Origin of the sequence: Aeromonas sp. sif0611 (genome assembly GCF_019218845.1) — a bacterium.
Lineage (GTDB): Bacteria > Pseudomonadota > Gammaproteobacteria > Enterobacterales > Aeromonadaceae > Aeromonas > Aeromonas media.
This window is the reverse complement of the sequence record NZ_JAHUWU010000011.1, coordinates 53,856-110,112: the sequence shown is the minus strand read 5'-3', so window position 1 is coordinate 110,112 and position 56,257 is coordinate 53,856. Positions and strand designations below refer to the sequence as shown.

The following is a 56,257-nucleotide window of genomic DNA, read 5'->3' as shown; positions in this document are numbered from 1 at the left end:
CTGGCAGGCCGCCTGGGCTGGCGAATGGGTGGCTGACTTGGGTCACGCTCTGACTCCTTGTAGGCAGTGACAAATGCATCGGTGGAGAGCTCTATACGCACAAGGTATCACTATTGGCTCAACAGACCGGGGCGGCAACCAAAAACTTGCTCCTCCGGCGGCGACTGGCCCTGCCGGCGGGCTGTTTCCCCCGTTCGGGCATGGTGAGTTTGACCAACATATGGTCTGAATGGCTCTCAAAGATGAAGGGTATGGTGAACATGAAATCTGATTTTCAGTTGAAATTCATAGCCTTGGATCTGTGGCATGTGGTTTGCAATTGCCCCTTCACCAGGCTGCGCGGACCAAGGGGTCGTGTTTGCCAACACACAACGAGGAGAGTGGCGATGAAATGGATGATGGGAGCCGTGCTGGCCCTGGGGCTGGGTGGTTGCAGCTGGCAGGATGACGTCAAGGTGAGCGGGGCCGGGGCCCTGGTGGAGCAGCAGCACCCCCTGGGTCGGGAGGTGACCCGGGTACTGGCGGGGGTGCCTGCCAACATCCAACTGGTGGCGGGGGAGGCGCGCGGCATCCATATCCGGGGGCAGAAGAACCTGTTGCCCTACCTGGAGCTGACCGAGCAGGACGACAAGCTGGAGATAGAGGTGAAGGAGGGTTATCGGCTGGTCCCCAGCGAGCCGCTGGAGATCACCATCACCCTGCCCGAGCTCCATGAGCTGGCGCTGGCGGGCATCGGCAATGGCGAGCTGCGTGACTTCAAGGGGGATGAGCTGGTGCTGTCGGTGGCAGGCACGGGTGACATCGTCGCCAGCGGGCTGGTGCTGAACCGGCTGGAGGGCAACATCGCCGGTCTGGGCAATCTGGATCTGGGGCAGGGCTCGGTCAGGGCCATGGAGCTGAACATCGCGGGAGCCGGTGGCGTCAAGGGAGCCGGGCTCGCCAGCGAGGAGGTTGAGGTGAGTATCGCCGGCAGTGGCGAGGTCGAGGTGCGGGCCCAGTCGCGGCTCAAGATCGAGATCGCCGGTTCTGGCTCGGTCAGCTACTGGGGGGATCCCGAGCTCAAGAGCGAGATCGCGGGCTCGGGTCAGGTGAGCCGGTTGGGGAGCTGATCCCCAGCGATGCAGAGCTGCAATGAAAAAGGCCCCGTGGGGCCTTTTTTGATGTGTTTTGGCAGGCCTGTGGCTCGCATCACTCCCGGGCCGGGTCGCCGAGGTGGCTGGCGTGAAAGCGCAGGTGCGCCTCGATGAAGCTCGCCACGAAGTAGTAGCTGTGGTCATAGCCGGCATGGCGATGGAGCTCGAGGGGCCAGGCCTTGGCGGCCGCTATCTCGGCCAGGGCATCGATGCCGAGCTGTTCCGTCAGGAAGGGATCGTCCAGCCCCACTTCCACCAGCGTTGGCAGGGGCTGGCAGTCGTGGTGGCGCAGCAACTGGCAGGCATCCCACTCCTGCCACAGCAATGGGTTGTTGCCGAGATAGGCACCGAGCGCCTTCTGGCCCCAGGGGGCGCGGCTCGGGTGGCTGATCGGGCTGAAGGCCGACACCGAGCGGTAGCGGCCGGGCTCGCGCAATGCGGCGATGAGCGCACCGTGGCCCCCCATGGAGTGGCCGCTGATGGCGCGCCTGGTCGAGACCGGGAAGTGGGTCTCGATGAGCTCGGGCAGCTCCCGGGTGACGTAGTCATACATCTGGTAGTGCGCCCGCCAGGGGTGCTGGGTGGCGTTGACATAGAAGCCGGCCCCCATGCCGAGATCGTAACCGGGGTCGTCCGGTACCCCCTCGCCGCGGGGGCTGGTGTCCGGCGCCACCAGGGCGATGCCGAGCTCGGCGGCGATGCGCTGGGCCCCCGCCTTCTGCATGAAGTTCTCGTCGGTGCAGGTGAGGCCGGAGAGCCAGTAGAGCACGGGCACTTTCTGGCCGGTGAGGGCCTGGGGCGGCAGATAGATGGCGAAGCGCATCTCGCAGTCGAGTACGGTGGAGCGGTGGCGATACTGCTTGTGCCAGCCACCGAAGCTCTTGTTGCTGCTGATGATGTCCAGATTCATCGACGAACTCCTCTGCCCCGCACATTCATCGATGGGCGGGGCGCTCATGGGATCAGTAGTGGATGACGGTGCGGATGCTCTTGCCTTCGTGCATCAGATCGAACGCCTCGTTGATCTGCTCAAGCCCCATGGTGTGGGTGATGAAGTCGTCCAGCTTGAACTCACCCTGCATGTAGCGCTGCACATAGCTCGGCAGTTCGCTGCGACCGCGCACCCCGCCGAAGGCGCTGCCGCGCCAGACCCGGCCGGTGACCAGCTGGAATGGACGGGTGCTGATCTCCTGGCCGGCACCGGCCACACCGATGATGACGGATTCGCCCCAGCCCTTGTGGCAGCATTCGAGCGCCGCGCGCATCACCTTGACGTTGCCGATGCACTCGAAGGAGAAGTCGACGCCGCCGTCGGTCATCTCGACGATCACCTCCTGGATGGGCTTGTCGTAATCGTTCGGGTTGATGCAGTCGGTGGCGCCCAGCTTGCGGGCCAGCTCGAACTTGCTCTCGTTGATGTCGATGGCGATGATGCGGCCGGCCTTGGCGAGACGGGCGCCTATGACGGCGGAGAGGCCGATGCCCCCCAGCCCGAAGATGGCGACGCTCTCACCCTCCTTCACCTTGGCGGTGTTCATCACGGCGCCTATGCCGGTGGTGACGCCGCAGCCCAGCAGGCAGACCTCTTCCAGGGGGGCGGCCGGGTCCACCTTGGCGATGGAGATCTCCGGCAGCACTGTGTATTCGCTGAAGGTGGAGGTGCCCATGTAGTGATAGATGGGCTGGCCATCTTTCGAGAAGCGAGTGGTACCGTCCGGCATCAGCCCCTTGCCCTGGGTGGCGCGGATCTTCTGGCACAGGTTGGTCTTGCCGGACTTGCAGAACTTGCACTCGCCGCACTCGGGGGTGTAGAGCGGGATCACGTGATCGCCGACCTTGACGCTGGTGACGCCCTCGCCGACGGACTCGACGATGCCGCCGCCTTCATGGCCCAGGATGCAGGGGAAGACCCCTTCCGGATCTTCCCCTGAGAGGGTGAAGGCATCGGTGTGGCAGACGCCGGTGGCGACGATCCGTACCCGCACCTCGCCAGCCTGGGGCGGCATGACCTCGACCTCTTCGATGGAGAGGGGCTGACCCGGTCCCCAGGCGATGGCGGCTTTACACTTGATGCTCTGAACCTGTGCCATGAATGATGTCCTCGTGGTTGTGTGGGTGAACGGAAATGAGTTCGGACATTCAGTGTAGTTTCCCGCCGATTTGGTGATAATAAGGCTAAATATCAAATCACTTTTACACACAGGTAATAATGTTCGGCTGGGAAGGGGTCTGTGAATTTGTCAGCGTGGCGGAGCAGGGGGGCTTTACCCCGGCGGCGCGCAAGCTGGGGGTGTCGGTGGCGCAGGTCAGCCGCCAGGTGGCGCAGCTGGAAGACAGGTTACAGGCCAAGCTGCTGCTGCGCACCACCCGTCAGGTGCGGCTCACCGAGCTCGGGGAGATCTACTTTCGCCACTGTCGCCAGTTGCTGGACAACCTCTACGAGGCGGAGCTGGCACTGGGGCGCCATCAGGCGGTGCCACAAGGGTCGCTGCGCATCACGGCCCCTGTCTCCTACGGCGAGAGCCGCATCGCCCCCCTGGTGAATGACTTCATGGTGCGCTTCCCCCAGCTGGAGGTGACCCTCAACCTCACCAACCAGTTGCTGGATCTGGTGCACGAGGGGTTCGATCTGGCGATCCGTCTCGGCCACCTCAAGGACTCGACCCTGGTGGCCCGCAAACTGGCCCAGCGGGTGCCCTATGTGTGTGCCTCCCCCGCCTATACCGCCCGTCACGGCATCCCCAACAGCCTCTCGGAGCTTGCCCGTCACACCTGTCTGGTGGGCAACGGCGACGAGTGGCACTTCACCCTGGACGGTCGTCCCCACAGCGTGCGGGTGCGCGGCCTGCTCCACTGCAACAGCGGCCACGCCCTGCTGGATGCGGCCCTCAAGGGGATCGGCATCATCCAGCTGCCGGACTACTACGTGAGTGACCACCTCGCCCAGGGGGATCTCATCGAACTGTTGCCGGAGCTGCGGGCGCCAGAGGAGGGGATCTGGGCCCTCTATCCCCACAATCGCCACCTCTCCCCCAAGGTGCGGCTGCTGGTGGACTACCTCGCCGAACGGCTCAGCGATCCCGCCCAGCCGGCGCTGGTGCGCCCCATAGGCTGACGCCCGGATGACAACACGCGCCTCATAAAAAAGGCGCTGTCTCCATTGGGTATTAGAAGGACAGTCCTGAAGCAGGTCATCACTGCAAGGGGCGTCATCATGGATGCCCCCTCGGCTATCCGCGCCGACATGGCACAGTTTGACTCCCTTTGTCAGCCCCCCAGCCTGGGCTGTCATCGTCCTGTCCGGCGGGCACGCCCTGTGGAACCCCCTCGCCAGCACAAAGCTCCGTCCGCCCCCCTGATACCGGCGCAGTAGACAGCAGATCCTGCAGCGGCCCCCACCGGACGGGGGGACGGCCGCGCCAGACGGGCAAATTCGCCGGTCAGCCTCCTTGGCTAGACTGGACCGGTCGTCTAATGACACCCATTTGGCACTTTTTCCCGCCACTCAGTCTGGAAGGATCCGATATGAAACCCTTGTTGACCGCCCTCTTGCTCCCCCTGCTGCCCCTCGCCGCACAGGCCGCCGAACCCGTCTGGATCACGGTCGGTGCCGACAGCGGCGTCGAACTCAAGCAGGTCAAGGCCAGGCTGGCCCCCCTGTTCAGCGCCAGCGGTGCCCCCATCCAGCTGGCCCAGGTCGAGGCGAGCGAGCTTGGCACTCTCTCCCACCTGATGCACGAAGGGCACCAGCGCTGCGGCGGCTACGTGGTGCACAGCACCCTGGCCGACGCCCTGCAGAGCATGGCCCAGCCCATCAGCCAGAACCTGTTCAGTGCCCCGCCGCTGACCCAGGGGGCCAGCGTCAGCCGGCTGCTGCCCCATCTGGATCAGGGCAAGATAGTCGGCACCATCAGTCAGCTCTCGAGCTGGCGCAACCGCTACTACACCACCACCACAGGAGTGCAGTCGGCCGATTGGGTGGCCGGTCAGTGGCAGACCCTGAGCGCGACCCTGCCCTGGGCCAGCGTCAGCCGGGTCAAGCACAGCGGCTATCCGCAGCAATCCGTGGTGCTGACCCTCAAGGGCAGCCGCTATCCGGACGAAGTGGTGGTACTCGGCGGTCATCTCGACTCCACCGCGGGCTCGGCCCCCAACAGCCGCACCCTGGCGCCGGGGGCCGATGACGATGCCTCCGGCATCGCCACCCTGACCGAGGTGCTGCGGGTCATCGCCGAGCAGGGCCGCCAGCCGGAGCGCACCCTGCAGTTCATCGGCTATGCGGCGGAAGAGGTGGGGCTGCGTGGCTCCAAGGACATCGCCACCCGCTACAAGGCGGCCAACACCAAGGTGCTGGCGGCGCTGCAGCTAGACATGACCAACTACCAGGGTTCGGCGGAAGAGATCGTCTTCATGACCGACTACACCGACCAGGGGCTGACCGGCTATCTGGCCCAGCTGCTGGACGCCTATCTGCCCCAGATCCGCTACGGCTACGACAGCTGCGGTTACGGCTGCTCGGATCACGCCTCCTGGCACAATCAGGGCTACCCGGCCGCCATGCCGTTCGAGTCGCGCTTCAACGACTACAACCCCAACATCCACACCGCCCAGGACACCTTGCAAAACTCTGATCCCTCGGCTGCCCACGCCCTCAAGTTCGCCCAGCTGGCCACCAGCTTCGCCATCGAGATGGGCAAGATAAACTGAACCGCCAAGGCGCGATGAACCGCGTAAAAAAAGGCCCACAGTCGTGGGCCTTCTTGCATTTTTGGTATGGGCGGGACGCTATTCCCGCTCCTTGACGTAGGGGGTGCCGAGCGCCTTGGGCGCCACCGCCTTGCCGATGAAGCCGGCGAGCAGGAAGACCGTCAGTATGTAGGGCAGTGCCTCGATGGCCTGCACCGGGATCGGGAAATCGCCGATGCTGACCCCTTGCAGCCGGATGGCGACAGCATCGAGGAAGCCGAACAGCAGACAGGCCGCCATGGCGTTCCAGGGGCGCCACTTGCCGAACACCAGGGCCGCCAGCGCCATGAAGCCCTTGCCCGCGCTCATGTTGGGGATGAACTGGGCGGTCTGGGCCACCGCCAGATAGGTGCCCCCGATCCCGGCCAGCAGGCCGCCGATGATGAGGGCGGTATAGCGCATCCGCACCACGGAGATACCTGCGGTATCCACCGCAGCCGGGGCTTCGCCCACCGCCCGCAGCCGCAGGCCGAAGCGGGTGCGGAACAGCACCCACCAGGCCAGGGGCACGGCGGCGAAGGCCACGTACTCCAGCAGGGAGTGACCGCTCAGCAGCTCGCTGTAGAGCTGGCCGATGACGGGCACGTCATAGAGCTCCTTGGCGAAGGGCAGGTCTATGGGGGCGAAGCGGGCATCGCCGGAGAGTGCCGGGGTCTGACCCCCCTGATCGAACCAGTAACGGCCCAGGGTGACGGTCAGACCGGCCGCCAGTATGTTGATGGCCATGCCGCTCACCACCTGATCCCCGCGGTGGGTGATGGTGGCGAAGCCGTGCAGCAGGGCGAACAGGATGGAGACACCCACCCCGGCACCCAGCCCAATCCAGGCGGAGCCGGAGACGGCGGCCGCGGCCGCACTGGCGAAGGCCGCCGCCAGCAGCTTGCCCTCCAGGGCGATGTTGACCACCCCGGAGCGCTCGCAAAACATCCCCGCCATGGCCGCCAGGATCAGGGGCGGTGCGGTACGTATGGTCGCATCCAGCATCAGGATCAGCATTTCGAACATGATCAGACTCCCTTCACTTGTGCGGTTGAGCGGTTGGCAAACGCCAGGTAGGCCTGCTCGATGCGCGGACGCAGCATGTGCTCGAGGGCGCCGCAGAACAGGATCACCAGACCCTGCAACACCACCACTATGTTGCGATCCACCCCGAACTCGAAGCTGAGCTCGGCACCACCCTGATAGAGGAAGCCGAACAGCAGGCTGGCGATGATGACGCCGACCGGGTGGTTGCGACCCATCAGGGCCACCGCTATGCCGGTGAAGCCGAAGCCTTCCACGAAGTTGAGCTTGATCTGGTGCAGCTCACCCTGCAGCACGTTGAGGGCGAAGAAGCCCGCCAGCATACCGGAGATCACCATGGCCAGGATCACCACCTTGGGGTAGGAGATGCCCGCATAGGCGGAGGCGCTCTGACTGGCGCCGACCGAGCGGATCTCGTAGCCCCAGCGGGTATGCCAGATGAAGACCCACACCAGGGCCGCACAGATCAGCGCCCAGACGAAGCTGATGTTGAGGGGGCTGTTCGGCATCTCCACACCGAAACCGGCCGCCAGCTCGCTCATCTTCGGCAGCCAGCTCGCCACGGCGAACACCTTGCTCTCTGTGGCCATGGATCCTGGCGGCTTGAAGACGTCGACCAGCAGGTAGGCCATCAGGGAGGCGGCGATGAAGTTGAACATGATGGTGGTGATGACGATGTGGCTGCCCCGCTTGGCTTGCAGCCAGGCCGGGATGAAGGCCCAGGCCGCACCGAACAGGCCACCGGCAATGATGGCGAGCGGCAACAGCAGGGCGAACGGCAGCACGTCCCCGAGCAGCAGACAGACCAGCCCCACACCCAGGCCGCCAATATAGGCCTGGCCCTCACCGCCGATGTTGAACAGGCCGGCGTGGAAGGCCACCGCTACCGCCAGACCGGTGAAGATGAAGCCGGTGGCGTAGTAGAGGGTAAAGCCTATGCCTTCGCCGGTGCCGAAGGCGCCGTACCACATGATCTCGGCGGCATCGACCGGGTTGATGTCGAGGTAGTAGAACAGGATGGCCGACACCAGGAAGGCCAGCAGGATGTTGACCGCAGGCAGCACGCCCACGGAGATCCAGGCAGGAATACGTACTTGGCTCATCAGTGGGCCTCCTTGGCAATCTCGTCAGGCACTATGTTAGCCATCATAAGACCTATGGTGCGCTCATCCGCCTTGGCGCCGTCCAGCTCGCCGACGATGCGGCCATCGGCGATGACCAGGATACGGTCAGACAGGCTCATGATCTCGTCGAGCTCCACCGACACCAGCAGCACCGCCTTGCCCTTGTCGCGCATGGCGATGATCTGCTGGTGGATGTACTCGATGGCGCCGATGTCGACGCCCCGGGTCGGCTGGCCGACCAGCAGCACATCCGGGTCCTGTTCCACTTCCCGGGCGATCACCAGCTTCTGCTGGTTGCCGCCGGAGAAGTTCGCGGTCTTGTGCTCCGGGCTTGGCGGGCGCACGTCCCACTTCTCCATCTTGGCCTGGCAATCCTGACGGATCGCCTCCTTGTCCTGCAGCCAGCCCTTGTTGTATTGCGGGCGGCGGTGATAACCGAGGATGAAGGCCTCTTTCGCCTCGAAGCGATTGATCAGCCCCATCTTGTGGCGGTCTTCCGGAATGTGGCCGAGGCCGAAGTTGCGCACCCGCTCCGGATCGGCCGGATGGCTCAGGCTCACCTCGTGGCTCTGGGCTCCGGCGATGGTGAAGCTGCCCTTGCTGGGCTTGAGGATGCCGCCGAGCAGGCTGAGCAGCTCGGACTGGCCGTTGCCGGAGACCCCGGCGATGCCGACCACTTCCCCGGCGCGCACCGCGAAGCTGACGGACTTGACCCGCTCCACCCCGGCGTCATCGACGTAAGAGAGGCCATCGACCTTGAGTTTGGCCTCGCCCGGCTGGGCTGTGCCCTTGTCGACCTTGAGGCGCACCTTGCGGCCCACCATCAGCTCGGCGAGCTGCTCCTTGTCGGTGTCCTTGGTGGCGACGTGGGCCACCATCTCGCCCCGGCGCATGATGGAGACCTGATCCGTGATGGCCAGGATCTCCCGCAGCTTGTGGGTGATGAGGATGATGGTCGCGCCCTGATCCCGGAGCTTTTTCAGCACCTCGAACAGGTGATCCGCCTCTTGCGGGGTCAGCACCCCGGTGGGCTCGTCGAGGATCAGGATGCGGGCGCCGCGATAGAGCGCCTTGAGGATCTCGACCCGCTGTTGCAGGCCCACCGGCAGATCCTCGACTTTTTCGTGCAGCGGCACCTCGAGACCATAGTCCCTGGCCAGCTCGCCGAGCAGTTTCTCGGCCGCCGCCAGGCTCTTGCCCAGGTGCCAGCCGTTTTCCGCGCCGAGGATGACGTTCTCCAGCACGGTGAAGTTGTTCACCAGCATAAAGTGCTGGTGCACCATGCCCACCCCTGCGGCAATCGCATCTTGGGAGCCATGGGGTTTGAAGGGGTTACCGTCGATCAGCATCTCGCCTCTGTCGGCGTGGTAGAAACCGTAGATGATGCTCATCAGGGTCGACTTGCCGGCGCCATTTTCGCCGACGATGCCGTGAATGCTGCCTTTACGAACCTGAAGGTCGATCTGCTTGTTGGCGTAAACCTCGCCAAAGCGCTTATCGATACCTCTTAATTCGATGGCATAGCGATCTGTCTGGTCCATGATGCAGTCCTTGCGGGTCATGAAGTAGAGACTAAAAACCGGCCCGTGCGGGCCGGTCTGGGTTGAGAGTCGTAGCAGAGACTCAGTACTCGCAGTATCAGTACTTACAGGAGTTGTCGCTCATGTAGTCGTGCACCTTGATCTTGCCGGCGATGATGTCGGCCTTGATGCTTTCGACCTTGGCTTTCATTTCCGGGGTGATCAGCTTGGCGTTGTTCTCGTCCAGCGCCCAGTCAACACCGCCTTCGGCCAGACCCAGGGTCTGGATGCCCGGCTTCCAGCTGCCCTTGGCGGCGTCATCCCAGCTCTTGTACGCGGCCAGGCCAACATCCTTGACCATGGAGGTCAGCATGGTGCCAGGTTGCAGGTGGTTCTGGTTGGAATCCACGCCGATGGCCAGCTTGCCTTCGTCCTTGGCAGCCTGATAGACACCGATACCGGTACCGCCGGCGGCGGCATAGACAACGTCGGCGCCCTTGGCGAACTGGGACTTGGCGAGCTCGGCACCCTTGGCCGGGTCGGCAAAGGCCGCCGGGGTGGAGCCGGTCATGTTCTGGTACACGTCGATCTTCGGATTGATGTACTTGGCGCCCTGCTCATAGCCGCACTGGAATTTGCGGATCAGCGGGATGTCCATGCCGCCCACGAAGCCGACCTTGCCGCTCTTGGAGGCGATGGCCGCCAAGGCACCCACCAGGAAGGAGCCTTCATGCTCCTTGAAGATGAGGGACTGTACGTTCGGCTTGTCGACCACCATGTCGATGATGGTGAACTGAGTTTTCGGGAATTCGGTGGCAACCTTCTCTACCGCGGAGCCCATGTTGAAGCCGACGGCGACGATGGGGCCGTTGCCACGGCTGGCCAGACGACGCAGACCCTGCTCGCGCTGGGCTTCGTTCTGGGGCTCGAACTCCTTGACCTTGACGCCTTTGTCCTTGTTGTAGACTTCGACGCCGTTGCGGAACACGGCTTCGTTGAAGGACTTGTCGAATTTGCCAGCGGTGTCATAGATGACGGCGGGCTCGGAGGCTGCCTGGGCAGAAAGGGCAGCGAGGGTGAGGGCGGCCACGGTGGCCAGCTTGAGCACTTTAGTCACGATCGTATCCTTGATTGTTATGTGAGGGTCCACAACCTGTCTTGGCAGGTCATAAAGCACGCTGGCTAACTGTAAGTGAGCCAGCCTGTGGGTCAAGGGGATCATAGAGGAAAAACGTTTGCGTTAACGGTTTGAAATATAAGCAAATTGCTTTATAAGTGTTTGTTTTTAGGTTTGTTTGCAGAGTTAAATGCTGTGATTAATAGGCGCCAAACGACATTTGTGTTTCTATTCATGAGGTTATGCGCAAGCGTTTTCCTCTTTCGATGAAAAAAGTGGTTTCTATCGGCACCAAATCCAGCGGCCAGACCGCTTCTGTCGGCAGGGGCGAGCCGGTGCCGCACCTCGACTTGGTCTCTGACGCCTCAGGCCGTATAATCCCCGCCTGTATAAATAAACAGGAGTGGTGATGGACGTTTCAACCCTGCTCGACGGGCTCAACGACAAGCAAAGAGACGCGGTGGCGGCCCCTCGCAGCAATCTGCTGGTGCTGGCGGGCGCCGGCTCGGGCAAGACCCGGGTGCTGGTGCACCGTATCGCCTGGCTGATGCAGGTGGAGCGTTGCTCACCCTTCTCCATCATCGCCGTGACCTTTACCAACAAGGCGGCGGCCGAGATGCGCGGCCGGGTCGAGAAAGTGATAGGTGACGGCGTGCGCGGCATGTGGATAGGCACCTTCCACGGCATCGCCCACCGGCTGCTGCGGGCCCACCATCTGGATGCGGGCCTGCCGCAGGATTTCCAGATCCTCGACTCCGACGACCAGTACCGTCTCATTCGCCGGGTGCTCAAGGCGCTCAACCTCGACGAGAAGCACTGGGCCCCGCGCGCCGTGATGGGCTACATCAACGGCAAGAAAGACGAAGGCTTGCGCCCCGGCGACATCGATCTCTACGGTGACCCCGTCACCCGCACCTATCAGCAGATCTACAAGACCTATCAGGAGACCTGCGATCGCTCCGGGCTGGTGGACTTCGCAGAACTCCTGCTGCGCGCCCACGAGCTGTGGCTGAACAAACCCCACATCCTCGAGCACTACCGCGACCGCTTCCAGAACATACTGGTGGACGAGTTCCAGGATACCAACGGCATCCAGTACGCCTGGCTGCGGATGCTGGCTGGCGACACAGGCCGGGTGATGATAGTCGGCGACGATGACCAGTCCATCTACGGCTGGCGCGGCGCCAAGATAGAGAATATCCAGCGCTTCCTGACCGACTATGAGGGGGCGCAGACCATACGCCTCGAGCAGAACTACCGCTCCACCGCCAATATTCTCAAAGCCGCCAACAGCGTCATCGCCAACAACTCGGAGCGGCTCGGCAAGGAGCTGTGGACCGAAGGGGCCGAGGGGGAGCCGATTTCCCTCTACGCCGCCTTCAACGAGGTGGACGAGGCCCGCTTTGTGGTCGGCCGCCTCAAGGATTGGAAAGATAAAGGTGGCCTCTTGGCCGATTGCGCCATCCTCTATCGCTCCAACGCCCAGTCACGGGTGCTGGAAGAGGCGCTGATGCAGGACGCCATGCCGTACCGCATCTACGGCGGCCTGCGCTTCTTCGAGCGCCAGGAGATCAAAGACGCCATGGCCTACCTGCGCCTTATCAACAACAGAGGCGACGACGCCAGCTTCGAGCGGGTCGTCAACACCCCGACCCGCGGCATCGGCGAGCGCACCCTGGAGATCTTGCGAAACAACGCTCGGGATCAGGGACAGAACCTCTGGCAGTCGGCCAAGACCCTGCTTAACGACAAGGTGCTGACCGGCCGCGCCGGCAATGCGGTGCGCGGCTTCGTGGATCTCATCGATGCGCTGGAGGAGCAGGTCGGCATGCTGCCCCTGCACCAGCAGGCGGACATCGCCATCCAGCACTCCGGCCTCAAGGCGATGTATCTGGCGGAAAAAGGCGAGAAATCCCAGGCGCGGGTAGAGAACCTGGACGAGCTGGTCACCGCCTGCCGTCAGTACCAGCGCCCGGACGAGCTGGAAGACATGAGCGATCTCTCCGCCTTCCTCGCCCACGCGGCGCTGGAATCCGGCGAGAATCAGGCGGACGAATATGCCGACGCGGTGCAGCTGATGACATTGCACAGTGCCAAGGGGCTGGAATATCCCCTGGTGCTGCTGGTCGGGGTGGAAGAGGGCATGTTCCCCAGCCAGCAATCCACCGAGGAGTCGGGCCGCCTGGAGGAGGAGCGGCGCCTCTGCTACGTGGGCATGACCCGCGCCATGGAGAAGCTCTACATCTGTTATGCGGAGAGCCGCCGCATCTACGGCCGCGAGATGTTCCACAAGCCGAGCCGCTTTATCCGCGAGATGCCCGCCGAGTGTCTGGAAGAGATCCGGCTGCGCACCCAGGTCAGCCGCCCCACCCAGTACGGCCGCTTCAGCCAGAACGAGGTGCAGCAGAGCTTTGACGCCAGCGGCATCAAGCTCGGCCAGCGGGTGCTCCATCCGAAATTTGGGGAAGGCATAGTGCTCAACTTCGAAGGGGTCGGCCAGCAGAGCCGGGTGCAGATCCAGTTCGACGACGTCGGCGCCAAGTGGCTGGTGACGGCGTATGCGAGATTGGAGGCGCTCTAATCCCTCACCCTGACCCTCTCCCAACGGGAGAGGGGATCATCCCCGAGATAGCCTTTGCCTCCTTCTCCCCATGCGGGAGAGGGGCTTGTTCCCGAGATAGTTTTGCTCCCTTCTCCCCATGCGGGAGAGGGGCTAATTCCCGAGAGCGTCTTGCTCCCTTCTCCCCTTGCGGGAGAAGGGTTGTGGGGATGAGGGGGCGCTTGCTGATGGCACGGCTGACGCCGTGCTGGACGCGAGGGCTGGGCCCTCGACAGGGTTTCGCCCGCCCTTCGGGCTTGGGCGAGTAACTTTTCTTTGCGTGGCCAAAGAAAAGTCACCAAAAGAAAGGCCCCCCCGCCAATCCGCTGGCTTCGCCAGTCCCCTCGGGCCAGAGCCAACGTCGGACGGGCCGCCGCAGACGGCACATCCCTGTGCCGGCTGCGGCTACGCCATCATCCCTGATGGCATCCCTGACGTTGCCTCTGACCCTCGGCGGATTGGAGGGGGTCCAAGACTGTGCATGACTGTGGCCCAGAATTCTCGTCAGAGTGTTGTGCGTGGCTCACAATGGTGGGAGTCCGAACTTCCCCGCTATAAATCACTTAAAGTGGATGAACTAAATTTTCCTCAGCTTGTTGGCCTAAATAAAAACGTATCGCACTGAAAAATGATGGCCAATCGCCCGCTCTATTTTTTCTAAGTACTGACTTGGCTATTAAACCAATAGCGTAATCTATCGTTCTCCCACTATTAACTATGTCTTGAATATTATTATTTAGACTATCGAGAACAGCTTTTCGAGCTCGTGTTAACCGAGGGGAATTTAGATTCAATTCATCTATGGTTTTGCGTGCCATTTCTACGTTCAGCCCATTAGACTGACAGGAACTCTCATTTACAGTAATTAGTCCTGTTGAGCGATTAAAATTCCAAACGTTGATATGAGGTAATTGCAGTGGATTTAAGATGATCGCATCCAGAATTTTGTCGTCCTTAGGTACATCACAAGAATAATTCTTTGATTCGCTATCAAACCGTTGCTCATGATTAACAACATTTCTTTGGTTTCCTCCACAACAAACAGCCAGCAAATTGGTCCACTCCAACCCCCAATTAGGTTCTCCCGGCTCTCGTCTCGATTTCGGATGAAAATGTTCAATGCGACAGTCATCTAATGCCCCATTGGTTCCAGCCAGCAAGTCCTGCTCACAATATGCACATAGATTGCCTTGATCTGTCCGTAGTTGTTGCTGCGTCTCTTGGTACCTTGCACTACAACAACGGAAAGCTTCTCTAATGGATTCTTTATTTTTCTCCCACAAGGCATCAGGGTGTGCAGCTTTGAATGCCCCTAATCGATTTGGTTCTTCCCCCTTATTTATCTTTTTCATTATTAAAACAAGAAACCTGGGACACCCACCTTTTTGAGTAAGCCGTATCCAGATTGGTGATGCGATGACGGATAGTTGGCTCGAGGGTTGGAGCGGGAGCAACAAGGTGGCTGTTCTGGCCTAAAAAGCCTCTTGTTCAGGCAACGTCATGCCCGGCATCGGGTGACACGCCGGGGTGTGATGTGACGCGGGAACTAGCGATTCAAACAGGCAGCTGGTGACATCGCCGCTGGCCGCAGTGCTGTGCGAACAGCCGGCAATGTTCTCTGTCACCCACTACTCTGATGCCCTGCCGCCGAAACAGTGTCACCTGTTTCAGCCAGCGAGCTTCATCCAACCCCAGCCGCACCAGTATGGGCGCAAGGTGAACCGGAATATGACCGCGCTTGTCGCTTCTGATGGCTCGCCCTGTCCAGTCGACCAGCGCCAGATAGTCGAGAAAGGCATAGGGCAGGTCATCTGGCTTGCCTTGGCTGGAAAACGGCAGCAACAGAGGTGGCAACGATGCTGCAGGTTGTTGGTCCACGAGGCGCTGTTTGATGCTGGTGTAGTCGCTCTCTTCGGGTCTGTCGGCAATCGCTGCCCGTATCGGATTGAGGTCGACGTAGGCCATGCAGGCCAGCAGGGCTGACTCGGTGAGCAAGGCCTGGCTCTTGAAGCGCCCTTCCCAGAAATGGCCCTTGCAACCATCCTCCTGATTGGCCTGGCGGGCCAGGTTTTCATTGAGCAACCGAACAAACCAGCTGATGGAATGCAGTCGCTCACGCCATTGGGCGATTAGCTGTTGTACGACCATCAGCTCCGGTTCAATCAGGGATTCTCCTTGGTACCAGCGTCGCACCAGCAGGGGCCACTGAAACAGTGCGGCCCAACGCTCGGCCACTTCCTGCTCACTCCAGCGGAGGGCGATATCTCGTTCAACCTTGAGCACCAGATGATAGTGATTGTTCATCACCGCGTAGGCACAGACACCGATGGCAAACAGCCGTGACAACTGCCCCAGCTTGTCGACCACCCATTGGCGCCTGTGCTCGTAACTCTGGCCGGAATGGGCATCTTCGCCGCACAAGAAGGCCCGTCGCACACAGCGACTGACCACGTGGTAGTAGGGTGTATCTTGCAGACTGATTTGACGGGAACGGGCAATGGTCATGGCAACCTCCTGCGATTTCCCTTTCAGTCAAGAACAGAGGTAAAGCGCTGTCAAAAAGGTGGGTGTCCCAATAAAAAGAGTTGCTGAACTGCACCGAGACCAGATCATCGGCGAAGGTGTTGAGAGAGAGAGCCGAGGCGATGGCGCCGGCCAGCAAAGCGACTTGGGGAGATTTCATATCAGACTCCTCGTTAAGGTTCGAGAAGCAGTCTAGGGCGGTGGGGTGTTCACTGAAATGGCACTCGGTTGATATGAAAATTCACTGGCAGTAATGAATGGTAGGGGGAGAGGGGGCAGGAACTCCCGCTATGTGAGCGAGGCGCCCTCTGCCGGCGTGGCGGGGGCTGGAACGGGGAAGGGGATGTCTGCCGTCCATGCCGCGCCACTGCCTGATCAAATAAAAAGCAAAGGGTGATGATCCAGTCATTAGCGAGCTGCATATGCCCGTGGGGACCAACCAATGGAGAATGACCAGATGAAATGGATTCAACGTTGTGCCGCACTAGCTATGGTATTGGGTCTGGCCGCATGCGGAGGCAGTGAAAATGACAGCAGTCCGCCCAATGCCGCCATCAGGATCAGCCACTTAGCCCCTGATGCCCCCAAGGTGAATGTAAATGTCGACGGTGCGCCTTTCCTGACGGCCGTCGATTATGGCTCAAGCAGCGGGCTCAAGCCGGTTGCCGCTGGCAGTCACGAAGTTGCAGTCGATGGTATTTTGCCGAGCGGCACCTCGACCGTCATAGGCCCGGTATCCCTCGACCTGAAACCCGACACTCAGTACGACGTGTTGGCAGTGGGCAAACTGGCGGGGAGCGGGGATACCGCCTTCGGCCCGCTGGTGATTGAGCGGCCGAACCAGGCACCAACGGGAGGCGATATTCGTGTGCAGGTGGTGCATGCCGCACCCGGTGCACCGGCCGTCGACATCCATGTCACTGCGCCGGGGGCCGCCCTGACCAGCCCGACGCTGGCCAATATACCGTTCAAGACCTATAGCGACCCCCTCACCCTGCCAGCAGGCGAATACCAGATCAGGCTGACGCTGCCGGGCAGCAGCGATGTGGTTTATGACTCTGGCCCGCTGACGCTCAACGCGGGTACAGACTTGCTGATGGCGGCGATCGACAACCTGGGGGCGGGGCCAAGCCCGGTACAACTGCTTGCCATCGGTGATGCTGGCGCCACTCCCATCTTGTCTACCGATGAGCAGGCTCAGCTGAGGGGGGTTCATGCCGTCGCTGATGCCCCTGCCGTCGATATTTGGGTGAATGGCGTTGCGCCGACAGCGGCCCCGCTGCAAGGACTGGCCTTCAAGGCGAACACCTCCTACCTGAGCCTGGCCGCCGGCGATTATGACTTTGTGGTCACGCCAACCGGAGCCACTACACCGGAAGTCATCAATGCCAGCGACGTGCCGCTCAAGGCGGGTGCCCGCTACTCCCTGTTTGCCGTGGGTCAGTTGCTGGACCCATCCGGTGAAACCATAGAGCCCTTGCTGCTGACCGACAGCGGTCGTGTGGTGGCGACAGAGGCACAACTGCGTGTGCTCCATGCCGCCCCCACGGCACCGGCGGTGGACGTCTACCTGACTGCGGGGTCGGACATCAGCGGTGCGTCACCGGCGCTCAGCGCCGTACCCTTCAAGGCTGACAGTGGTTATCTTGCCCTTGCTGCCGGGGATTACTATGTCACCGTCACGGCCTCGGGTGACAAGACCCCGGTCATCGGTCCCCTGCCGGTCACCCTGGTCAATGGTCAGGTGCTGACAGCCGCGGCCCTGTCTGACAGTGCGGGTGGCGTGGATCCCGAGCTGCTGATCCTGGACGATATCAGCAGCAAATGATGACCCTCTGCTAGTCAACTGACTCGCAACCTGACCCAGACTGAGCCCTTCAGTTTGGGTCTTTTTATGGCAGGAGATCTGGGAGGCGGAAGTCCGGGTCTCCCATCTTTTTGAGCAGGAAATCTGGGACACCCATCTTGTTGTGCATCTTGTTGTGCGTGTCGCAGTGGTTGGCGGTCGAGCTCAAAAAGGTGGGTGTCCCAAGATAAAGGTGGGTGTCCCAAGATGAAGAGTGTCGGCGAGGCGTTCGCCGACAGGTCAGTCAACGGCAAGCTGCCCAGTCGCCGGCGAGATCAGGCCCCCTGCCAGCGCTTGAACAGCACGCTGGCATTCACGCCGCCAAAGCCAAAGCCATTGGAGATGGCGTGCTCGATCCCCATGTCACGGGCCGCGCCCCGTACTATGTCCACGCCGTCGGCGAGGGGGTCGGCTTGCTGCAGGTTGCGGGTGGCAGGCACTCTCTGATCGCGAATGGCCAGGGCGGTGAAGATGGCCTCTATCCCCCCGGCGGCCCCCAGCAGATGGCCGGTGGCGGACTTGGTGGAGGTCACCGCTATCTGGTTGTTGTCACCAAATACGCGCTTGATGGCGGCGAGCTCCCCCCTGTCACCCACCGGGGTCGAGGTGGCATGGGCATTGAGGTGCTGGACATCCGCAGCCTGAATGCCGGCCTGAGTCAGGGCCGCCATCATGGCGCGGCGAGCGCCGTCTCCATCTTCCGGGCCGGCGGTAAGGTGATAGGCGTCGGCGCTGGTGCCATACCCCACCAGCTCCACTATGGGGGTGGCACCCCGGGCCAGGGCGTGTTCCAGGGACTCAATCACCAGGATCCCGGCCCCTTCGCCCATCACGAAGCCGTCGCGGTCGACATCGAAGGGGCGGGAGGCCGCTTCGGGGTCATCAGCATAGGCGGACGACAGCGCGCGAGCCGCGGCAAACCCACCCAGGCTGACGCGGTCTAAGGTGGCCTCGGCCCCGCCACAGATGGCGATGTCGGCCTCACCGCAGCGAATGAGACGGGCGGCGTCGCCAATGGCCTGCACCCCTGCGGCACAGGCCGTGACCGGTGCCCCGAGCGGGCCTTTGAAGCCGAAGTTGATGGAGACATGGCCCGCCGCCATGTTGACCAGGAACGAGGGGATGGTGAACGGCGACAAGCGACGCGGTCCCCGCTCATCCGTGGTGCGCACCGCATCGACGATGGCGGGGAAGCCGCCGATGCCAGAGGCGATGATGGTGGCGGTGCGCTCCTGCTGCTCCGCCGTCTCGGGGGCCCAGTTGGCTTGCAACAGGGCCTCCTTGGCCGCGGCAATGGCAAACAGGATGAAGCGATCCATCTTCTTCTGCTCCTTGGTCGACACCACGGCATCGGGGTCAAACCCGGCCAGGGGATCCTCGACCAGGGTCGGCACCATGGCGCCCACCTTGGCGGCCAGCCCTTCGGTGAAGACCTCCGGCAGGCGGCGCAAGCCGGACTGGCCCGCCAGCAGTCGCTGCCACACGGTTTCCACCCCATATCCAAGCGGGGTCACCGCTCCCATTCCAGTCACCACGATACGATGTGCGTTCATGACTCTGATTCCTGTTTCGAAGGGTTATCGCCGCTCATCACGCCATTGGCATGGCACAGACGCTGCTTCATGCCGTCGCCAGCGGCCGGTCCCGGCACCAATCTGTGGCGCGAGGGTGAAATTTCCTGACCGGTGTGCCTATCCACCAGCATGGGCTCGACCAGTTCGCCCGTCTGGGCATCCTTCAGCTGGATGCTGGCCCCCTCGGGCGCCAGGTGGTTGTTGCCCCAGGTGAGCAGCGCGATCAGCACGGCGCTGAGATCCTGGCCGCGGGGGGTGAGTGCATATTGATAGCGAGGGGGGCGCTCGGAGTAGAGCCGCTTCTCCATCAGGCCCCCCTCGACCAGGGCGGTCAGGCGTCGGGTCAGTATGTTAGGGGAGATACCAAGGCTCTTTTGAAATTCATCGAAGCGCGACAGGCCATGCATGGCATCGCGGATAATCAGCAGACTCCACCATTCGCCGACATGATCCAGGCTGCGGGCGATGGGGCACTGCTGTTCACTCAGACTCTTCTTGCGCATGTTGTGCCATCAGGTTACTTGCATAATGGAAGTAACCATACGGTCCTTACTTCCATTATGCAAGTGACTCGTGCCGCCCGGTGGCGGGGCATTCTAGTGAGCGGGGAAGCTGGGGCCTCCACTCTGTTGGATAAGCCATCGACGCCAGATAACGGGAATATGACGCGAGCACATCTCGAAGAAACAGATGGGAGTCAGAAACCCGGCCACCGACAGGGCGCGGCGGCCGGGTGAATTGTAAAGAGTAGGGTGACGGAAAGCGGGATCAGCCTAGTCTAATCAACTCGATGGGGGCGTAACGCTCCTGGCTGTTCGCCAGCAGCACGCACTTCTCGTGCTCCGCCTCATAGGGGGTCAGGTTGTCGGTGTGCGCCTCCTTCAGGGTATCGACCGCGCCGGTGGCGGCAATCATCACCCGTTGGCCCAGGGTCAGCACATTGCGGTTTCGATCGTAGATCTTCATGGCATTCTCCTTGTGGGATTGGCGCCCCGGCCCGTGCCGGGGCAACGGGCTCCAGACTACGCCCATCGAAAAACGAGATGCCTGTCACAGATCAAAAAAAGGGGAAAGAGGGACTCAGGGTGGCGGGCAGCCCGGGTGCGCTGGCAACGGGTGCCTCGCCGAGGCCGCCACTGCCTGTCGCAGGGCGGGGAGGGTGCCCCCGCTTTTCATTTCTCCGGGCTCGAACTGCGAGGGGGATGCGCTATAGTGGAGCCGCTCGTTTTACCGCCTTCAACCAACCGAGAGTGCATTATGAATCGTGATATCGCCGCCCAGTTCATCAAGATGCTGACCAACCTGGACCAGTGTCTGGCCAAGGCCGAGGCCCACGCCGAGGCGAAGAAATTCAATGTGGACAACTTCTTCAATGAGCGCCTCATCGTCGACATGCTGCCGCTGGCCAAGCAGGTGCTGATCTGCTGTGACAGCGCGCGCGCCGTGGTCGCCACCGCCAGCCTGAGCGAGCCGCCGGTACTCGGGGATGATCCCAAAACCATGGCGGATCTGCGCGCCCACGTGGCCAAGACCATCGTCTATCTGCAGAGCAAGCTGGAGGCTGATTTCAGCCAGTATGCGAGTGGCCACTACTACCCCTACTGGGCGGGCGGCAAGGGGATGGACGGTCACAGCTGCGTGCACGAGTACGGCATCCCGAACTTCTACTTCCACCTGACCATGACCTATGCCCTGCTGCGCCAGGCTGGCGTCGATCTCGGCAAGCGGGATTACCTGGGTGGCCTGAACCTGCAATGAGTGCTGGGCATTGCACATGAAAAGAGCCTGCCATCCGGCAGGCTCTTTGCTTTTTTGCGGGCCCGGCATCCCCGGGATGGTGCCGGGTTATTCGTTCGGGATCTCGGGTTCGACCAGGGCGGCGAGCTGGGTCAGGGACTCCTGCCAGCCGAGGTAGCACATCTCGACCGGGATGGCTGCCGGGATCCCTGCCTGTTCGATGGCGAGATCGGTGCCGCACAGCACCTGGGTGAGGGTGATGGTGACGTGCATCTCCCCCGGCAGATTGGGGTCGTCGAAGCGATCCGTATAGCGGATGCGCTTGCCCGATTCCAGCTCGAGATACTCGCCGCCGAAGGCATGGCTGTGGCCGTTGCCGAAATTGAAGAATGCCATCCTGAAGGTGCCGCCGACGCGGGCCTCCAGCTGCTCTACCCGGCAGGTGAAGCCATGGGGCGGCAGCCACTTGGCCAGGGCGTCCGCCTCGATAAAGGCTCTGTACACCCGCATCGGCGGGGCCTTGAGTACGCGGTGCAGGGTCACAATTCCTGTCGTCATGAGGGGCTCCTCCTCGGTTGGTCCGCAGCAAGAATAGTTGCCCATGCCGAAGTTGGCCGCTGGCCGGATGGGGAACAAGGGGCAAGCCTCCCGCCGCGCTTCTCCTCAACCGCCCAGGGCGATGGTGAGCAGTACGATGGCGACGCCCGCGACTGCGAAGATCACGCCGATAAGCCAAGGGCGTGGTGAACCGGCATAGCGGGCCAGCCCATAGCCAATTCCCATCAGCATCAGCAGGGCGATGGTGTGTGAGAGGCGCAGGGCCGGAACGGGGTCCTGCATGAAGAAGAAGGGCAGCAGCACGGGGAAGGTGGAGAGGAACACCATGAAGAAGACCCCCAGGCTGTTGAGCAGGTCATTCCAGCGCCAGATGCCCCCCTGGCCCAGCTCGGGGTGTTGCTGCAGACGCACCTGCCAGTCCCTGAGCTCAGGGTCGCGGCAGATCGCCGCCAGCGGGCCGGGCAGGGCGTCTCGCAGCGCCGTTATGCCCCTCTCATCACCGGGTGTCAGCAGGCGCAACTGCTGCAACAACCGCAGGGCTCGGCCCCGCTCGGTCAGGGTGGTGATGAGGTAGACGATGGCATCGATAATGCCCCAGGCGATGTTGCAGCCGATGCCGGCGATCAGCAGATCCCTGACCTCGGCGCGTCCCGCCTCGAACGCATTGAAGCAACCGGTGAAGGTGAGCACCATCAGCAGGCCGAACAGGATCTCCGAGTAGCGGGAGATGGGATCTATGGGGGAAAAACGGGGTGAGTTCATAGGAGGTTCTCTGGATGCACGTTGAAACATGAGCATGGAAGCGGCCCAGGGCAAGATCAAGGAGACCCGATGCGCCAGTCAGCCACCGTCAAGTCTGGCACAACGGAGCGTTCTCAGCGGGGACAAACGGCGTAAGGTGACAGGGGGAGGGGGGACGTTTCGGGCTCTGGCCTTGCCGTGGCCATGATCGCGGTCCTGCGTCGCACTTCTTCGCTAACACAGTGATTTTTCAGCGTATTGGCAAGGAGTTGATCAAGGTTGAGGTTATTGCCGCCGTTCGCTCATATAATCGCCGCCATGCAAGCGACTCGGAAGGATTCGATGACAAAGCTGATGGTGGCCCTGCTGGGGTTGTTTTACGCCTGCCTGGTGTGGGCCAACCCCGTTCCCTTCGTGGCCAGTCCGTCACCGGTGCAGGGGAAGATGGAGCCGCTGCTCTCCTGGTTCACCGGCGAGTTCTCCAGCCAGGAGCAGGCCGGTTACGACCCGCGTTTCACCAGTGCCGAGCTGCGTCTGGTGGAGATCTGGCCCGGAGAAGGTCCTTTTCGCTGGGTTTATGCCGAGCAGTTCCTGAGCGAGCGGGCGGTGCGTCCGTTCCGTCAGCGCATCTACCGCTTCTCCCCGCTGCCCGATGGCCGCATCCTGATGGCCGAGCTGACCATGCCGAGGGCCACCGACTTTGCCGGCGCCTGGCGTCAACCCGAACTGCTCGACTCCCTCACCCCGCAACAACTCTCCCTGCGCCAGGGCTGCGAGATCTGGCTGACCCGTCAGGCCAGCGGGGAGTACGCGGGCCACAGCAAGGTCGGCAGCTGTGCCACCGACTTTGGCGGCGCCACTACCCTGGTGCAGTACCTCTGGATTGGCCCCAACAGCGTCAGGCTGCTGGACAGGGCCTATGACAACGGCGCCCGCCAGCGCTGGGGCAGCCCGGGGGAGGGATATCTCTACCTGCGCAAGGTGAAGCAACGGGGGGAGTGACCAGGGCGGCGTGTCCAGCGTCTGGCGTCGTAATTGGCGGGATACAGGGAAGGGAGATTGACGGGATGGCGTCTACCGCGCCATCCCGTTACTGCATCAGAGTTTGAACAGCGGCCGCAGACGTATGCCTATGATGCTGCCCGCCAGGGCCATCAGCATCCAGACCCAGCCGTGCAGGCTGCCCGACGCCGTGCCGTCGAAGAAGCCGCCCAGGTTGCAGGCGCTGTACATGGCCCCCATCCCCATCAGCAGACCGCCTATGATGGCCGCCAGGCTGTTGCCTATGCGGATCGGGGTGTGATTGCCGCCGCCGCTCAGGCAACGGGCCAGCGCCGCCCCCAGGATCCCCAGCCAGAACATGCCGACCATGGGGTTGATGAAGAGCGGCTGGGCCAGCTTGGGGTTGCCCTCGAACAGACCGAACAGGGAGGCGCCGCGCAGCGCCATGTCATAGACGGCGCCCGTGATGGTCCAGGCCGAACCGTGCAGGGCCACCACGGCAGAGTTGAGCAGGGCGATAAGGATGCCGCCGGTCAGCACCGTGAAGCGGCCGTCGCGCCAGAACAGGTTGCCGCCGCCGAAGATGGACTTCACCTCACCGGTGCGATTGAGTTCGCTCTTGCGAAACAGCAGGAAGAGCAGGGCGACCAGCGCCAGGTTGAGCAGCATGCCGCTCCAGAGATTGCCGGTCAGATCCCGGGCCAGCACCACCTGGCTGGAGAAGCTGGCCTCCAGCTCGGGACGAAACTGGTTGCTGATGAGGGTGCCTATGCCGTAGCAGACCAGCACCAGCCAGAAACGGGGTTGCCCCTCGCCACAGCAGTAGAGGGTGCCGGTGGCGCAGACCCCCGCCAGTTGCATGCCGATGCCGAACAGGAAGGCACCGACGATGAAGGGGACGCCAATGGCCATGACGTTGCCCACCATGGCATCGCCAAAGAGGGCGTGAGTGAAGGAGAGGAAGGTGGTGAACAGCAGGATCTCGATGGCGATGGTGAGCAGGTGCACCCGCACGTAGTAGCTGTTGCGCCTGGTCAGCATCTCGCGCCAGCCGAATACAATGCCGAAGCGGCTGAAGGAGAGGGTGAAGCCGAAACCGAAGCCGATGAGGGCCATCAGGGCCCACTTCATGCCGAAGGTGGTGCCGAGCCAGAGCAAGGCTCCCCCCGCGAGTGCCACTATGGGGAGCGACCATTGTCGAGTCATGCCGATACATCCGTAACGTTATTGTGGTGAAGGCGTGCATCCTAATCCCACAATGAGTCCGATACCACCCCGCTTGACGGCGGGCTTGGCCCGCATGGCTCAGATGTAGGCGCTCACCTCCCCGGCCAGCTCCACGGGGATGGAGAGACTGGGCCGGTGATACCGAACAGCAGGCCGTTGTACTCGGCCGAGCAGATGCTCGCCCCGCTCGGGGATGGGGGTGGCTTGCATTGCTCAGATGTAGGCGCTCGCCTCACCGGCCAGCTCCACCAGGATGGAGAGGCTGACGGCGCCGAACAGCAGCCCTGTGACCAGGTTCAGGGGCCGTTGCACCCGGCTTAGCAGGTGCTGAGCCCGGGCGGTGGAGAGGCTCCAGGCCAGCAACCCGAACCAGGTAAGGGAGAGCAGGAAGAGCTCCAGGATCAGCAGGCCCCGGGTCAGGCCATCCACCTGGGGCGTCACCATGGCCGCCAGCAATCCCATGAAGAACAGCAGCGCCTTGGGGTTGAGCAGGTTGGTGGCAATCCCGGCTCTCAGCCCCCGGTTCCAACCCTGCAACTCCCCGCCAGCCCGCAGTGCCTGGGTGGCGGAGTTGCGGCGCGCCGCCTTGATTGCTCCCCAGCCGAGCCAGCCCAGATAGAGGGCACCCACCACCTTCACCGCCAGGAACAGCCAGGGCTGGCTCGCGATCAGCAGGCTGATGCCGGTGAGGCTGAGGGTGGCGTGCAGCAGGATGGCGATGGCGATGCCAAGCGCGGCCCCGAGCGCCGTGGGCCTGTGCAGGCTGGTGCGCAGGATGAGCGCGAAATCCGGGCCCGGGCTCGCCAGGGCGATCAGGTGGATGAGACCTATGGTCAGAAACAGGCTGGTGAACATGGCATACCTCTCAACAAAGATGAGGCAGCAGCATGGGGGATGGGGGCAGGGTCTGGCTTGTAAAAGATTGCAGTTAGGTTGGTCAGCTGGGAAGCATCTGCTGACGGTAGTCCGCCGGGGTCAGCCCGAACGCCTGGCGAAAACCATGGTGGAAGTGGCTCTGATCGAAGAAACCGACCGCCAGCGCCACCTCGCTCACCGGCAGGCCACGGGCGAGCAGGAGCTTGCCGCGCTCGAGACGCAGCCGCTTGAGCCAGGCGTAGGGGGTCATGCCGGTCTTCTTCTTGAACTGACGGAGGAAGGCGAAGCGATCCAGCCCGAACAGGGCGGCCAGATCCTCCAGGCTGTGGTGCCCGTCCAGCTGGCCCAGCAGATGGTCGCGCAGGAACCTTATCTGGGGATCCGCCAGGGCATGGCGCTCCGGTGCCAGGTGCAGCAGCTCGCCGAGCAGGGCCAAGAGTTGGCTCTCTGCCAGCAGGGCATCGGGCTCGGGTTGATCCAGATACATGTGCAGCCGGGCGAAGCCCTGATAGAGGTCGGGTCGGCGCTGCAAACCCTGGTCGAAGAAGGGCTCCGGGCTGTCCGGCAGCCAGCGGGCCAGCTGCTCCGGGGCGATGGAGAACACCCGCACCTCGTACCCTTCCGGCAGCAGGCTGAGGCCGTCGTGCATCTCGTCAGGGTTGACGGTGGAGAGCTGGCCGCGCACCAGGTTGTGGCTGCTGCCCTTGTGGATGAACTTCTGGCCGCCCTGCTGCACCAGACCTATGTGGTAGTCCAGGTGCACGTGGCGGCCATAGCTGAACTCCCTGTGATGGGAGTGGGAGAGTTCAACCCCCGGCAGCAGCCGGGATTGCCAGTAATGGATGCGGGATGGAGAGGCGCTCATGGCCTATTGATAACCCGAAAGTCGGCCCCTGGCTTGTAGATTATTGCAGTGGCCGGGTATTCGGCTGCTCAACCGGCCCCCTGACGCCGCTTGCCGCTGCGCAACCCGTCCAGGCTGAACAGCACCAGAGCGCTCCAGATGCAGCCGAAGGTGATTATCTTGTCCAGCGCCAGCACCTCCCCGTAGAGGGTGACCGCCAGGATGAACATCAGGCTGGGGCCTATGTACTGGAAGAAACCCAGGGTGGAGAGCTTGAGCCGGGTGGCGGCGGCGGTGAAGCAGAGCAGGGGCGCCGTGGTGACGACCCCGGCGGCGATCAGCAGCAGGTTCAGGTGCCAGTCGTTTTGCGTGAGGTGACTGGTGGGGCTGTCGGCGAATCCCCACAGATAGAGGGCAGCTGGCGGCAACATGATCATGGTCTCGATCAGCAGGCCGGTGAGGGCATCCAGGGCCAGCTTCTTGCGGATCAGGCCATAGATGGCGAAGCTCGAGGCCAGCACCAGGGCTATCCAGGGCAGGGAGCCGAAGGCGATGAGCTGGACGGCAACCCCTATCACCGCCAGTCCCACCGCCCACCACTGCAGACGACGCAGCTTCTCGCTCAGAAACACCATGCCGAGCAGCACGTTGAACAGCGGGTTGATGTAGTAGCCGAGGCTGGCATCCAGCATGTGACCGTTGTTGATGGCCCAGATGAACAGCAGCCAGTTGCCACCGACGGTGACCGAGGTGAAGGCCAGGGTGAGCAGCACCTTCGGTTGGCGCAACACCGCCTGTACCTTGTGCCACTGGCGGCCGATCAGGGTCAGCACCATCAGGAGGGCGCAGGACCAGATCATGCGGTGGGTCAGGATCTCGGCGGCCGGGACGGCGGAAATTGTCTTGAAGTAGATGGGCGCCAGGCCCCAAAGGGTATAGGCGCACAGGGCATAGATGATGCCCTGGCGCTGGATCTGTTGCTGCATGCGGATAACCTTCACTGGAGAGTCGGATGTTGGAAAACATCGCAAAAGTGCAGTGTAGCCATCCTTTTGGGGGGAAAGAAGTTAATAAATGCCGTTTGGCGAGATTTTTACAGCATGGAATCGACTCAGCGCCGACCGCCGCGACGGATCTTCTCTACATCCATGAGCAGCCACAGCATGAGTGCGATAGCGGAGATCCAGGGACCCCAGGTCACATAGGCCTCACCCTCGCCCAGCATGAAGAAGAGCAGCGGCAGGCCCACCACCAGAAACAGTACACTTCCCAGAAAAAACAGCATTTTTATCTTTATATTTAAGGGCTTGTCTATTTGATGATTATATCGATTGAAGCTGTTGAGGAAAGGGTAAAAATGAAAAAGGGGGATTTCTCCCCCTTTATTGCCTGATCTCGTCATATTCGACGTTAATCGAGCTGGATCCAGGTACTTTTCAGCTCGGTATATTTCTCCAGGGCGTGCAGTGACTTGTCGCGACCGTTACCGGACTGCTTGAAGCCGCCGAACGGCATCGTCATGTCACCCCCATCCCAGTTGTTGACGAAGACGGTGCCGGCGCGCAGGGCGCGGGAGCCCTTGACCGCCTTGTTGAGATCCGCCGTCCAGATCGCTGCCGCCAGGCCGTAGTCGGTGTCGTTGCCAAGGGCGATGGCCTCTTCGAGGGTGTCGAAGCCGGTCACCGCCAGCACAGGGCCGAAGATCTCCTCTCGGAAGATGCGCATCTGCGGGGTCACGTCGTCGAAGATGGTGGGCTCGATATAGAAGCCGCCGCTCTCTGTATGGGTGCGTTTGCCCCCCAGCAGCAGTCTGGCGCCCTCCTGCTGGCCGATGGCGATGTAGTTCAGCACCTGCTCCATCTGGATGCCGTCCACCATGGCGCCGATGCGGGTGGCGGGATCCAGCGGGTTGGCGGCTATCCACTCGCGTGCATGGGCCAGCAAGCGCTCCATGAACTGCGGCTTGATGCTGTTTTGCACCAGCAGGCGGGAGGCGGCGGTGCACACCTCGCCCTGGTTGTAGAAGATGGCGCCCACGGCACTCCTGGCGGCGGCGTCCAGATCCGGCGCGTCCGCCAGCACTATGTTGGGGCTCTTGCCACCGCACTCCATAAAGGCGCGCTTGAGGTTCGACTTGCCGGAACACTGCACCAGATGCTTGCCGATCTTGGTGGAGCCGGTGAAGGTGATGCAGTCCACGTCCATGTGCATGGCCAGCGCCTCGCCCACTGTGTGGCCAAAGCCCGGCAGCACGTTGAAGACGCCGTCCGGGATGCCCGCCTCTTTCGCAAGGCCGGCGATGCGCAGGGCGGTGAGGGGGGATTTCTCGGAGGGCTTGAGGATGACGGAGTTGCCGGTGGCGAGCGCTGGGCCGAGCTTCCAGCAGGCCATCACCAGCGGGAAGTTCCAGGGCACTATGGCGGCGACCACGCCGAGCGCCTCCCGGGTCACCAGTGCCAGGGCGGACTCTTCCACCGGGGCGACCTGATCGTAGATCTTGTCGATGGCTTCGGCGTTCCAGGCGATGCAGTTGGCGGCGGCCGGGGCGTCATAGCCCATGGCATCGCCGATGGGTTTGCCCATGTCCAGGGACTCCAGCAGGGCCAGCTCCACCTGGTTGAGGCGCATCAGTTCGGCGAAGCGCTGCATGATCAGCTTGCGCTGTTTCGGGGAGAGCCCGCTCCAGCGCTTGTCATCGAAGGCGGCGCGGGCGGCCTGCACCGCCAGCTCGGCGTCGGCAGCGTCGCAGGAGGCCACCTTGGTCAGCAACTGGCCGTTGGCCGGGTTGATGCAATCGAAGGTGGCGCCGTTGACGGCATCGCGGTAGCTGCCGTCGATAAAGGCTTGCGAGGGCAGGGTCAGATGGGCGGCCTTGTGTTGCCACTGGGCCAGGGTCAGGTCACTCATGTTCACTCCTTGAACCGGCAAAAAACGTCTTCGCGTATCAATATGCTAAACATCCTGCCGCTTGTAAATCCATCTTGTAACAATTCATTAAACACTTGCCGCTCCGTGCCCGAGTCCAGACCCCGATCTGTGGCTGACCTCATCCAGGCTGCAGGGCCGTCTCGTGGAGGGGCGAGCGGCCCTGGCTACCCATGGGGATCAGAAGCTGGCCGGCGTGTTGGCAGAGATCAGCACGCACTCCTGCTCCCCCACGTTGCGGAAGCGGTGCGGGGTGCGGCTGTCGAAGTAGTAGCCATCCCCGGGGGCCAGCAGGTGTACCTGCTCGCCGACGGTGACCTCTACATGTCCCCTGATGACGATGCCGCACTCTTCCCCCTCGTGACTCAGCATGTCGTCGCCGGTGTCGGCCCCCGGGGGCAGCACCTCCTGCATCATGCCGATGGCGCGGTTGGCCCGGCTGTGGCCCACCAATCTATAGCTGATGGGGTGGGTGCCGAGATCCGGCATGTCATCCGCGCGGAAGATCACCTCGGAATCCATCTCCGTCTCATCGGTGAAGAAGCTGGCGAGCGACATGGGGATGCCTTCCAGCACCTTGCGCAGCGACGCGACCGAGGGGCTCACCTGATTTTTCTCGATCTGGGAGATAAAACCGTTGGTCACACCGGAGCGCTTGGCCAGCTCGCGCTGGGAGAGGGCCGCCTTGGTGCGAACCGCCTTGAGGCGGTGACCGATATCCATCGATAGACACTCCTTGACTGTTTACTATTATTAAAATTGTGTTAAATATCTTATACCACCCCGAGGGGGTGACACCAAGCAGGGGCGATAAACCGCCCCTTTTTAGGAACTCAGGTGTTTAATTTAATAGGCATCAGCCAAGTGTTACTAAACGCCTTAAGGATGAGGTGACCATGAAACCGATTAGCGACATCAATACCCCCGACATGTCCGCCTTCTGGATGCCCTTCACCGCCAACCAGCAGTTCAAGGCGGCGCCGCGCATCCTGAAGTCGGCAGAGGGGATGTATTATCACTCAGAGGATGGCCGCAAGATACTGGATGGCACTGCCGGGCTCTGGTGTTGCAACGCGGGCCATGGTCGGCGCGAGATTGCCGAGGCGGTCTCCCAGCAGATCTCCCATCTCGATTTCGCCCCCACATTCCAGATGGGACACCCTCTGCCGTTCGAGCTGGCCAACCGGCTGGTGGAGATAGCCCCCAAGGGTTTCGGCCACGTCTTCTATACCAACTCCGGCTCGGAATCCGTCGACACGGCGCTCAAGATAGCGCTGGCCTGGCAGCGGGCCCGCGGTCAGGGCACCCGCACCCGGCTCATAGGTCGCGAGCGCGGCTACCACGGGGTCGGCTTCGGCGGCATCTCGGTGGGTGGCATCCCCGGCAACCGCAAGTGGTTTGGCTCCCTGCTTGGGGGGGTGGATCACCTGCCCCACACCCTCAACATCGGGAAAAATGCCTTCACCAGGGGCTTGCCCGAGGAAGATCTCACCCTGGCCGACGAGCTGGAGAAGATCGTCTTCCTCCATGATGCCAGCAACATAGCAGCCGTCATCGTCGAACCCATCGCCGGCAGCACCGGCGTCATCATGCCGCCAAAGGGCTACCTCAAGCGGCTGAGGGAGATCTGCACCAAACACGGCATCCTGCTGATCTTCGACGAGGTGATCACCGGCTTCGGTCGCCTAGGCTCCGCCTTTGCCGCCCAGGAGTTCGACGTCATCCCCGACCTTATCACCTGCGCCAAGGGGCTCACCAACGGCGCCATTCCCATGGGCGCGGTGCTGGTACAGAACCACATCTATGACGACATGATGGCCGCAGGCAAGGGGGCCATCGAGCTGTTCCACGGATACACCTATTCCGGTCACCCTGTGGCCGCCGCCGCGGGTCTGGCGACGCTCGAGATCTACCGCAACGAGAATCTGCTGACTCGCGCCGCCGATCTGGCCGGCTACTGGGAGGAGGCGGCCCATTCCCTCAGGGGCTGCAAGCATGTCAAAGATGTGCGCAACTACGGTCTGGTGGCGGGCATAGAGCTCGAATCCCTACCAGACGCGCCGGGCAAGCGCGCCTACGAGGTGTTTGTACGCTGCTTCGAGAAGGGGGCACTTATCCGGGTGACCGGCGACATCATCGCCCTGTCGCCACCCCTCATCATCGAGCGCAGCCAGATTGACGACCTCTTCACTCTGCTGCAGGACGTGTTGCAGACCCAGGAATAACGTTTCACCCGATTGCATGGCGCCCGTCGGGCGCCCTCTTCCTGTGCCTGATGCCCACGGCCGCGCGCAGGAATGACGCGAATGCCCCATCACGGAGGATTTATGAGTTACAGGATCGACAACTTCATCGACGGTGAAACCACAGAGAGCCGCAGCGAGCGTTTCGGCGCCATCTTCGATCCGGCCACCGGCCAGCAGCAGGGCACTGTGGCCCTCTCCACCGCTGCCGAGTGCCTCGATGCCATCGCCAGCGCCGAGCGCGCCTTCGCCGATTGGTCCCAGACCCCGCCGCTGGTGCGGGCACGGGTGATGTTCCGCTTCAAGGAGCTGATGGAGCAGCACAGGGACGAGCTGGCCCGCCTCATCAGCCGCGAGCACGGCAAGGTGTTCTCCGACGCTCAGGGGGAGCTGACCCGGGGGCTGGAGGTGGTGGAGTTTGCCTGCGGCATTCCCCATCTGCTCAAGGGAGAGCACTCCCTTAACGTAGGCCGGGGGGTGGACAGCCACTCCATGATGCAGCCGGTGGGGGTCTGCGCCGGCATCACGCCGTTCAACTTCCCGGCCATGGTGCCGCTCTGGATGTTCCCGGTGGCGCTGGCCTGCGGCAACAGCTTCATCCTCAAGCCGTCAGAGAAGGATCCCTCGCTGGCCCTGCGCATGGCCGAACTGCTCAAGCAGGCGGGTCTGCCGGACGGGGTGCTCAATGTGGTCAACGGCGACAAGGAGGTGGTGGATGTGCTGCTGACCGACCCACGGGTACAGGCGGTGTCTTTCGTCGGCTCCACCCCCATCGCCCAGTACATCTATGCCACCGCCTCGGCCCACGGCAAGCGGGTGCAGGCCCTGGGCGGTGCCAAGAACCACATGCTGGTGATGCCGGATGCCGATCTCGATCAGGCGGTCTCCGCCTTGATGGGGGCGGCCTACGGTGCTGCCGGCGAGCGCTGCATGGCGATCTCGGTGGCCCTGGTGGTCGGCGATGCCACCGCCGATGCGCTGGTCGCTAAACTCTCGCCCCTGGTGGCGGCCCTGCGGGTCGGGCCCGGTTTGGGTCAGAGCCCGGAGAACGAGATGGGGCCGCTCATCAGCCGCGAACACCTGGCCAAGGTGCGCGGCTACGTGGATCAGGGGGTGGCAGAGGGGGCCGAACTGGTGGTCGATGGTCGCGGTGTCAGCCACGGTGAGGGCTACTTTATCGGCGGCAGCCTGTTCGACCGGGTCGGCCCCGAGATGCGCATCTACCGGGAGGAGATCTTCGGCCCCGTGCTCGCCATCGTGCGGGCGCCGGATTACGAGACGGCCCTGCGCCTCATCAACGAACACGAGTACGGCAACGGCACCGCCATCTTTACCTGCGACGGGGATACCGCAAGGGACTTCACCACAAGGGTTCAGGTCGGTATGGTAGGGGTGAACGTACCCATCCCTGTGCCCATGGCGTTTCACAGCTTCGGTGGCTGGAAGCGGTCCATCTTCGGGCCGCTCAACATGCACGGGCCGGACGGGGTACGCTTCTATACCCGGATGAAGACGGTGACTGCACGCTGGCCTCAGAGCCTGCGGGCCGGCGCCGAGTTCTCCATGCCGACCATGAAATGATCAACATGCAGCAGCTAGCCCTGGCATGGCCCGGCGGAAGGAGTCCGCCGGCGTGTCCCGCTATCCCTGTGAAGGAGTGACAGATGCGACTGGGAATTCTCGATTGTGACCGGCTGGACCCCGACTTGGTTGGGAGTTTTGGCCCCGTTTACTCCGAGATGTTTATCAAGGGATTCCGGGCCCTGGCCCCGGCGTTGGAATACAGGGTCTGGTCGGCACTCGACGGCGAGCTGCCGAGCGACTTGAACGAGTGCGATGCCTGGCTCATTACAGGCTCGCGCCACGATGCCTACAGCGACATCCCCTGGATCCTGGCGCTGCGCGACTGGATCCGGCGGGCCCACGATGCCAACGTCAAGCTGGCTGGCATCTGCTTCGGCCATCAGGTGATCGCCCAGGCGCTGGGGGGAGAGGTGGTGAAGTCCACCAAGGGCTGGGGGCTGGGGGTCTCGGTTCACCCCATGCAGGAGGCGAAACCCTGGATGCAGCCGGGGCTCGAAACCATACGGATCCTGGCCAGTCATCAGGATCAGGTGGCGCAGCTGCCCCCGGGGGCGACCCTGCTGGCGGGCAACGACTTCTGCCCGAACTTCATGTTCCTGCAGGGTGATCACATAGTCGCCATCCAGGGTCATCCGGAGTTTTCGGTGGAGTACAACCGGGCGCTGATCGAGCGGCGGCGGGATCGGTTGCCCGACGAACACTACCAGAGCAGCCTCTCCTCCCTGGAGGGAGAAGTGGACTCGGCCACCATGATGCAGTGGCTGCTGCAGTTCCTCGGCATGCTGCCGGTCGGACCTGCCGTGCGCTGAGCGTCCGTTTGTCATATCCACCCTGCAGATGCTAGATTTTGTAGCAAAATGAAGGATCAAGCGGTGATATGCCGAGTTCGGATGGTACACTGGCCGCCATTTGTGGCGGCCTTGTCCATCTGACGACAGCCGCGCCAGCCTGTGAGGGTGCAACCTTGAAACTACAGCAGTTGAAGTATCTGATCGCGGTGCGGGACCACAATCTCAACGTCTCCGTCGCTTCCGATGCGCTCTATACCAGCCAGCCTGGGGTGAGCAAGCAGATCGGCTTGCTGGAGAGCGAGCTGGGGGTACGCATCTTCGAGCGTCGCGGCAAGCACCTGCACAGGATCACCCCTGTGGGGGAGGAGATCATCAAGTGTGCCGAGGCCATGCTCAACATAGAGAGCAAGATCAAGGCCATCTCCCGGGAGTACCTGGACCCGACGGTGGGCACCCTCAACATCCACACCACCCACACCATAGCCCGCTACCTGCTGCCGAAAAGCGTCACCTATTTCACCAAGAAGTACCCCAAGATCTCGTTCCACCTGCACCCCGTGATGTCGGCTACCAAGGAGCAGATCAGCAAGGGTTACTCGGATTTTTCCATCGTTGCCCACGAGATAGGCTTCGACAAGGAGCTGATCGCGCTGCCCGCCTACCTCTGGACCCTGTCACTGGTGGTGCCCCAGGATCACCCCCTGGCCAAGGTGAAGAAACCGACCCTGGAGCAGCTCTGCCAGTACCCCATCCTCAGCTACGAGAGTGGCGCCACCGGGCGTCAGGTGCAGGACAGGGTGTTCCAGGCGGCCGGCCTCAGCCCCAACTACTACATGACGGTGATGGATGCGGGCGTCATCAAGCGCTACGTGGAGCTGGGCTTTGGCATCGGCATCATCTCGTCGCTGGTGGCCAACGACACCGATGCCCCCGGCCTGGTGGCCATCAATCTGGAGCACCTGTTCGAGCCCTGCCCGGCCCAGCTCTGCTTCAGCAAGAGCATCCTCTTGCAGAACTACATGTATGACTTCATCAGCTCCTTCTCCCCCCATCTCACCAAGGAGATGATCCAGAACGTGATGCAGCAGCCGACCCAGGCGCGCATCGACGAACTGCTGGTCGGGGTGGAGCTGCCCGTCTACTGAGTCGTCTTCCGTGACAGATCCGGTGCCGCTGGGTGCCGGATCCTGCCCGCCCTGCCGAGGTCCCCATGTCCCGCATCCTGCTGCTTGCCAATCTCAACTGTGATCATGTGCTCTCCCTGGCCGAACCCCTGGTGGCCGGGGCGCGCCTGCAATACGTGGATCAGGGGCGCAGGCTCGGCGGCGGTGCCGCCAACACCGGCATAGGGCTGGTGTGGGCGGGGCACGAGGTCATCATTGCCTCCCGCATCGGGCTGGACGAGACCGGCGACTGGCTGCTGGAGCAGGCGGCGGGCCATGGGCTGGACTGCTCCCACGTGGAGCGCTTCGGCGGCGAGACGGGGGAGCTGCTGGTGCTGGTGGATTCCACCGGGGAGCGAACCATTCTGAGACGGCCACGTCGCCCGGATCTGCCCGGCGATCTGCCGCTGGAGGGGGTGGACTGCCTCTATGTGAACTACCCCGGCACCGCCATCATCGGTTACATGCGCCAGATGCTGGGCAAGAGTTTCGTGGTGGCCCAGTATCCCAAGGGCGGGCAGGCTCGCCGCCCCTGCCATGTGCTGGTGGCCTCCCGCGCCGATCTCGCCGAGGTGGGCGACCCCTGGCAGCATGCCCGCCAACTCGCAGGGGATCAGCTCGAATGGCTGGTGCTGACCGAGGGCAAGGCGGGGGCCGTGGCCATCCACGGTGAGGAGCAGGTGCGGGTGGCGGCGCGGCCTGTGTCCGTGGTCGACACCACGGGGGCGGGGGATGCCTTCGCCGGCGGCCTTATCCACGGTCTGGCCCGCGGCATGGCGATGAGGGATGCCCTGCAGTGCGCGGTGGACTGGGGCGCCTTCGCGGTTGCCTCCGAGAGTTCCATCCCCTCCCTGGCCCTGAAAAACTGGCTGAAACATCCCCACTGACCACCTGGGGCCCACCCCGCTTGCCGAGCGATGCCCCTCCCTGTCGATGGAATTTAGTCGCCAGAAATGGCCAAAACCCCGCCCCGAGCCGGCAAGTTTGCGATCAATCAAAGAAAGTGTCGATTTATGTACATCTTCGTCGACACCCGCCAGAGCTGCTCTTAACCTTGTCACTCCACGACCCGGCTGAAGACGCGACACCTGTGCGGGCGCACGTGCAGTCTCACCTCTCTGGCCACTGGCTGTCGTCCTGATTTCTGGCTTGTAGTAAGAGGCAAGTGCGACCATGCAACTGACACGATTTACCGACTATGCCCTGCGTACCCTGACGTTTCTGGCGATCCAGCCCGGTGATCGCCTGTCGACCATCACGGAAGTGGCCGATACCTTCGCCATCTCCCGCAACCACGTGGTCAAGATAGTGCATCAGCTCGGCATCAAGGGGTACATCGAAACGGTACGTGGCAAGCATGGCGGCATCCGTCTCGGCCGCTCCGCCGTCTCCATCAACCTGCGCGATGTGGTGATGGACATGGAGCACGTGCTCTGCCCGGTGGACTGCAAGCGCGAGAACTGCCGCCTCTCCGGCGGCTGCCGCATTCAGGGCATCTTGCGCCGCGCCATGAACGCCTTCCTCGAAGTGCTGGGGGAATACACCCTGGCGGATGCAGTGCGGGATCCGACCCGGCTGTGCCACCTGCTCGGCATAGAGCAGGATAATATCCTGACCATGGCCTGAGGGTCATGACGGTGAAAGGGCCCCGAGGGGCCTTTTTGCTGTCTGGCATGCATGCTGGGGACGGATGTGGGGGCGTCGGGATGCCGGAGCCGTCAGAGCTGGGGGATCAGGGTGATGGCGCCGTGCAGGCAGGCTAGGCCGCAGGCGCCGCAACCGTCGCAGGCCGCCATGTTGACGCTCACCCCCTCGCTGCTGGCCTTGATCGCCTGCTGGGGGCAGGCATCCTCGCACAGCAGGCAGTAGAAGCCTTTACGGGCCTGACAGCTCGCCTCTATCCGCACTCGGGTCTGCACCTGGCGGCCGAGCCGCAGATCCAGCGCCCCGGTGGGGCAGGCTCTGGCGCAGCTGCCACAGTAGCTGCACTGGCCACAGGCGAGATCCAGCACAGGGGTGCCGGCGATGGGGGTACCTGCATATTCGGGCTGGTCGGCAGGCTTGAGCAGGCCGTTGGGGCAGGCCTTGAAACACTCGCCGCAGCGGCGGCAGAGAGAGAGGAATTGTGACTCTTCGATGGCCCAGGGCGGGCGCGCCTCGTGGCAAACCATGTCCGGTTTGCGGGGCCCCCCCAGTGCGTGCGTCAGCCAACGACAGAAAAAATGAGTCATGCCCACCCCTATACCTATTAGGGGTTAATTTTAGCCAATTTTCTGCCGGCAAGCCAGAGAACAGCGCCGGCCAGGATCGCAAGCCGGGTTGCCCTTGTGTAAGCTAGGCGAGTCTTTTTGCGGGATCTGATGAACTCATGTGGTTATTTCTGTGGCGTGCTTCTCTGCTGTATATTTTCCCCCTGCTGATGTGGGCCTATTGCCGCATCAAGGAGATCGAGTTCACCGAGCTCGACACCGGGGTCAATAGTCACAAGTGGGTGGTGCTGGCCGCCTATCTCATCTACGTCCTGTTCTGGTTGCTGCTCAACCGTTACCTCGAACTCTTTCTGCGTCAGCGGAGCCGGCGATGATCCCGATGACGACCTGGCTGCCTGCATTGCTGGCGGGTCTGCTCGCCCTGCTCCTCGGCTGGCTGGCGGGGCGTCGCGCAGCCCGTGAGGAGACCCTGCTGACCGAGGAGCGTCATCAGGCGCTGCAGGACAGGTTCGACGAACTGCAGGATGAGAAGATGCTGGGCCAGCAGAAGCTGGAGCAGCAGCAGGCCTTGCTGCTCAAGCTCACCGCCCGCCTCAAGGATGCCGAAGCCACCCTGCGCAGCGAGCGCATCGCCAGCGCCGAGAAGCTGCAACTACAGCAGCAGGCGGAGGCTCGCCTCAGCCAGCAATTCGAAAACCTCGCCAACCGTATCTTCGAACAAAACTCAGGTAACTTCCGCGAACTGAACCAGAACAGCCTGGATCTGTTGCTGACACCGCTGAAAGAGCAGCTCGAGGGCTTTCGTCGCCAGGTGGGGGAGACTCACGCCCAGGAGACGGCCCAGCGTCACAGCCTCAAGTTCGAGCTGGAGCGCCTCGCCGAGCTTAACGCCCGCATGACCGAAGAGGCGGCGGCCCTGACCCGGGCGCTCAAGGGGGACAGCAAGCAGCAGGGCAACTGGGGGGAGGTGGTACTGGCGCGGATCCTCAGCGAATGCGGCCTGCGGGAGGGTCACGAGTATCACACCCAGGTCAACATCGAGGTGGACAAGGGCAAGCGCTATCAGCCGGACGTCATCGTCCACCTGCCCCAGGACAAGGACATCATCATAGACGCCAAGGTGTCGCTGACCGCCTATGAGCGCTGGTACAACTCGGACGACGAGCTTGAGAAGGCGGTGGCGCTCAAGGAGCACGTCACCTCGGTGCGCAACCACATCCGCGAGCTGGGCCGCAAGGATTACCAGCAACTGCCTGGGGTGCGCACCCTGGACTATGTGCTGATGTTCGTGGCGGTGGAGCCTGCCTTCCTCACCGCCCTCGAAGCGGACCCCTCCCTGGTGCGCTATGGGCTGGATCACAACATCCTGCTGGTGAGCCCCACCAACCTGATGGTGGCGCTGCGCACCATAGAGAACCTGTGGCGTTACGAGCGGCAGAACCAGAACTCGCGTCAGATAGCGGAGCGGGCCGGCCGTCTCTACGAAAAGCTGCGGCTGTTTGTAGAGGAGATGCAGCAGATGGGGGGCAGCCTGCACAAGGCACAGGAGAGTTATGACAAGGCGATGGGGAGGCTGGTCAACGGCCGTGGCAACCTGATCGCCCAGGCCGAGCGTTTTCGCGAGCTGGGGGTTGAGGTCACCAAGCCCCTGCCGGAGCCTCTGGTCAACCGCGCGCTGGAGCGGGAAGAGTCCGCCGATTGAGGTGGCCGAAAGCAGACAAAAGGGCAGTCTGCGGGCTGCCCTTTTTGTCGTCCCGTACCGGTGAGGTCCTACTGCTTCCAGAAGGAGGGGAAGAAGATCACCGCCACGGTCAGGATCTCGAGCCGTCCCAACAGCATGCCGAACGACAGTATCCACTTGGCCGAATCCGGCAGGCTGGCGAAGTTGGTGCTGGGACCGATGACGGGGCCCATGCCGGGGCCCACGTTGGCCACCGCCGTGATGGAGCCCGAGATGGCGGTGAGGGGATCCAGGCCGATGGCGGCGAGCAGGGCGGCGATCAGCAAGATGATGGCGAAGTAGGCCAGCACGAAGGAGATCATGGAGCGGATGATGGCGTCGTTGACCGGGCGGCCGTTGTATTTTTGCGGGAACACGGCTGAGGGGTGCATCAGCTGGCGCATCTGCTTCTTGAACAGGGCGAAGGCCACCTGCACCCGGAAGATCTTGAGGCCGCCGGAGGTGGAGCCGGAGCAGGCACCGAGCGCCAGCAGGATCATGAAGATGATACTGGTGAGGGGCCCCCAGGTGCCGAAGTCGCCGAGGCCATAGCCCGTGGTGGTGAGCACGGAGACGATGTTGAAACTGCTGATGCGCAAGGCATCCATGAAGCCGTAAATATCCCTTACCCAGAGATAGAAGGTGACGACGACCGTCACCCAGACGATGAGCCAGAAGAAGCCCTGCACCTGTGCATCCCGCAGCAGGCTGTTGTCACGGCGGGAGAGGGCCTGCACATAGAGCAGGAAGGGCAGGCCGCCGAGGAACATGAAGAGGGTGCCGATCCAGTGCGCCGAGTTGGAGAAGTGGGACATGGACTGATCCGAAGTGGAGTATCCCCCGGTGCTCAGCGTCGTCATGGCGTGGTTGACCGCCTCGAACAGCGTCATGCCGCTCACCCAGTAGGCGAGGAAGCAGAGCATGGAGAGCACCAGATAGACCACCACTATGTTGTTGGCGACCGTCTTGGCGCGCGGCGCGCTCTTGTCGGACCAATCGGAGCTCTCGGTCTGGAACAGCTTCATGCCGCCGACGTTTAAGTAGGGCAGCACGGCCACCGCCATCACGATGAAGCCCACGCCCCCCAGCCACTGCAGGATGGAGCGCCACAGCAGTATGCTGTGGGCCATGCCGTCCAGCCCTGACAGCACGGTAGATCCCGTGGTGGTGACGCCGGACATGGTCTCGAAGTAGGCGTCGGCAAAGTTGATGTGCGTGATGAAGACGAACGGCAGAGCGCCGAAGATGCAGGCAACCACCCAGACCGAGGTGGTGAGCAGGAACATCTCCCGTACCCCGAGATGAAACTCCACCTTGCGCCCGTAGTGCAGGCAGATCAGGGCGGCGCCATGGGTGATCAGCACGGATTTGAGAAACTCGACGAAGCCTTCTGAGCCGGTGAGCAGTGCCAGCAGGGTGGGCAGCCACATGAACAGGGCCAGCTTGGAGAGTACCAGCCCTAGGGTGAAGACGATGGGACGCAGCTTGATCATGCAAGATAACCTGGTCGTTGATTGAAAAAAGACCCGGACCTTCCCTCTGGGAAATGTCCGGGTCTGAATGTCGTTGCCTGTTGCATGTAGGGCTTACAGGAAGAAAGGGCTGGGTTGGAACAGGCGTTCCACTTCCGGGATGTACTTCTTGTCCACCAGGAACATCACCACGTGGTCATCCTGCTGGATCTGGGTGCGATCGTGGGCGATCAATACCTCATCTCCGCGCACGACGGCGCCTATGGTAGTGCCTGGCGGCAGTTTGAGCTCACCCACCGTCTTGCCCACTACCTTGGAGGTGTTCTCGTCACCGTGGGCGATGGCCTCGATGGCCTCGGCGGCGCCGCGGCGCAGACTGTAGACGTTGGCGATGTCGGCACGGCGCACGTGGGTCAGCAGGGCTGAGATGGTGGCCTGCTGGGGCGAGATGGCGATGTCGATGGAGCCTCCCTGCACCAGGTCCACGTAAGCGCCGCGCTGGATCAGCACCATTGTCTTCTTGGCACCCATCTTCTTGGCGAGCAGGGCCGACATGATGTTGGCCTCGTCCTCGTTGGTCACGGCGATGAAGACGTCGATCTGGTCGATGTGCTCCTCCGCCAGCAGCTCCTGATCCGCCGCGTCGCCACAGAAGACGATGGTGTTCTCCAGGATCTCCGAGAGCTGCTCCGCCCGTTTCTGGTTGCGCTCTATCAGCTTGACGCTGTAGCGCTTCTCCAGCTGGCGGGCGAGGCCGGCACCGATATTGCCGCCACCGACGATCATGATGCGACGGTAGGGGCTCTCGAGGCGTTGCAGCTCCGACATCACGGCCCGGATGTGGCCGGCGGCGGCGACGAAGAACACCTCGTCATCTGCCTCTATGATGGTGGTGCCTTGCGGGCGGATGGAGCGGCCCTGGCGGAAGATGGCGGCCACCCGGGTCTCGATGTTCGGCATGTGATCCCGCAGGGTGGAGAGGGCATTGCCCACCAGAGGGCCGCCGTAGTAGGCCTTGACCGCCACCAGGCCCACCTTGCCGCCTGCAAAATCAACCACCTGCAGCGCGCCCGGATACTCGATGAGGCGACGGACATAGTCGGTCACCAGCTGTTCGGGGGCGATCAGGTGATCCACAGGCACGGATTCCGGCAGGAACAGGCGATCCCGCTCCACCAGATAGGCGGGGGAGCGGATCCGCGCCACCTTGTTCGGGGTGTTGAACAGGGAGTAGGCCACCTGACAGGCGATCATGTTGGTCTCGTCACTGTTGGTGACGGCGACCAGCATGTCCGCATCCTGGGCCCCCGCCTCGCGCAGTACCCTGGGGTGGGCGCCGTGGCCGTTCACCACCCGCAGGTCGAACTTGTCCTGCAGCTCCCGCAGGCGGTCGCTGTCGGTGTCGACTATGGTGATGTCGTTGTTCTCGCCGGCGAGGTTTTCCGCCAGGGTGCCACCCACCTGACCTGCGCCAAGAATGATGATTTTCATAGAGAAATCTTGCCCAAGGTTGCTTCGAAACGAGGGCGCCAGATACGGCGCCCCGACCCCTTATCTGCAGCTTACTGCTTGATCAGCTTGGCATAATAGAAGCCGTCCATCTCCGCCTCGCCGGGCAGGAACTGGCGACCCGGGCAATCCGGGTTGTCTTGCTGGTGCAGCGGCACCAGACGGGCATCCTTGGTGTCAGCCAGGAAGGCGCGGATCTGGTCGCGGTTCTCTTCCGGCAGCACCGAACAGGTGGCATAGAGCAGGGTACCGCCGCTTTTGAGCTTCGCCCAGAGGGCGTTCAGAATGCGGCGCTGGAGCTCAGCCAGCTCGCGAATGTCCTGATCCCGGCGCAGCCACTTGATGTCGGGGTGGCGGCGGATGACGCCGGTGGCGGAGCAGGGGGCGTCCAGCAGGATGCGGTCGAACTGGCCCTCGGGCCACCACAGATCCGGTGTACTGGCATCCCCGTGGATCACCCGGGCGGTGAGGCCGATGCGATCCAGGTTCTCCTGCACCCGCTTGAGGCGGTTCTCGTCGGCATCCACGGCGACCACACCGGCGAGGGCGGGTTGCAGCTCAAGCAGGTGGGCGGTCTTGCCACCGGGAGCGGCACAGGCATCCAGCACCCACTCACCCGGCTGGGGATCGAGCAGGCGGGCGGCCTGCTGGGCGGCGCCGTCCTGTACCGAGCAGTCACCGGTTTCGAAACCGGGCAGCTTGGTCACATCGCAGGGGCGCTCCAGCAGGATGCAATCCTCCCCCTCTTCGCCAGCCACCGCATTGATGCCCACTTCGGCCATGCGGGCCAGCATCTGTTCGCGGCTCTGGCGCTGGCTGTTGTTGCGGATCCACATGGGAGGGCGCTGGTTGTTGGCCTCCATGATGAACTCCCAATCCTCGGGATAGGCCTGACGCAGGCGTTTGGTGAGCCACTCGGGGTGACCGAGACGAATGCTGGGAACCCGGTCGATGCGCAGCAATATGACTTCGGCGCTGCGCTGGAAGTTGCGCAGCACGCCGTTGATGAGGCCACGCAGTGAGGTGCCCTTGAGCAACTTGACGGCATTGACGGTCTCGGCCACGGCGGCATGAGCCGGAATGCGGGTGTAGATGAGCTGATAGAGACCAACCAGGATCAGATAGTGAAAGATGCGGCTCTTGTTCTTGAGCGGCTTGTCCATCATCTCGCTCACTGCCGCATCGAGGCGGGGCAGCCAGCGCAGGGTGCCGTAGCAGAGTTCTTGCAGGAGGGCGCGATCGCGAGGCGCCACCTTCTCCTGGGCAGCAGGCAGAACAGCGGAGAGGGATTGACCCTGATCCAGCACCTGTTGAATAACGAGAGCAGCCTGTGCACGTGTTTTCATAGCGTTACCTTAGATGCGCAAGTCGGGGCCTGGGCCCCGCTTGTGTCAATTCAATCCAGTTCAATGCAATTGCGTGCCGGGTTCAAACCAGTCGCGGCGAGAGTTGAGCAGATCCGGGACGGACATGGCCTTCTTGCCGGGCGGTTGCAGGGTCAGTAGACGCAGCACCCCCTTGCCGGTGGCGACGTCGATCCCCTGCTTGTCGGTCTTGAGCAGGGTGCCGATGGGTTGGCCATGGTCGCTGTCGATGACCTCGGCCTGCCACACCTTGATGGTCTGGTCCGCGACCTCGAACCAGCTGATGGGCCAGGGATTGAAGGCGCGAATGCAGCGTTCGATGGCGACGGCCTCCATGGACCAGTCGATGCGGGCCTCTTCCTTGGAGAGCTTCTGGGCATAGTTGGCCAGCGCATCGTCCTGCACCTCGGCCGTTGTGTCACCGGCGGCCATGGCATTGAGGGTGTCGACCAGCGCCTGCGGGCCCAGCTCGGCCAGCTTGTCATAGAGGCTGGCGGAGGTTTCATCACTGGCGATGGTGCAGCTCACCTTGCGGATCATGGCGCCGGTATCCAGCCCCACATCCATCTGCATGATGGTGACGCCGGTTTCGCTATCGCCCGCCCAGATGGCGCGCTGAATAGGTGCGGCACCACGCCAGCGTGGCAGCAGGGAGCCGTGCACATTGAGACAGCCCAGCCTCGGGGTGTCGAGTACCGCCTTGGGCAGGATCAGGCCGTAGGCCACCACCACCATGAGGTCGGCGCCGAGGGCGGCCAGCTCGGCCTGCGCCTCTTCATTGCGCAGGGACGTCGGCTGGTAGACAGGCAGATCGTGGGCCAGCGCCAGCGCCTTGACCGGGCTGGCAGTGAGTTTCTGGCCACGGCCAGCCGGCTTGTCGGGCTGGGTGTAAACGGCGACGACCTCATGGTCGGAAGACAACAACGCCGCCAGGTGACGGGCGGCGAAGTCGGGGGTGCCGGCAAAAATCAGTTTCAGCTTGTTCAATGGGGCAGATCCTCAGAGGACTTTGCGATCTTCGCGGGCCATCTTTTCCAGCTTCTGACGGATGCGCTGGCGCTTGAGCGGGGACAAGTAATCCACAAACAGCTTGCCGACCAGATGATCCATCTCATGCTGGATGCAGATGGCGAGCAGATCGTCCGCTTCCAGCTCGAATGGCTTGCCGTGGCGATCCAGCGCCCGGACCTTGACCCACTCTGCGCGTGGCACCAGAGCCCGGCTGCCGGGCACGGAGAGGCAACCCTCTTCTATGCCGGTGCTGCCTGACTGCTCCAGGATCTCGGGGTTGATCAGCACCAGCTGATCTTCACGGTCTTCAGAGATGTCGATGACGATGATGCGTTGATGAATGTCGACCTGAGTCGCGGCCAGGCCGATGCCTTCCTCCGCGTACATGGTTTCGAACATATCATCTACAATCTGTTGTAACTCGGGTGTAATGGTCTCGACAGGGGCTGCGACTGTACGCAGGCGCTCATCGGGGAAACGCAATACATCTAGAATGGCCATAGTTTTTTCTTTAGTTTCATATAAACGCAGTCAATATTGACGTAATTCTAGTCATTTACGTCGACAAAAAACAGCAACACTTTGCGTGCAGAAGTAACAGGGAGTGTTATGCATCTGAAGCAAATCATCCTCGCCTGCCTGGCGACAGCCTTGGCCAATGGTGCCATGGCACAGCAGTTGACACTGAAATCCGGCTATCCCGAGAGTTATGTGGTGCAGAAGGGGGATACTCTCTGGGATATTTCGGGTCAGTATCTGGCCGAACCCTGGCTCTGGCCACGGCTCTGGAACATCAATCCCCAGATTGCCAATCCACACTGGATTTACCCAGGTGACGTGCTGCAACTGAGCTGGGTCAATGGCGAGCCGCGTCTGGGCAAGGCCAGCCAGGGCGGCAAGCAGGTTATTCGCCTGTCCCCTAGGAATCGCTACGAGAACAAGGCCAACCCCATTCCGACCCTGCCTCTCAGCGAGATAGTGCCCTTCCTGCAGACCGATCACATTCTGGCCGACAGCCAGCAGAGCAAGGATCTGCCCTATGTGCTTGGCAATAACGACAAGCATATCGGAATGTTGGAGGGGGACACCCTCTATGTGCAGGGGGCGCTGAATCTGGGTCAGAGTTATGGTATCTATCGCCCTGGGGTGACTTACAAGGACAAACTGACCGGCGAGCAGCTCGGTCAGGAGGCGATTTTCGTCGGTACTGTGCGCGCGGAGGACCGCTTGGCGAACGACAGCACCAGAGTCACTCTGACGCACAGCAGGCGCGAGGTGTATCAGGGAGACAAGGTTATCCCGTTGCCACCGCAGGAGAGCCTCTCTGCCGTCTTCATGCCAAAGGCGGCACCGGTGATTTCCCCCGGTTATGTGATAGAGCTGCCGAGCAAGGTGCGCGGGGGAGGCAAGTTTGACATTGTCCTCATCAACAAGGGGTCGCGCGATAAGATAGCTCCTGGCGATGTGCTCGAGATCCTGCGTCCCGGTGCCGAGATGGTGGACAAGAATGGCAAGGTTTCATATCGGGAATATGCTTCTGTCTATGACAAGGTACTCCACTCTGCTGGCAAGTCGTCCCTGCCCGCCGAAGCGATTGCCAGGGTCATGCTGTTCAAGGTGTATGACAAGCTGAGTTATGGCCTCATCCTGCAGAGCCAGGATCTGGTCAGCTCGGGTTATCAGGTCAGTAACTTCTGACGTGCCACTTCCACTCGGGCGGCTTTCGCTGTGGTTGACGCTGGATGCAATGACCGGCATCGGTCCGGTTACCGCCGCACGCCTGCTGGCCCATTTTGGTGGCGACATCACCGCTCTGTTTGACTCAGACGATGGCACCCTGAGATCGCTTGGTCTGCAGAGCACCCAAATTCAGCAGATGAGATGGCCGTCATCCATGGTGGAGCCGGGGCTGAACTGGGCCGAAGCACCTGGCAATCACCTCCTTTGTCTCGATGACCCCGCCTATCCTGCTTTGCTCAAAGAGATCCCCGCCGCCCCCTTGCTGCTCTATTGCCGCGGGAATCTCGCAGCCCTTTCTCTACCACAGCTGGCGATGGTGGGTACCCGCCATCCCACCTATGCAGGCAAGGACAATGCCACCCGTTTGTGTGCCGAGCTGGTGGAGAGCGGTCTGGCGATCACCTCCGGATTGGCGCTGGGTATCGATGGCATATGTCACCAACAGGCCTTGGCATCGGGCGGTGTGACGTTGGCGGTGCTGGGCTCCGGGCTTGACTGTCTCTATCCAAAGCGCCATCAGGGCCTGGCGATGCAGATCCTCGAGCATGGCGGTCTGCTTGTCTCCGAGCTAGCGCCGGACCAGGGACCGCTGGCTGAACATTTCCCTCGCCGCAATCGCATCATCAGCGGCCTGTCGCTGGGCACGCTGGTGGTGGAGGCGGCCGAACAAAGCGGCTCACTCATCACAGCCCGCTACGCGCTGGAGCAGGGCCGCGAGGTCTTTGCCGTACCGGGTGCACCGCAAAATACCCAGGCTGCGGGGTGCAATCGGCTGCTTCAGCAAGGGGCCAAGCTGGTTTTGAATGCGGCAGATGTCATGGAAGAGCTGCCTGCCCTTGTGCCATTAAAGAGGCTGGCGAACCCTTCTCCCGAGCCATTGCATAATAGCGAATTGCCTTATGCCGATTTGTTGGATAACGTAGATTATGAGACCACGAGCGTGGATACCGTTGCCGAGCGGGCCCAGCTTCCTGTCGAAGTGGTATTGGGCAGGTTGGTAGAGCTGGAGCTGGCCGGTGCAGTGATGGCGGTAGCCGGTGGATACGTCAGAGCGAGGAGGGCGAATCATGTTTGATGTATTGATGTACCTTTTCGAGACCTACATCCACAGCGATGCAGATGTGATGGTCGAGCAGGATGAACTCACCGACGAACTTAGCCGGGCCGGTTTCAATCAGGACGAGATTGAGAAGGCGCTCAACTGGCTGGAACGACTGGCCAATCTGCATGACAGCGAGCGGGAGGTGTATGTCACCGCCAGCGCGCAAGGTTCGATGCGGATCTACGCCCCGCAAGAGCTGGCTCGCCTCAGCACAGAGTGCCGTGGTTTCCTGCTGTTCTTGGAACAGGCCCAGGTGCTTAACGCCGAAACCCGCGAAATCTGTATCGAGCGCTTGCTGGAGCTGGACAAGCCGGATATCGAGCTAGATGACCTGAAGTGGGTCGTCATGATGGTGCTGTTCAACGTCCCGGGCAGTGAGAATGCCTACCAGCAGATGGAGGAGCTGGTGTTTGACGAGTCAGACGGTGTCATTCACTGACAGTCCGGTGCCGCGCTGGTAGAATTCAGGCCATCTGGATTCCAAGGCGCGGCCCATGTCAAAAATCGATCATCACCTCTTTTCTGCCCACGAACATGCATTCGAGCGCGAGCCGTGCCCGCAGTGTGGTGCCGAGCTGGTGATCCGTCAGGGCAAGCATGGCCCCTTCCTGGGCTGTTCGGCCTACCCCTCCTGTGATTTTATTCGTTCCCTGACACCCTCCGGCCGCGACATCGAAAAGGTGCTCGAAGGATCTGTCTGCCCCGATTGTGGCCAGCCACTGGCGATCAAGAAGGGGCGCTATGGTCTGTTCGTGGGCTGTACCCAGTATCCGGCCTGCCAGCATATCGAGTCCCTGCAAGAGAGCGACGATACCCAGATCCTCTGCCCAGAGTGTGGCAAGGGCCATCTGGTGAGCCGCACCTCCCGTTATGGCAAACAGTTTTACTCCTGTGATGCCTATCCTCACTGCAAGTACGTGGTAAATGACAAGCCTGTTCCCATGCCCTGCCCAGAGTGTGGCTGGGGCATCATGATCGAGAAGAAAGTGAGAGGGAGTCTGCGCTGGGTCTGCCCGCAAAAGAAATGCTGTCATCAGATTGAGCGGGTATAATCCTGCCGCCATAAGCCCGCAGGCAGCTTGCTGGCAAGGGAGTGTTTCATCTGGATTTATCACCTTGCCGTGAACCGCCCCTTTACGGCCGTGTCGTTGGGCGCCAATCCTCGCCGCCAGCCTCTAGGCCTGCGCATGTGGCTCGGTATCACAAGCGTTGCAGTGGCCGGTGATGAGCTGGCGCTCTGGCGGGTCAGACGTCCGAATGTACTGAAGAGGTGAGGGCACCAGGGTGCCCTCATGTCGGTTCAACTTACAACCCAGTGATGAGAGGTGGCAGCCCGGCTGTCGCATTTTTTCTATGCCAAACGAATTTGAACAAGCGATGGCCGCCCTGCACCGCGAAGGGGTGATCGCCTATGCCACCGAGGCCGTCTTTGGCCTGGGATGTGATCCCGACTCCGAGGCTGCGGTACGGCGCCTGCTGGCCATCAAGCAGCGTCCGGTGGAGAAGGGCCTGATCCTGATCGCCGCCGATCTGACCCAACTGCAGGATTACATCGATCTGAGCCAGATTAGCAACGAGCAACTTGCTCGTGTGCAGGCGAGCTGGCCCGGCCCCTTCACCTGGATCATGCCTGCCCGTGCGACCACGCCGGCCTGGCTGACCGGGCAGTTCGATACCCTGGCTGTGCGCGTCACGGCCCATCCTCAGGTGCAGGCCCTGTGCCGTGCCTTTGGCAAGCCACTGGTTTCTACCAGTGCCAACCTGACCGGCGAGGAGCCTGCCCGTCGGGTCGTGGACATTGGTGATGCGTTGGCAAGTCAGCTGGCCTATATCCTGCCCGGTGAGGTAGGGGGGCAGGCCAATCCATCCGAGATCAAGGACGCCCGTACCGGCGCCATCATTCGTCCCTCCTGAGGGGCGGCAAGTGCCTGATTTGCAGTCATGACGGGCGATGTGCTCATGGCGTGACACCACAATATAAAATGGACGGGACGATCAAGATCCTGCCTGACTGGAGACAAGATGAGCAAACCGGATGTGGCCCAGGTCAAGGCCTTCCTGCTGCAGTTGCAGGACGAGATCTGTCGGGGACTGGAGCAGGCTGACGGCGCCGGACACTTTGTGGAGGATGCCTGGCGCCGCGAAGGCGGTGGTGGAGGCCGTACCCGGGTGCTGCGCCATGGCGCTGTGATCGAGCAGGGCGGGGTCAACTTCTCCCATGTCTATGGCGATGCCATGCCGGCGTCGGCGACCGCTCACCGCCCCGAATTGGCTGGCCGCAAGTTCGAGGCCATGGGGGTCTCGCTGGTGATCCATCCACACAACCCCTATGTGCCGACCAGCCATGCCAACGTCCGTTTCTTCATCGCCGAGAAAGAGGGCGAGGCGCCCATCTGGTGGTTTGGCGGTGGTTTCGATTTGACACCCTTCTATCCGTTTGCCGAGGATGTGCAGCACTGGCATCAGGTCTCCCGTGATCTCTGCCATCCCTTTGGTGCGGAGATCTACCCCGAGTTCAAATCCTGGTGCGATCGCTACTTCTTCCTCAAGCATCGCAACGAGACCCGGGGGGTGGGTGGCCTCTTCTTCGATGATCTGAACCGCTGGCCCTTTGCCGACTGCTTCGCCTTTATGCAGGCAGTAGGTCGGGGTTATCTCGATGCCTATCTGCCCATCGTCGAGCGACGCAAGGCGCTGCCCTATGGTGAGCGGGAGCGGGCGTTCCAGCTCTATCGCCGCGGCCGTTACGTAGAGTTCAATCTGGTGTATGACAGGGGTACCCTGTTCGGGCTGCAGACTGGTGGACGCACCGAGTCGATCCTGATGTCGATGCCACCCCTGGCCCGCTGGGAGTATGACTGGCAGCCGGAGGCGGGTAGCCCCGAGGCCTTGCTCTATACCGACTACCTCACGCCACGAGAGTGGCTGTGACTCGAGGGGCCATGACGGGCCCCTTTTTACTGGCCGATATTCGGCTTGTTCCCGACTGAGAAAACCCGTTAAATCGGGTGATGACCCTCTGATGGAACTCTTTGATGGATCGTTATCTGGTTTTTGGCCACCCGGTGCGCCACAGCAAGTCCCCCTTCATTCATACCCTGTTCGCCAGACAGACCCAGCAAGAGCTGGAGTATGGGCTGGCCGAGCCCGCCGTCGACGAGTTTGCCGCTACCCTGCGCAGCTTCTTTGCCAAGGGAGGCAAGGGGTGCAATGTCACAGTGCCCTTCAAGGAGCAGGCGTTCGCTCTGGTCGATCGACTCAGTCCAAGGGCCAAGCGGGCAGGAGCGGTCAATACCATCAAGCTGACGGATGATGGTGTGCTGCTGGGGGACAACACCGATGGAGCCGGGCTGGTAGCCGATCTCAAGTCCCATGGGGTGACGCTGGCAGGCAGCCGGATCCTGTTGCTGGGGGCAGGCGGTGCGGCTCGCGGTGCACTGGCGCCACTGCTGGCGGAGAAGCTGGACGAGTTGGTCATCGCCAACCGCACGCACGCAAAAGCGGAGCAGCTGGCTGCCGAATTTCACGATCTGGGGCCCGTGACCGCCCAGACCTATGAGCAGTTGGCTGGGCCGTTCGATCTCATCATTAATTCCACCTCCGCCAGTCTGCAAGGGGAGCTGCCACCGCTGGCGCCTGCCCTGATCCACGTTGATATCGCTATCTACGACATGATGTACGGTGCGACGGATACGGCCTTCATCGGTTGGGCCAAGCAGCATGGCGCCCGTCAGACCATGGATGGGCTCGGCATGCTGGTGGAGCAGGCCGCCGAAGCATTTACCGTGTGGCGTGGCATCCGGCCTGGTACCAAGCAGGTGTTGAGAGAGCTGAAGCGCAACCTGGGCACCTTGTAGGTCGGTTCGCTTATCAATCCGGTGGGGAGTGGAACAACCGTGAATGTGCAGTCCGGCAGACGGGCTCTGGCAATTTCACCCTCTGGTTTATGAACAGAACATCTCTCTTCCTCGGGGAGAGTGCTCCCCGCAGGTAGGGGCGTGAAGTTGTCACTATTTTGAAATGGGATTTAAATCGATAAATAACAATGGGTTACTATGCTTTCAAGCTTGCATCGTTCGCGGTTATTAAGTTTTTTCTCAAAGCAGCGGAACTTGTGCGAAATGGTGCTGACTAACTAGATAGTTGAGGAAGTGCTAGCTAGTCACCTTTATAACTCCCCGGTATTTATACTGGGGATTTTTTTATCCATTTGAAAAATATAGAAATTTACCTCTCTCATCTTAAGTGAAACTAAATTACATAAATTACTTTCACTTTCTGCTGCTTTGCTGTACAGTTATCAGCGTAGGGTACAGAGGTAAGATGTTCTATCTTTCAGACCTTTTATTTCACGTAATTGAATGTGGCTGAATAGCAGCCCCGATGAGTCATCGTCGGGGTGTTTTTTTTATGCAAAATATTTAGAGTAAATGCTTTAAATCGAGTAATCTTTTGTTAGAATAGGGATGTTTCTTGAGGAAAACCAATCGTCTTTGTTCTCGAGAACTCGCTTTTTCCCAATTTTTTGAACTCATTTCTTCAGGCCGGCCCGCGACAGCGAGACTGGCCTCATTTTTATCCCTTCCTATTCCTTTCTTGTAATAAATTTTCAGTTTTGTTGATGCTCGGTATTATTTCCGGCTTGTCTGGCGGGAAAAATGAAAACGGTGTCAAGGAGGGGGGAAGTTAATTTTCACAACAGCCTAATCTTCTATCTCTCTGATTAAAAAGACTTATAAGCTATAGGGATGGGTTGTAACAGAAGGGGACGTGGGGGCTGGCCCGGGCAGGAGAAAACTGAAAGTCTTTCAATCAGCGGAGGGCCAACTCCGCTCATTGCAGCAAGAAGAGGAGCGGTTTACTCCTCGATCTGGTGGTCTTCTTCCGTGTCGGTCTGAGTGGTTTCGGCATTGGATAGATACCAGCCGCTCAGAGTCTGGGCCAACTTCTCGACACCTATGTTGTTGAGGGAGGAGAAGGCTTCAACCTGGATCTGCGGACCCAGTTCGGCTACTGCCTGGCGCACCTTTATCACCTGATTGTTGCGGGGACCCGGGCTCAGTTTGTCTGCCTTGGTCAGCAGCAGCATCACCGGCAACTCGCGGTGTGAGCTCCATTCCAGCATGTTCATGTCGGTCTCTTTGAGCGGATGGCGAATGTCCATCAGGATCACCAGACCTTTCAAGGATTCGCGGCGCTGCAGGTATTCAGCCAGTGACTTCTGCCACTTGAGCTTCATTTCCAGCGGAACCTGCGCATAACCGTAGCCCGGCAAGTCGACCAGGCGCTTGCCCGGCTCCAGTTCAAACAGGTTGATCAGCTGGGTACGACCCGGTGTCTTACTGGTCCGTGCCAGGTTCTTGTGTTTGGTCAAGGTATTCAATGCAGATGATTTACCGGCGTTGGAACGCCCGGCAAACGCAATCTCGACACCCCCATCATTTGGCAGGTGACGGATGTCGGGTGCGCTGGTCACAAAATGCACCTTATTGAAATTCAGAGTTTGTGTATCCAACGTAAATTCCCCATAGAGATAGAGGGTTATAGAGTTACTTTTTTGTGAAATCGTGTAAAATGGCGTCGCTTAAACGCGTTTATTTTAACATGCCTTCAGCGGCATGGGATCTGGAAGTCTAATAACGAGAAAGTTGGAACGCCATGAAGAACCTAGTCATTACACTTGCTCTGATGGTTGGCGTAACTGGGATGGCACAAGCCAAGGGCGATGCCGCTGCGGGACAAACCAAGGCTGCCGTCTGTGCGGCCTGTCATGGACCGGACGGCAACAGCCCAGTCGACATGTATCCCAAGATTGCTGGTCAGCACGCATCATATATCAAAAAACAATTAGTTGAACTGAAGGCTGCAGCTTCTGGCCAAACTGGTCGGGTTGCTCCCATCATGGGACCCATGGCGTTGCCTCTGTCCGATCAGGACATGGACGACCTGGCCGCCTACTTCTCCAGCCAGAAGGTGACTCCGGTTGCCGTGCCCGATGACGTGGTTGCCGCAGGCAAGGCGCTCTATATGGGAGGCGACATGGAACGTGGTCTGGCCGCTTGTACCGCCTGCCATGGTCCGCGCGGTTCCGGCGTCGAGCAGGCCAAGTATCCCAGCTTGTCCGGGCAGCACCCTGCGTATATCAAGGCGCAGCTCACTGCCTTCCGTGCGGCAGCCCGTGACAATGACCCCAATGGCATGATGCGGGATGTGGCCAAGAAGCTGACGGATCAGGACATCGAGGCGCTCTCCAAATACGTGGCGGGTCTGCACTGATAGGGTCCTGAATCTATCTTGTTGAAAATAACAGGGAACTATCAAGGTTCCCTGTTATTTTTTGGGGCTTCCGGCGCCATGCCTGCAAATGCCCTGCATTGTTGTAAGAGATCCCCCATTTTCGAGTCCGGTCGGGGCTGAAACAGTGTTAAGCCTTCGATGCAGAAGCTATAACTTTCAATACGTTAAAAATGAGATGGCCACTTATCTTCGTTTGAAAGAATGCCGAGTGGATTGAGCCCTACTGCGAAATTGTTACAGTGAGCGTATGGAATGACCGGACGAGCTGTCGGTTCGTGCCGGGGTGGCCAGGGAGTCGGCTCAGCAGGCAAGTGATGAGCTACGGAGTCAAAGACCAGGATGGTGACCGCCAGGGATGAGCGGGGCTGCGGGAGGCAACCACCCCAGAAAGATGACCGGATGTTGTCAGCATGGGTTAGACAAGCACACGCACATTCAGGATCGAGCAACAAGGGTCAGGAAGACCCAACGACATGATGCGCAGAGGTACGCCCAGGGATAAGGCGATTTGCAGCCAGGAAATGGGACTCGCGTGACAGGATCAAGGCAGCTTAGGCTGCCTTTTTTCTGTTGAGTCATTAACCCGCCAAGGCATTCTGTGTCAAAATACCAGCAACATGCCCAGAGGATGCCGATCCTGCGGTGTTCAGCGACCCAATATGGTCGAATTGGTGCGGGATCCCACTCTTGTTCCAGATTTACTGTTCCCCGCTTCAGCATCCTCCCCGGACGAAACAATCCCGGGGGTTTCAATCCAGTTATTTGTCGGAGTCATTCATGTCGGCCAAACAACCCACCCGCAAGCCTACCGGCAAGCGCAAAGAATCAGATGCCAGTGCCCTGGAAGGCCGTGAGCGCAAACGCGCCGCCAAGCGCAAGGGCTTGAAGGCGGGCTCCCGTCAGCAGGTCGAGCAGGGCAACAAGGGCGGCAATGGCAAGCAGGCCAAGGATCCGCGTATCGGCTCCCGCAAGCCGGTTGTGCTGATCGTGGAAGAGAAGCAGAGCAAGCCGGTGGCCCCCAAGCCGCAAAAAGAGAAGAGGTTGGTGATGACACCCGAGCAGGAGCTGGCCTCCATCGAGAATGATGATCGCCTGAACGATCTGCTGGATCGACTTGATGCCGGTGAAACCCTGGAAGCGGCCGAGCAGGCCTGGGTCGATCAGCGTGTCGATCGCTATCAGGAGCTGATGGACGAGCTCGGCATCATAGACACCGACGAAGATGACGACGGTGATTTTGATGACGTCGAGTATGAAGAGCCGAGACAGCCGGCCTCCGAGGAGGAGCTGTGGGAGCGTTTCAGCCAGGTTGACTATCAGCCTGAACCCAAGCCCGAGCCGAAGAAGAAGTGATGAGTGGATGGATGCTGGCCGCCCTGCTGGGGGGCCTTGTCTTGCTGGGGCTGGCTGTCTATGCCGGCACCCTGCTGGCGCGTCTCAAGCGTCAGCACGACATGCAGCGACAGGCCATTGCGGCCCGCAACGAGCGCATCCTCGACAGCGTCAGGGTGATCGCCCATGCGGTACGGGATGGTCAGTGCGACTACTCGGAGGGGGCCATCCGGCTGACCAACCTGCTGGATGCCTTGCAGATCAAGGAAGGGCGAGCCTTCGCCAGTGAATTCCCCGGTCTCTATGGCCTCTACGAGAAGGTGAAGGAGATGCCGACTCACGAGGCGAGGCGAGCCCTCAAGCGCAACGAAGTGATGAAGATGGATCTCGAGCGCAGCGGCTACGAGGCCGAGCTGGAGGCGCAGATCCTCAAGGATGTCGCCCGACTGAAGGACTTTCAGTTAAGCCGGTGAGCCCTGGATAACTAAGAAAGAGGAAGCAAGCGTGCAAGCAGAACAGATTGTGTGGGATCAGGCCCTGATCGAGAAATATAACTACAGCGGCCCACGTTACACCTCCTATCCCACCGCATTGGAGTTCAACGAGGGCTTCGGTTATCCGGACTTCGTCCAGGCCGCGGGCCAGTATCCGGCGCGCAATCTGTCGCTCTACGTGCACATCCCCTTCTGCCACAAGCTGTGCTACTACTGCGGCTGCAACAAGGTGATCACCCGTCACCAGCACAAGGCCGATCAATACCTCGATTACCTCGAGCAGGAGATCAAGGCACAGGCCCCCCTGTTCAAGGACCGGCTGGTGACCCAGCTGCACTGGGGCGGCGGTACCCCCACCTACCTGAACGAGGGGCAAACCCGTCGCCTGATGGCCATCTTGCGGGAGCACTTCCAGTTTGCGGATGCAGGGGAGATCAGCATCGAGGTCGACCCGCGCGAGATCGAACTCTCCATGCTGGATGTGCTGCGGGAGCTCGGTTTCAACCGCATCAGCCTCGGCGTGCAGGATTTCAACAAGGCGGTCCAGGTCGCGGTCAACCGTGAGCAGGACAACGACTTCATCCGCGCCATGCTGGAGCGCGCCCGATCATTGGGGTTCCGCTCCACCAATCTCGACCTCATCTACGGCCTGCCGCACCAGAACCGGGAGAGCTTCCACCACACCCTAGAGGAAGTTCTCAAGACGGATCCAGCCCGTCTCTCCATCTTCAACTATGCGCACCTGCCGAGCCGCTTTGCCGCCCAGCACAAGCTGAAGGAGGAAGACATGCCGGCCCCTCGGGAGAAGCTGGCCATGCTGCAGGACACCATCGCCTTCCTCACCGGTCAGGGTTATCAGTTCATCGGCATGGATCACTTCGCCAAGCCCGATGACGAACTGGCGGTGGCCCAGCGCGAGGGCAAGCTGCATCGCAACTTCCAGGGCTATACCACCCAGGGGGATTGCGATCTGCTGGGGTTGGGGGTCTCTTCCATCAGCATGATGGGGGATGCCTACTCCCAGAATCAGAAGGATCTCAAGACCTATTACGCCCAGGTGGAGACGCTCGGTCATGCCCAGTGGAAGGGGTGCTCCCTCAACCGGGACGA

54 protein-coding genes (2 of these 54 only partly in view) are annotated in these 56,257 nt (G+C 61.5%); 26 read left to right on the top strand and 28 right to left on the bottom strand.

Going from position 1 to position 56,257, the window contains the following annotated elements:
* A protein-coding gene (gene ovoA / locus KW824_RS19325; protein WP_218410763.1) for a 5-histidylcysteine sulfoxide synthase crosses the window boundary here: on the bottom strand, positions 1-46 show its 5' portion. It extends 2,105 nt beyond the left edge of the window; the window shows 46 of its 2,151 coding nt (coding positions 1-46); the start codon lies at positions 44-46; the stop codon falls past the left edge of the window.
* Between the two features lie 340 nt (positions 47-386).
* Between ovoA and KW824_RS19320 the strand changes: the two genes are divergently transcribed.
* Positions 387-1,109 (top strand): GIN domain-containing protein, encoded by a 723-nt coding sequence (locus KW824_RS19320; RefSeq protein WP_218410762.1) that lies wholly within the window; start codon positions 387-389, stop codon positions 1,107-1,109.
* Between the two features lie 79 nt (positions 1,110-1,188).
* Here the strand turns inward: KW824_RS19320 and fghA are convergent, their stop codons facing one another.
* A complete protein-coding gene (fghA, locus tag KW824_RS19315) occupies positions 1,189-2,043 on the bottom strand; it encodes an S-formylglutathione hydrolase (protein ID WP_171273002.1) in 855 nt (284 codons plus the stop codon).
* Between the two features lie 52 nt (positions 2,044-2,095).
* Complete coding sequence (locus KW824_RS19310) at positions 2,096-3,223, bottom strand: S-(hydroxymethyl)glutathione dehydrogenase/class III alcohol dehydrogenase (RefSeq protein WP_161506744.1); 1,128 nt, start codon at positions 3,221-3,223, stop codon at positions 2,096-2,098.
* Between the two features lie 119 nt (positions 3,224-3,342).
* Between KW824_RS19310 and KW824_RS19305 the strand changes: the two genes are divergently transcribed.
* Positions 3,343-4,248: a LysR substrate-binding domain-containing protein gene (locus KW824_RS19305; RefSeq protein ID WP_182786915.1), complete on the top strand. Its 906-nt coding sequence runs from the start codon at positions 3,343-3,345 to the stop codon at positions 4,246-4,248.
* A 410-nt stretch (positions 4,249-4,658) separates the two neighbouring features.
* Positions 4,659-5,840 carry a M28 family metallopeptidase gene (locus KW824_RS19300; RefSeq protein WP_218410761.1) on the top strand — a complete coding sequence of 394 codons (1,182 nt, stop codon included), beginning with the start codon at positions 4,659-4,661 and terminating at the stop codon, positions 5,838-5,840.
* Between the two features lie 78 nt (positions 5,841-5,918).
* Here the strand turns inward: KW824_RS19300 and KW824_RS19295 are convergent, their stop codons facing one another.
* The 4 genes from KW824_RS19295 to KW824_RS19280 all read right to left on the bottom strand — a co-directional run bounded on the left by KW824_RS19295 (position 5,919) and on the right by KW824_RS19280 (position 10,663).
* A complete protein-coding gene (locus tag KW824_RS19295; RefSeq protein WP_025325295.1) occupies positions 5,919-6,884 on the bottom strand; it encodes an ABC transporter permease in 966 nt (321 codons plus the stop codon).
* A 2-nt stretch (positions 6,885-6,886) separates the two neighbouring features.
* Positions 6,887-8,005, bottom strand: a complete 1,119-nt coding sequence (locus tag KW824_RS19290; RefSeq protein ID WP_041206642.1) for an ABC transporter permease — start codon at positions 8,003-8,005, stop codon at positions 6,887-6,889.
* The gene (locus KW824_RS19285; protein ID WP_218410760.1) at positions 8,005-9,567 is read right to left on the bottom strand and encodes an ABC transporter ATP-binding protein; all 1,563 of its coding nucleotides are present in this window, start codon (positions 9,565-9,567) and stop codon (positions 8,005-8,007) included. The genes KW824_RS19290 and KW824_RS19285 overlap by 1 nt, the downstream gene beginning before the upstream one ends.
* A 97-nt stretch (positions 9,568-9,664) precedes the next feature.
* Entirely contained in the window at positions 9,665-10,663 is a 999-nt protein-coding gene (locus tag KW824_RS19280; protein WP_005326140.1) for a BMP family protein, read from the bottom strand.
* A gap of 409 nt (positions 10,664-11,072) precedes the next feature.
* Here KW824_RS19280 and uvrD point away from each other — a divergent pair, with 409 nt between their 5' ends.
* Entirely contained in the window at positions 11,073-13,244 is a 2,172-nt protein-coding gene (gene uvrD, locus KW824_RS19275) for a DNA helicase II (protein ID WP_218410759.1), read from the top strand.
* Positions 13,245-13,825: 581 nt separating this feature from the next.
* Here uvrD and KW824_RS19270 read toward each other — a convergent pair.
* Together KW824_RS19270 and KW824_RS19265 are read right to left on the bottom strand one after the other, a co-directional pair.
* The gene (locus KW824_RS19270; protein ID WP_218410758.1) at positions 13,826-14,614 is read right to left on the bottom strand and encodes a retron system putative HNH endonuclease; all 789 of its coding nucleotides are present in this window, start codon (positions 14,612-14,614) and stop codon (positions 13,826-13,828) included.
* 202 nt (positions 14,615-14,816) lie between these two features.
* The gene (locus KW824_RS19265; protein ID WP_218410757.1) at positions 14,817-15,767 is read right to left on the bottom strand and encodes a transposase; all 951 of its coding nucleotides are present in this window, start codon (positions 15,765-15,767) and stop codon (positions 14,817-14,819) included.
* A gap of 460 nt (positions 15,768-16,227) precedes the next feature.
* Between KW824_RS19265 and KW824_RS19260 the strand changes: the two genes are divergently transcribed.
* Positions 16,228-17,613 carry a DUF4397 domain-containing protein gene (locus KW824_RS19260; protein WP_371316627.1) on the top strand — a complete coding sequence of 462 codons (1,386 nt, stop codon included), beginning with the start codon at positions 16,228-16,230 and terminating at the stop codon, positions 17,611-17,613.
* Between the two features lie 293 nt (positions 17,614-17,906).
* Here KW824_RS19260 and fabF read toward each other — a convergent pair whose 3' ends face one another.
* The 3 genes from fabF to ydfZ all read right to left on the bottom strand — a co-directional run bounded on the left by fabF (position 17,907) and on the right by ydfZ (position 20,171).
* A complete protein-coding gene (fabF, locus tag KW824_RS19255; protein ID WP_218410755.1) occupies positions 17,907-19,184 on the bottom strand; it encodes a beta-ketoacyl-ACP synthase II in 1,278 nt (425 codons plus the stop codon).
* A complete protein-coding gene (locus KW824_RS19250) occupies positions 19,181-19,708 on the bottom strand; it encodes a helix-turn-helix domain-containing protein (RefSeq protein ID WP_161506751.1) in 528 nt (175 codons plus the stop codon). Before KW824_RS19250 ends, fabF begins: the two co-directional genes overlap by 4 nt.
* 265 nt (positions 19,709-19,973) lie before the next feature.
* On the bottom strand, positions 19,974-20,171 hold the full coding sequence (gene ydfZ / locus KW824_RS19245) for a putative selenium delivery protein YdfZ (RefSeq protein ID WP_043132242.1): 198 nt from the start codon (positions 20,169-20,171) through the stop codon (positions 19,974-19,976).
* Positions 20,172-20,462: 291 nt separating this feature from the next.
* Between ydfZ and KW824_RS19240 the strand changes: the two genes are divergently transcribed.
* On the top strand, positions 20,463-20,963 hold the full coding sequence (locus KW824_RS19240) for a DUF1993 domain-containing protein (protein ID WP_218410754.1): 501 nt from the start codon (positions 20,463-20,465) through the stop codon (positions 20,961-20,963).
* A gap of 87 nt (positions 20,964-21,050) precedes the next feature.
* Here KW824_RS19240 and KW824_RS19235 read toward each other — a convergent pair whose 3' ends face one another.
* Positions 21,051-21,500, bottom strand: coding sequence for an SRPBCC family protein (locus KW824_RS19235; RefSeq protein WP_218410753.1), 450 nt, complete (start codon positions 21,498-21,500; stop codon positions 21,051-21,053).
* A 105-nt stretch (positions 21,501-21,605) separates the two neighbouring features.
* Positions 21,606-22,262, bottom strand: coding sequence for a VIT1/CCC1 transporter family protein (locus KW824_RS19230; protein WP_042650131.1), 657 nt, complete (start codon positions 22,260-22,262; stop codon positions 21,606-21,608).
* A 321-nt stretch (positions 22,263-22,583) separates the two neighbouring features.
* On the opposite strand from KW824_RS19230, the gene KW824_RS19225 reads away from it, so the two are divergent.
* Entirely contained in the window at positions 22,584-23,243 is a 660-nt protein-coding gene (locus tag KW824_RS19225) for a chromophore lyase CpcT/CpeT (RefSeq protein WP_202619474.1), read from the top strand.
* 96 nt (positions 23,244-23,339) lie between these two features.
* Here KW824_RS19225 and KW824_RS19220 read toward each other — a convergent pair whose 3' ends face one another.
* The 7 genes from KW824_RS19220 to KW824_RS19190 form a co-directional block, all read right to left on the bottom strand.
* Positions 23,340-24,449, bottom strand: coding sequence for a YeeE/YedE thiosulfate transporter family protein (locus KW824_RS19220; RefSeq protein WP_256351423.1), 1,110 nt, complete (start codon positions 24,447-24,449; stop codon positions 23,340-23,342).
* 234 nt (positions 24,450-24,683) lie between these two features.
* Positions 24,684-25,325: a LysE family translocator gene (locus KW824_RS19215; RefSeq protein ID WP_218410752.1), complete on the bottom strand. Its 642-nt coding sequence runs from the start codon at positions 25,323-25,325 to the stop codon at positions 24,684-24,686.
* 82 nt (positions 25,326-25,407) lie between these two features.
* Positions 25,408-26,211 carry an AraC family transcriptional regulator gene (locus KW824_RS19210; protein ID WP_218410751.1) on the bottom strand — a complete coding sequence of 268 codons (804 nt, stop codon included), beginning with the start codon at positions 26,209-26,211 and terminating at the stop codon, positions 25,408-25,410.
* Positions 26,212-26,279: 68 nt separating this feature from the next.
* Positions 26,280-27,176 (bottom strand): EamA family transporter RarD, encoded by an 897-nt coding sequence (rarD, locus tag KW824_RS19205; protein ID WP_218410749.1) that lies wholly within the window; start codon positions 27,174-27,176, stop codon positions 26,280-26,282.
* A gap of 125 nt (positions 27,177-27,301) precedes the next feature.
* Positions 27,302-27,475: a hypothetical protein gene (locus tag KW824_RS19200; RefSeq protein WP_163138165.1), complete on the bottom strand. Its 174-nt coding sequence runs from the start codon at positions 27,473-27,475 to the stop codon at positions 27,302-27,304.
* Between the two features lie 125 nt (positions 27,476-27,600).
* The gene (locus KW824_RS19195; RefSeq protein ID WP_218410747.1) at positions 27,601-29,097 is read right to left on the bottom strand and encodes an aldehyde dehydrogenase; all 1,497 of its coding nucleotides are present in this window, start codon (positions 29,095-29,097) and stop codon (positions 27,601-27,603) included.
* 198 nt (positions 29,098-29,295) lie between these two features.
* Positions 29,296-29,838: a cupin domain-containing protein gene (locus KW824_RS19190; protein ID WP_218410746.1), complete on the bottom strand. Its 543-nt coding sequence runs from the start codon at positions 29,836-29,838 to the stop codon at positions 29,296-29,298.
* A gap of 173 nt (positions 29,839-30,011) precedes the next feature.
* On the opposite strand from KW824_RS19190, the gene KW824_RS19185 reads away from it, so the two are divergent.
* From KW824_RS19185 to KW824_RS19160, 6 genes are all read left to right on the top strand, one after another.
* Positions 30,012-31,340 carry an aspartate aminotransferase family protein gene (locus KW824_RS19185; RefSeq protein ID WP_042650124.1) on the top strand — a complete coding sequence of 443 codons (1,329 nt, stop codon included), beginning with the start codon at positions 30,012-30,014 and terminating at the stop codon, positions 31,338-31,340.
* A gap of 102 nt (positions 31,341-31,442) precedes the next feature.
* Positions 31,443-32,939: a CoA-acylating methylmalonate-semialdehyde dehydrogenase gene (locus tag KW824_RS19180; protein WP_182786892.1), complete on the top strand. Its 1,497-nt coding sequence runs from the start codon at positions 31,443-31,445 to the stop codon at positions 32,937-32,939.
* 83 nt (positions 32,940-33,022) lie between these two features.
* The gene (locus KW824_RS19175) at positions 33,023-33,751 is read left to right on the top strand and encodes a glutamine amidotransferase (RefSeq protein WP_041206657.1); all 729 of its coding nucleotides are present in this window, start codon (positions 33,023-33,025) and stop codon (positions 33,749-33,751) included.
* A gap of 155 nt (positions 33,752-33,906) precedes the next feature.
* A complete protein-coding gene (locus tag KW824_RS19170) occupies positions 33,907-34,878 on the top strand; it encodes a LysR substrate-binding domain-containing protein (protein ID WP_005326177.1) in 972 nt (323 codons plus the stop codon).
* 65 nt (positions 34,879-34,943) lie between these two features.
* Complete coding sequence (locus tag KW824_RS19165) at positions 34,944-35,783, top strand: PfkB family carbohydrate kinase (RefSeq protein WP_218410745.1); 840 nt, start codon at positions 34,944-34,946, stop codon at positions 35,781-35,783.
* A gap of 286 nt (positions 35,784-36,069) precedes the next feature.
* A complete protein-coding gene (locus KW824_RS19160) occupies positions 36,070-36,522 on the top strand; it encodes an Rrf2 family transcriptional regulator (RefSeq protein ID WP_005326180.1) in 453 nt (150 codons plus the stop codon).
* Between the two features lie 92 nt (positions 36,523-36,614).
* On the opposite strand, the gene KW824_RS19155 is transcribed toward KW824_RS19160, so the two are convergent.
* A complete protein-coding gene (locus tag KW824_RS19155; RefSeq protein WP_043132220.1) occupies positions 36,615-37,127 on the bottom strand; it encodes a ferredoxin-type protein NapF in 513 nt (170 codons plus the stop codon).
* A gap of 137 nt (positions 37,128-37,264) precedes the next feature.
* On the opposite strand from KW824_RS19155, the gene KW824_RS19150 reads away from it, so the two are divergent.
* Together KW824_RS19150 and rmuC are read left to right on the top strand one after the other, a co-directional pair.
* Entirely contained in the window at positions 37,265-37,480 is a 216-nt protein-coding gene (locus KW824_RS19150; protein ID WP_025325331.1) for a hypothetical protein, read from the top strand.
* Positions 37,477-38,808, top strand: coding sequence for a DNA recombination protein RmuC (gene rmuC, locus KW824_RS19145; RefSeq protein ID WP_218410744.1), 1,332 nt, complete (start codon positions 37,477-37,479; stop codon positions 38,806-38,808). Before KW824_RS19150 ends, rmuC begins: the two co-directional genes overlap by 4 nt.
* Before the next feature lie 68 nt (positions 38,809-38,876).
* On the opposite strand, the gene KW824_RS19140 is transcribed toward rmuC, so the two are convergent.
* The 5 genes from KW824_RS19140 to def form a co-directional block, all read right to left on the bottom strand.
* Entirely contained in the window at positions 38,877-40,319 is a 1,443-nt protein-coding gene (locus tag KW824_RS19140) for a TrkH family potassium uptake protein (RefSeq protein WP_005326184.1), read from the bottom strand.
* Positions 40,320-40,412: 93 nt separating this feature from the next.
* Positions 40,413-41,789 carry a Trk system potassium transporter TrkA gene (trkA, locus tag KW824_RS19135; protein ID WP_005326185.1) on the bottom strand — a complete coding sequence of 459 codons (1,377 nt, stop codon included), beginning with the start codon at positions 41,787-41,789 and terminating at the stop codon, positions 40,413-40,415.
* A gap of 71 nt (positions 41,790-41,860) precedes the next feature.
* Entirely contained in the window at positions 41,861-43,153 is a 1,293-nt protein-coding gene (gene rsmB, locus KW824_RS19130) for a 16S rRNA (cytosine(967)-C(5))-methyltransferase RsmB (RefSeq protein ID WP_218410743.1), read from the bottom strand.
* Positions 43,154-43,213: 60 nt separating this feature from the next.
* Entirely contained in the window at positions 43,214-44,158 is a 945-nt protein-coding gene (fmt, locus tag KW824_RS19125; RefSeq protein WP_218410742.1) for a methionyl-tRNA formyltransferase, read from the bottom strand.
* A 12-nt stretch (positions 44,159-44,170) separates the two neighbouring features.
* Positions 44,171-44,683 carry a peptide deformylase gene (gene def / locus KW824_RS19120; RefSeq protein ID WP_161506766.1) on the bottom strand — a complete coding sequence of 171 codons (513 nt, stop codon included), beginning with the start codon at positions 44,681-44,683 and terminating at the stop codon, positions 44,171-44,173.
* A 108-nt stretch (positions 44,684-44,791) separates the two neighbouring features.
* Between def and KW824_RS19115 the strand changes: the two genes are divergently transcribed.
* The 7 genes from KW824_RS19115 (at position 44,792) to aroE (ending at position 50,881) form a co-directional block, all read left to right on the top strand.
* Positions 44,792-45,880: a LysM peptidoglycan-binding domain-containing protein gene (locus tag KW824_RS19115; protein ID WP_218410741.1), complete on the top strand. Its 1,089-nt coding sequence runs from the start codon at positions 44,792-44,794 to the stop codon at positions 45,878-45,880.
* A 1-nt stretch (position 45,881) separates the two neighbouring features.
* Positions 45,882-46,997 carry a DNA-processing protein DprA gene (dprA, locus tag KW824_RS19110; RefSeq protein ID WP_218410739.1) on the top strand — a complete coding sequence of 372 codons (1,116 nt, stop codon included), beginning with the start codon at positions 45,882-45,884 and terminating at the stop codon, positions 46,995-46,997.
* Positions 46,990-47,463: a DUF494 family protein gene (locus KW824_RS19105; protein ID WP_025325340.1), complete on the top strand. Its 474-nt coding sequence runs from the start codon at positions 46,990-46,992 to the stop codon at positions 47,461-47,463. The genes dprA and KW824_RS19105 overlap by 8 nt, the downstream gene beginning before the upstream one ends.
* Positions 47,464-47,518: 55 nt before the next feature.
* Positions 47,519-48,076, top strand: a complete 558-nt coding sequence (locus tag KW824_RS19100; protein ID WP_161506769.1) for a type I DNA topoisomerase — start codon at positions 47,519-47,521, stop codon at positions 48,074-48,076.
* 301 nt (positions 48,077-48,377) lie between these two features.
* Entirely contained in the window at positions 48,378-48,938 is a 561-nt protein-coding gene (locus KW824_RS19095) for a Sua5/YciO/YrdC/YwlC family protein (RefSeq protein ID WP_218410737.1), read from the top strand.
* Between the two features lie 108 nt (positions 48,939-49,046).
* Complete coding sequence (gene hemF / locus KW824_RS19090) at positions 49,047-49,955, top strand: oxygen-dependent coproporphyrinogen oxidase (protein ID WP_218410735.1); 909 nt, start codon at positions 49,047-49,049, stop codon at positions 49,953-49,955.
* 104 nt (positions 49,956-50,059) lie between these two features.
* Positions 50,060-50,881, top strand: coding sequence for a shikimate dehydrogenase (aroE, locus tag KW824_RS19085; protein WP_218410733.1), 822 nt, complete (start codon positions 50,060-50,062; stop codon positions 50,879-50,881).
* A gap of 1,001 nt (positions 50,882-51,882) precedes the next feature.
* Here the strand turns inward: aroE and yihA are convergent.
* A complete protein-coding gene (gene yihA, locus KW824_RS19080; RefSeq protein ID WP_042648889.1) occupies positions 51,883-52,539 on the bottom strand; it encodes a ribosome biogenesis GTP-binding protein YihA/YsxC in 657 nt (218 codons plus the stop codon).
* Positions 52,540-52,682: 143 nt separating this feature from the next.
* Here yihA and KW824_RS19075 point away from each other — a divergent pair, with 143 nt between their 5' ends.
* The 4 genes from KW824_RS19075 to hemN all read left to right on the top strand — a co-directional run.
* Positions 52,683-53,300, top strand: a complete 618-nt coding sequence (locus tag KW824_RS19075) for a cytochrome c (RefSeq protein WP_041206664.1) — start codon at positions 52,683-52,685, stop codon at positions 53,298-53,300.
* Between the two features lie 798 nt (positions 53,301-54,098).
* The gene (yihI, locus tag KW824_RS19070; protein WP_182786877.1) at positions 54,099-54,674 is read left to right on the top strand and encodes a Der GTPase-activating protein YihI; all 576 of its coding nucleotides are present in this window, start codon (positions 54,099-54,101) and stop codon (positions 54,672-54,674) included.
* Between the two features lie 11 nt (positions 54,675-54,685).
* Complete coding sequence (locus KW824_RS19065; protein WP_005326204.1) at positions 54,686-55,126, top strand: DUF2489 domain-containing protein; 441 nt, start codon at positions 54,686-54,688, stop codon at positions 55,124-55,126.
* Between the two features lie 31 nt (positions 55,127-55,157).
* Positions 55,158-56,257, top strand: the 5' portion of a protein-coding gene (gene hemN, locus KW824_RS19060) for an oxygen-independent coproporphyrinogen III oxidase (protein ID WP_041206665.1). 274 nt of this gene lie beyond the right edge of the window; 1,100 of the gene's 1,374 nt are visible here — the first part of the coding sequence; it begins with the start codon at positions 55,158-55,160; the stop codon falls past the right edge of the window.

Excerpts from the sequence above, each read along its gene's own strand:
- KW824_RS19285 (WP_218410760.1), bottom strand. The coding sequence starts at position 9,567 with ATGGACCAGACAGATCGCTATGCCATCGAATTAAGAGGTATCGATAAG.
- KW824_RS19270 (WP_218410758.1), bottom strand. The coding sequence starts at position 14,614 with ATGAAAAAGATAAATAAGGGGGAAGAACCAAATCGATTAGGGGCATTC.
- KW824_RS19195 (WP_218410747.1), bottom strand. The coding sequence starts at position 29,097 with ATGAGTGACCTGACCCTGGCCCAGTGGCAACACAAGGCCGCCCATCTG.
- KW824_RS19075 (WP_041206664.1), top strand. The coding sequence starts at position 52,683 with ATGAAGAACCTAGTCATTACACTTGCTCTGATGGTTGGCGTAACTGGG.
- rarD (WP_218410749.1), bottom strand. The coding sequence starts at position 27,176 with ATGCAGCAACAGATCCAGCGCCAGGGCATCATCTATGCCCTGTGCGCC.
- KW824_RS19250 (WP_161506751.1), bottom strand. The coding sequence starts at position 19,708 with ATGCGCAAGAAGAGTCTGAGTGAACAGCAGTGCCCCATCGCCCGCAGC.
- def (WP_161506766.1), bottom strand. The coding sequence starts at position 44,683 with ATGGCCATTCTAGATGTATTGCGTTTCCCCGATGAGCGCCTGCGTACA.
- KW824_RS19225 (WP_202619474.1), top strand. The coding sequence starts at position 22,584 with ATGACAAAGCTGATGGTGGCCCTGCTGGGGTTGTTTTACGCCTGCCTG.
- KW824_RS19190 (WP_218410746.1), bottom strand. The coding sequence starts at position 29,838 with ATGGATATCGGTCACCGCCTCAAGGCGGTTCGCACCAAGGCGGCCCTC.
- KW824_RS19240 (WP_218410754.1), top strand. The coding sequence starts at position 20,463 with ATGAATCGTGATATCGCCGCCCAGTTCATCAAGATGCTGACCAACCTG.
- KW824_RS19095 (WP_218410737.1), top strand. The coding sequence starts at position 48,378 with ATGCCAAACGAATTTGAACAAGCGATGGCCGCCCTGCACCGCGAAGGG.
- ydfZ (WP_043132242.1), bottom strand. The coding sequence starts at position 20,171 with ATGAAGATCTACGATCGAAACCGCAATGTGCTGACCCTGGGCCAACGG.
- KW824_RS19220 (WP_256351423.1), bottom strand. The coding sequence starts at position 24,449 with ATGACTCGACAATGGTCGCTCCCCATAGTGGCACTCGCGGGGGGAGCC.
- KW824_RS19115 (WP_218410741.1), top strand. The coding sequence starts at position 44,792 with ATGCATCTGAAGCAAATCATCCTCGCCTGCCTGGCGACAGCCTTGGCC.
- KW824_RS19320 (WP_218410762.1), top strand. The coding sequence starts at position 387 with ATGAAATGGATGATGGGAGCCGTGCTGGCCCTGGGGCTGGGTGGTTGC.
- KW824_RS19235 (WP_218410753.1), bottom strand. The coding sequence starts at position 21,500 with ATGACGACAGGAATTGTGACCCTGCACCGCGTACTCAAGGCCCCGCCG.
- KW824_RS19265 (WP_218410757.1), bottom strand. The coding sequence starts at position 15,767 with ATGACCATTGCCCGTTCCCGTCAAATCAGTCTGCAAGATACACCCTAC.
- trkA (WP_005326185.1), bottom strand. The coding sequence starts at position 41,789 with ATGAAAATCATCATTCTTGGCGCAGGTCAGGTGGGTGGCACCCTGGCG.
- uvrD (WP_218410759.1), top strand. The coding sequence starts at position 11,073 with ATGGACGTTTCAACCCTGCTCGACGGGCTCAACGACAAGCAAAGAGAC.
- rsmB (WP_218410743.1), bottom strand. The coding sequence starts at position 43,153 with ATGAAAACACGTGCACAGGCTGCTCTCGTTATTCAACAGGTGCTGGAT.
- KW824_RS19180 (WP_182786892.1), top strand. The coding sequence starts at position 31,443 with ATGAGTTACAGGATCGACAACTTCATCGACGGTGAAACCACAGAGAGC.
- KW824_RS19260 (WP_371316627.1), top strand. The coding sequence starts at position 16,228 with ATGGAGAATGACCAGATGAAATGGATTCAACGTTGTGCCGCACTAGCT.
- KW824_RS19210 (WP_218410751.1), bottom strand. The coding sequence starts at position 26,211 with ATGAGCGCCTCTCCATCCCGCATCCATTACTGGCAATCCCGGCTGCTG.
- KW824_RS19215 (WP_218410752.1), bottom strand. The coding sequence starts at position 25,325 with ATGTTCACCAGCCTGTTTCTGACCATAGGTCTCATCCACCTGATCGCC.
- KW824_RS19310 (WP_161506744.1), bottom strand. The coding sequence starts at position 3,223 with ATGGCACAGGTTCAGAGCATCAAGTGTAAAGCCGCCATCGCCTGGGGA.
- aroE (WP_218410733.1), top strand. The coding sequence starts at position 50,060 with ATGGATCGTTATCTGGTTTTTGGCCACCCGGTGCGCCACAGCAAGTCC.
- KW824_RS19185 (WP_042650124.1), top strand. The coding sequence starts at position 30,012 with ATGAAACCGATTAGCGACATCAATACCCCCGACATGTCCGCCTTCTGG.
- KW824_RS19160 (WP_005326180.1), top strand. The coding sequence starts at position 36,070 with ATGCAACTGACACGATTTACCGACTATGCCCTGCGTACCCTGACGTTT.
- KW824_RS19105 (WP_025325340.1), top strand. The coding sequence starts at position 46,990 with ATGTTTGATGTATTGATGTACCTTTTCGAGACCTACATCCACAGCGAT.
- KW824_RS19100 (WP_161506769.1), top strand. The coding sequence starts at position 47,519 with ATGTCAAAAATCGATCATCACCTCTTTTCTGCCCACGAACATGCATTC.
- KW824_RS19155 (WP_043132220.1), bottom strand. The coding sequence starts at position 37,127 with ATGACTCATTTTTTCTGTCGTTGGCTGACGCACGCACTGGGGGGGCCC.
- KW824_RS19140 (WP_005326184.1), bottom strand. The coding sequence starts at position 40,319 with ATGATCAAGCTGCGTCCCATCGTCTTCACCCTAGGGCTGGTACTCTCC.
- hemF (WP_218410735.1), top strand. The coding sequence starts at position 49,047 with ATGAGCAAACCGGATGTGGCCCAGGTCAAGGCCTTCCTGCTGCAGTTG.
- KW824_RS19230 (WP_042650131.1), bottom strand. The coding sequence starts at position 22,262 with ATGAACTCACCCCGTTTTTCCCCCATAGATCCCATCTCCCGCTACTCG.
- KW824_RS19200 (WP_163138165.1), bottom strand. The coding sequence starts at position 27,475 with ATGCTGTTTTTTCTGGGAAGTGTACTGTTTCTGGTGGTGGGCCTGCCG.
- KW824_RS19290 (WP_041206642.1), bottom strand. The coding sequence starts at position 8,005 with ATGAGCCAAGTACGTATTCCTGCCTGGATCTCCGTGGGCGTGCTGCCT.
- yihI (WP_182786877.1), top strand. The coding sequence starts at position 54,099 with ATGTCGGCCAAACAACCCACCCGCAAGCCTACCGGCAAGCGCAAAGAA.
- KW824_RS19300 (WP_218410761.1), top strand. The coding sequence starts at position 4,659 with ATGAAACCCTTGTTGACCGCCCTCTTGCTCCCCCTGCTGCCCCTCGCC.
- KW824_RS19295 (WP_025325295.1), bottom strand. The coding sequence starts at position 6,884 with ATGTTCGAAATGCTGATCCTGATGCTGGATGCGACCATACGTACCGCA.
- fabF (WP_218410755.1), bottom strand. The coding sequence starts at position 19,184 with ATGAACGCACATCGTATCGTGGTGACTGGAATGGGAGCGGTGACCCCG.
- KW824_RS19305 (WP_182786915.1), top strand. The coding sequence starts at position 3,343 with ATGTTCGGCTGGGAAGGGGTCTGTGAATTTGTCAGCGTGGCGGAGCAG.
- rmuC (WP_218410744.1), top strand. The coding sequence starts at position 37,477 with ATGATCCCGATGACGACCTGGCTGCCTGCATTGCTGGCGGGTCTGCTC.
- KW824_RS19165 (WP_218410745.1), top strand. The coding sequence starts at position 34,944 with ATGTCCCGCATCCTGCTGCTTGCCAATCTCAACTGTGATCATGTGCTC.
- KW824_RS19065 (WP_005326204.1), top strand. The coding sequence starts at position 54,686 with ATGCTGGCCGCCCTGCTGGGGGGCCTTGTCTTGCTGGGGCTGGCTGTC.
- KW824_RS19175 (WP_041206657.1), top strand. The coding sequence starts at position 33,023 with ATGCGACTGGGAATTCTCGATTGTGACCGGCTGGACCCCGACTTGGTT.
- KW824_RS19150 (WP_025325331.1), top strand. The coding sequence starts at position 37,265 with ATGTGGTTATTTCTGTGGCGTGCTTCTCTGCTGTATATTTTCCCCCTG.
- fghA (WP_171273002.1), bottom strand. The coding sequence starts at position 2,043 with ATGAATCTGGACATCATCAGCAGCAACAAGAGCTTCGGTGGCTGGCAC.